This is a genomic window from Microbispora sp. ATCC PTA-5024 (assembly GCF_000511135.2).
GTDB classification, from domain to species: Bacteria; Actinomycetota; Actinomycetes; order Streptosporangiales; family Streptosporangiaceae; genus Microbispora; species Microbispora corallina.
In genome coordinates this window covers 303,405-350,791 of the sequence record NZ_KI866526.1, presented here as the reverse complement: position 1 = coordinate 350,791, position 47,387 = coordinate 303,405, and the positions used below count along the sequence as shown (strand labels likewise).

Below are 47,387 nucleotides of genomic sequence, written 5' to 3'. Positions count from 1 at the left end.
CCGTACGGCGGGGCCGGGGGCCCGCGGCGCGCGGAGGGGCGGCGAGCCTCTCCCGCGCGCCGGCCGGGCGCGACTCGGTGCTCACCATCTCAGGACTTGGTGTTGAGGATGGTGGTGATGACGTCGGAGGCCGCCTTGCCCTCGGTCGCGGGGTCGCCGCCGGTCAGCACCGTGGTCATGTACTCCTTGACGACGTTCTTGGCCTCGACGGCCGCCCAGTTGGCCGAGTTGGGCGTGGCGTGCCCGTTGGCCGCGCCGGCCGCCATGGCGGCGGTCGCCTCGTTGCCGCTCAGGACCGAGGCGAACGAGGTCCGGTTGGGGACGTAGCTCATCTCCTTGGCCATGTCGGTCTGGAACTTCTCGCCGGCCAGCGCCTTGACCACCTCGTACGCCTCGTCGGGGTGCTGCGACGCCTCGGGGATGATCAGGTCGGAGCCGCCCGTGAAGACCGCGCCCGGCCGGTCGGCCGTCTTGCCGGGGATCGGGAAGAAGCCGAGCCTGCCCTTGAGCGCCGGGTTGGCCTTCTCGATCGCCGCCGCGCCGCCGGGCGCCGAGATGAGCTGGGCCACGTCGCCCTTGCCGAAGACGTCGGCCTGCGGAGGCTTGGCCTCGTCGGAGTCCTTGGGCCCCTTCCCGAGCGCCTGAAGCTTCCGGTAGAACTCGATGCCCGCGACCGCCTGCGGCGTGTCGAGCGCGCCCCGCCAGCGGTCGCCCTCCTTGACCGCGAGGTCGCCGCCCTCGTCCCAGACGAACCCGGCCAGTGTGTACCAGTTCTGCCCCGGCAGGTAGATGCCCTGGACGCCGCCCTTGTCGAGCTTGGTCGTGTCCTCGATCCACTCGTCCCTGGTCTTGGGCGGCGCGTCGATCCCGGCCTTCGCGAACAGGTCCTTGTTGTAGATGACCACGCGGTTGGCCGCGTACCAGGGGATGCCGTACTGGTGGCCGTCGATCTTGCCGGGCTCCGCGAGGCCCGGCAGCCAGTCGGAGCCGCCGAGGTCGGCCACCTTGCCGGTGAGGTCCCTGACGCCGCCGCTCGACGCGTACTCCGCGACCTGGGTGTTGCCGACCTCGATCACGTCGGGGGCGTCCTTGCTGGCCAGAGCACTGGTCACCTTCTGGCCGATGCCGTCCCACTCCTGGATCTGGATGTCGAGCCGCACGCCGGGGTGCGCGGTCTGGAAGTCCGTCCTGAAGCGGTCGACGACGCCGTCGGAGAGGCTGTCGCGCATGAACCAGACGGTGAGCGTGGTGGGGCTCGCGCTCCCCGACGCCTGTGGCTGGGACGTGGACCCGCAACCGGTGAGGCCGGCGGCGAGCCCGAGGGTGAGCGCGGCCGCCGTGGCGGGGAGGCGGTACCTCATGGATTCTCCCACTGGTCAGTTATTGGTAACTTCTTGAGAGGAGAGTGGTCTTAACCAGTAGAGGTGTCAAGAGGGTCCAAGACCCCGATTTGCCTGGGTATTCGGGAGGGCAACTGGTTAGATAACTGGTAAGGTCTCAGACGTGCAGAGACTTCCAACGGGGCTGAAGCGCGATCGGGTGAGAGACGTCCTGCTCGACCTCATCGCCGACAAGGAGCCCGGCACGGCGATCCCCTCGGAGCGGGACCTGTCCCGGGAGCTCGGCGTGTCGCGTCCGACGCTGCGCGCCGCCATCGACGGGCTCGTACGGCAGGGCATGCTGGTGCGGGAGCACGGCCGGGGCACGTTCACCGGACGGCGCAAGGTCACCCAGCCCCTCGCGGCCGGCAGCAGCTCCTTCCACGCCCCGGCGGCCGAGGGTCACTGGCTCAGCCGCATCCTGGAGTTCGACTCGGCCCCCGCGACGGCGCGGCTCGCCCACCGGCTGCAGGTCTCCCCCGCCGACCCGGTCCTGCGGGTCGTACGGCTCCGGATGGTGGACGACGAGCCCATGGCCATCGAGCGCATCCACCTGCCGCACCGGCTGGTGGCCGGCCTGGAGCCGGACGACATGGTGTCGGGCTCCTTCTACCAGTTCCTCCGGACGCGCTTCGGGGTGGACGTCCGCAGCGCCACCCAGAGCATCGAGCCGACCGTGACCGACGAGACCGAGGCCGCGCTGCTCGGGGTGCCCCAGCACGCCCCCGCACTGCTGATCGAGCGCACAACGCGCGACGCCGGCGGCCGCGTCGTCGAGTTCACCCGCTCGATCTACCGCGGCGACCGCTACCGCATCACCTCCGAGCTCCGCTTCGACGACACCTCGGGCTGAGGAACCCGACCGGGAGCCGCCGGCCTCCGCCTGATGCGGGCGGTGCGGTGGGTGGCCCTCGCCGTCGAGGCGAGGCGCCGCCGTGACCCGCCTCCGCCGGCACGTGTTGACACGAGCAACCGAACGACTACGATCAGTAATGCGCGGTCGGGTGCGAACCGCGAAGTGAGGCCGGGCTTCCCGCCGGATGACGGGCACCCGGCCATCGCGGTTTCCCGACCTCTCACGCCCGCCACTCCACCTGGACACCCCGGAGCACCGCGCCCAAGGCACTGGTGTACTCGGCCGTCCGGCCCAGGACGTGGGCCGCCGCCGCGCCGGCGACGACGTCCGGCAGCCACAACAACGGCTCCTTCATCGAGGACGAATGCTCGACGCCGAACCGGGGAGGACGGCCCGCCATGCCGCGCAGCACCCGCCGATCGGTCTCGTCCTGCCTCTCCTGCCGCCGGTCGAGCACGAGACGCCGGACTCCGGGGACGAGTTCCACGGCGAGCCACCGGAGCGCACGCGCCCGAGCCGCCTCCTTGTGCGCGGGCGAGTCGAACGCGCAGCCGTACGCCACGGCCTTCACGGGAAGCGCCGACACCGCCGCGGCCAGGAGGCGCCGGGTGGGATGGTCCTCGGCGTGCCAGTGCGGCCGGGCCGCCGTCGGAACCACGGCCGCCAGCTCCCGGTTCACGCGCTGGCCCAGCTCCGGATGGGCGAAGACCACCGCGATCAGATAGAGCCCCGCGTTGTCGTGAATGGACTCGTCGATGTAGCCGGCGACGCCCGAAGTCGGGAGGAGCACGACGAGCGATGATCCCATAACCTTGGGTGACGGTGCGCGACATTGGAGATCAGCCGGGCTTCTCCATCGCGATCACTTGGGATATAAGCCACTTAAGACCGAAATTGCTCTTTCATCGCGAGGTCACGTGAAGCACTTTCTCCGGCTTCTCGCAGCTCAGACGCTCTCCGCCCTCCTCCTCCTGACCTTCGTGGCGGCCCCGGCCCGGGCCGACACGATCGAGACCGACGCCCAGCTCGCCGCCGAGTGGCAGCTGGCCTGGGACTTCTACAAGTTCTACGAGATCGGCACCGCGCCCCTGCCGTACACGGGACGCAGCCGCGTCGAGCGGGACGTCTCGATCGACATCGACGCGCCGCGGGACCACGTCTTCGCGGTGTACTCGAACTTCGCCAACCACATCGGCCGGCACTCGTTCCTCCAGCGGGTCGTCACCCGCAAGGACTGGACCGAGAACGGCGTCCACTACATCAACTTCACGGCCATCGAGGACATCCCCGTGGTGGCGGGCGTCCCGGTCACCACCAAGACCCACGGACAGCAGCGCATCCACCCGGACGGCTACTACTACGAGACTGACACCTGGACGCTGCCCAACGTCGTCACCCACCAGAAGATCGTCTTCGACGACCTCGGGGACGGGCGGACCCGCGTGACCGAGCATCTCACGTTCGAGGCGAGCATCCTGCTCATCGACTTCACCGTGACGAACGGCGTCTCCTCCCACCAGGAGACCCAGCAGGGGCTCAAGGAGGCCATCGAAAGCGGCGAACTCTGACCGATCCTGTGTAAGCGTGGGAGACGAAGAAGCCCCGGGCGACGGCCCGGGGCTTCTCGGCAGGTGCGCCGCCAGGGACTCGAACCCGGACCCGCTGATCAGGTGTCCGCTCGACTCATGGTTCATGGGTGCTGGACGGTGTCCGGCTGTGCTGTTCTGTGTCGTCCTGGGCGCTGCTCGTTGGTAGGCACGGCCGGGCAGTACGGGGTTCTGACGGTTGGTGATCGGCCGCTGGAGCCAACGTGGAGTGAACGGGGTATCGGCGATGCGCGTTGAACGGGGCATGCGCCCGCTCGCATGGTGGGTTGTCATGCGGCGATGCCGGTGGGTGGGTTGCTGACGGGCAGTTTCACATTGAGTTGTGGTCAGGCGATCGCGGTGATGTCTCCGTTGTCGAAGTAGATGGCCTGGTGGAGGCGTCCGCCGAGGGCGGTGGCGTAGCGTGCGAGTACTTCCTGGCCGGAGATCTTGCCTTGTTCGATCTGGGAGACCCGTCCCTTGGTCACGCCCATCCGTTCGGCGACCTGCTCCTGGGTGAGGCCGCGGGCCCGCCGGATCTCCGCGAGCCGATGCCCGAGGACTTCGGTGAGGAGTTCTCTTTTGCCCTCGGCCACGGCGGCTTCCCCGCCCGCACGCTCGACGTGTTCGGCTCGGATGTCGCTCCACCGCGAATAACCGCTCATCGCCCGTCTCCCTCCTCTTCCGCCCGGGACCTCAGATAGATCCCGTACCGCTTTTCGGCCAGCGGGATCGCCTCGTCGTGCCATTCGTTCCACCGACCGGCCTTATCACCGGCCACCAGCAGAATGCTGGATCTCCAGGGATCGAACGCGAACAGGATCCGTACGGTGCCCGGCCGCAACTCCTTGAGATTCCTGATCGTCGAGTTGGCGATCGTGTCCACCAGGGGGCCGTCCCAGACCGGGGCCGCCCTCTGCCAGAGCATCGATCGCCTGGACGACTCGCGCTAAGTTCAGTAATAGGTAAACCTTGGCCGCTGGTGGTTCCGTCAACCAGACTCAGATGAGGTGGGTGTCTGCCAAACGGGGGAAGCTCAAGGCGAGGCTGGCGTTTCCGCCGGCGCCGGACGGGCGGCGGACGAGCTAACGGCGAGCCAACGTGGCGGACGAATCCGCCCATGAACGCCACCAGCGCGCCCATGATCGCAACCATGAACGCGCTGGTAGGCGGACTGTGCGCCGCCAGGGACTCGAACCCCGGACCCGCTGATTAAGAGTCAGCTGCTCTAACCAACTGAGCTAGCGGCGCATGACCCCCACCAGATTAGCGCCACTTCGCCCCCACTCGCGCCACCCATACGGGACCGGAGGGACATATGGGACTAATGGGGTGATCCTTACATGCAGAAGACGTTTCCGCCCGCGCCGCCGGGTAGGGGTCGAAGTGACGAAGGGAGTGAAAACGATGACACCGGATCTGTGGTCGTACCCCTCCGGGGTGTACGACACCAGTCGGAACCTGGACGTGGTCGGTTACGACGTCCAGGCCACGGACGGAAAGATCGGGTCGGTGGACGAGGCGACCTACGACGCCAGCCAGAGCTACATCGTCGTGGACACCGGTCCCTGGATCTTCGGCAAGAAGGTCATGCTGCCCGCGAGCGTGGTCACGCAGATCGACCCCGAGGAGCGGAAGGTCTTCGTGAGCCGGACCAAGCAGGAGATCAAGAACGCGCCCGAGTTCGACGAGGCCGCGTTCAAGGAGTCGGACTACCGCGACCGCCTCGGCGAGTACTACGGTCGCTTCCCCTACACCGGCAGCCTGTAGGCCGCCGGCCCGAGAACGAGAGGAGCCGCACCCCTTCGGGGGTGCGGCTCTTCCCTGTGCGGGGACGACTGTGCGGGAACGACTGCGGGGACGACGCGGCGCAGGTCAGGGCCAGCGCACGTCCGGCGCGGGAGTCGTCGGAGCGATGACGCGGAGACGTTCCAGCAGCGTGATGAACGTCGACGCGTACGGCGACGGGGCGACGACCGAGGCCACCTTGTCCCAGTCGACCTGCTCCCGCATGGCGCGGACCACCGGCAGCAGGCCGCCGTAGTCGCAGGCGTGCTCGGACAGCGGAAGGATCCACGAGATCACCAGGTCGGTGGCCTCGAGGACCGGGAGGCTGAGCGCGGCCGTGTTGATGAACTCCGATCGCGCGATCATGGCCTCGGTCACGGGCCTGTCGGCGAGAGAGAAGATCAGATCGACCAGGACGCCCTCCTCGTCGAAGGCCTTGACCAGCCAGTCCTCCGGGGGCTTCGCGGTGCGGAAGCCCATGTTCTCCAGGGTCTTGAGGGCGAGCGGGACGTCTTCCTCGACAAGGGCGAAGTCGACGTCGTGCAGTGAAGGCGCGGCGCCCCTCGCGTAGCCTGCGCAGCCTCCGGCCAGGGCGAAACGGACCCCGGCCTCCTTCAGGCCCGCTCCGGCGCGCTTGAGCGTCTCTAGGATCGCGTCGGTGACGGCGTGACTGTGACTACCCACTCACGTCGCTTGCCCCGCCATGTTCGCCGCAAACAATCGCGGGTAAAGCGGCTGCATGACCGAGAGCCTCAAGGAAATCCAGCGTGAATACGCCGGTGAGGAGCGCCGCCCCCTGGCGTCGTACGCGCGGGTGCTCGCCGTGTACGGCGGCGCCGTCTCCGTCCTGCTGGCCGCCGGCCGACTGACGGGCCGCCGGCCGCCGGAGCGGATCAGCCCGATGGACCTGGCTCTGATGGGACTGTTCACGCACCGGCTCTCCCGGACTCTGGCGAAGGACAGCGTCACGAGCCCGATCCGGGCGCCCTTCACCCGGTACGCCGGGGTGTCGGGGCCGGCGGAGCTGAGGGAGGAGGTCCGCGGCTCCGGCTGGAAGCACGCCCTGGGCGAGCTGCTGACCTGCCCGTTCTGCCTGGCCCAGTGGGTGGCGACCGGATACGCCGCCGGCATGGTGTTCGCCCCCCGGGTGACGCGGATGGCCGGCACGACGATGGCCGCCGTGGCGATCTCCGACTGGCTCCAGCTTGCCTACGGCCGGCTGATGAAGGCCGCCGATGGGTGAGCCGCCGGACATCTCCCACCTGCCCGGCAACCCCGAGGAGAACCGGAAGGAACGGGTCGACCGCGAGCTCGGCGAGCTCCTGCAGGGGCTGCGGGTCGCCGCCACCGGCGTCCAGGTCCTGTTCGCGTTCCTGCTGACGCTGCCGTTCTCGGCCGGGTTCGAGAAGGTGGACCAGACGGTCCGCTGGATGTTCTACGTGGCCGTGCTGGCCGCGGCCGTGGCGTCCATCTGCCTGATCGCGCCGGCCACGCAGCACCGCATCCTGTTCCGCTCGGGCCTGAAGGAGGTCATGCTGCACCGGGCCAACCGGCTCGGCGTGGCCGGCGGGGCCGCCCTGGCGATCTCGATGACGTTCGCGACCGGGCTCGTCGTCGAGGCGCTGGCCGGCGCCTGGCTCGCCGCGCTCGTGGCGGCGGTCGTCGCCGGGCTGAGCGGGTGGCTCTGGTTCGTCCAGCCGCTGCTGTCGCTGCGCGCGGCCGGCACCCGGACGGACGGCACGCCCCGGCCGGGGTCGGCGGGCGCCGCGAACGCCCCGGACGCGCCGAGCTCCCCGGACGCGCCGGACACCGGCGACGACCGCCTCACCCACGCGTGACGCGGCGGTCGAACCGCCCGGCACCCCTGCGGCCGGCTGGAAGCGCACACACAGCCGGCCGCGTGAGGCTCAGCCGTCCTTGAGCCGCGGCAGGATCTCCGAGGAGTAGAACGAGAAGAACCCGTCCTGCTCGGGGCCGATCTGGGACACGTAGACCTCGTCGTAGCCCGCGTCCACGTACTGCCGGATCGCCTCCAAATGGGTCCGCGGGTCGGGGCCGCAGGGGACGGACGCGGTGGCCGTCTCCTCGGTGACCAGCTGCGACAGCTGCTCGAAGTGCCGGGGCAGCGGCAGGAGCTGGTGGGCCTCCCCCGGGATGGCATCGGTGGGCCACAGCCGGTGGACCGTCCTGCGGGCGTCGGCGGCGTCGCCGGCCCAGCAGACCTTGAGCCCGCCCGCCGCCGGCTTGCCCTCGCCGCCGGCCTTGTGGAACGCCTCGATGAGGCTCGCCTCCGGGGCGGTAGAGACGTACCCGTCGCCGAGGCGCCCGGCGAGGTCGATGGCCTTGGGCCCGAAGCCGGAGATGTAGATGGGCGGCGGCTCGGCGGGCAGCGAGTAGATCCGGGCCGTGTCGACCTCGTAGAACTCGCCGTGGTACGTCACCAGCTCGCCGGTCCACAGCTCCCGGATGACGTGAAGGGCCTCCTCCAGCATGGCCTGGCGCTCCTCGGCCGGGGGCCACGCGTCCCCGAGGATGTGCTCGTTGAGCGCCTCGCCCGTGCCCACCCCGAGCCGGAAACGGCCGTCCAGCAGGATCTGGGACGTCGCCGCCGCCTGGGCGATGATCGCCGGGTGGATGCGGATGAGCGGGCAGGTCACGGCCGTCGTCACGGGCAGCGACACGGCCTCCGACAGCGCGCCGATGACCGACCAGACGAACCCGCTCTGCCCCTGCTCGTCCAGCCAGGGATGGTAGTGGTCGGAGATCCAGAGGGCGTCGAACCCCGCCTGCTCGGCCAGCTTGGCCTGCCGGACCAGTTCTCTGGGGTCGTGCTCCTCGCTCGACAGGAAGTATCCGAACGTGGTCATGCCACGCCCCTGCCCGGATCCGGTAATGCAAACGCCATGGACACCGGATTCGGCGGCAAATTCGATGGCGCGTGATGCTCGATGATGTTACGAGCCCTTTTGTCAGGGCAGTGGAGGGCCATGGCTACTCTGCTTTGGATCATCGCCGTGGTACTGGTGATCGCCGGGATCTACGTCATCCTGGCCCGTCGGGACATCCTCTGGGGGATCGTCCTCATCGTTCTCGGGTTCCTCGTCGGCCCGGGGGGCGTCAGCATCTTCAATCCCTAGCCACCTCGCACTAGCGGTACAGGACGGCGGCCGGCCTCTCGGGGCCGGCCGCCGTCCTGTCCGGAGACGGGCCGTGCGCCCGCCGCCGGACGGAAGCGGCGGCGGACGGTCAGCAGTAGTCGCCGTTGAGGCAGTAGACGGTGTACGCGTGCTTGATGACCGGCAACGCGACGTTGCGCACGCGGATGCCGCCGGGGGTGACGCCCTTCTCGGTGCCCGCGTGGGCGTGCCCGTGGACGATCAGGTCGGCGCCCTCGGAGTCGGCCGCCTCGGCGAGGAGATAGCTGCCGAGGAAGGGGTAGATCTCCGGCGGCTCGCCCATCAGCGTGTCCTTGACCGGCGAGTAGTGGCTCAGCACGATCCTGTGGTCGGCCTCCAGGTCCTTCAACGCCCACCGCCAGCGCTCGGCGATCTCACGGGTGTGCCGGACGAACGCCTTGGTCTCCGGCTCGCCGAACTCGCTGGCGCACTTGCCGGCGAACCCGCCGCCGAAGCCCTTGCCGCCCGCCACCCCGAGCCGTACGCCGTCGACGGACAGCACGGCGGCCTCGTCGTCGAGCACGACGATCCCGGCGTCCCGCAGGATGGAGATGATGTCCCGGTCGTGGTCGGAGTGGTAGTCGTGGTTGCCCAGCACGGCGACGACGGGGATCTGCAGGTCGCGCAGCTCGTCGGCGACGACCCGGCCCTCCTCCACCGTCCCGTGCCTGGTCAAATCACCGCCGACCAGCAGAACGTCCGCGCGGCGCTCGATGCCCTCGAGCTTCTTGCGATAGTGGCCGCGCAGGTCCTCGCCCAGATGGATGTCCGCCACGGCGGCGATCCTCAGCTCCCTCACAGGTGCTCCTCCTCCCCCGGCTCCCTCACCTCGACAAGAGTGATCTCGTTGTGGACCCGCAGCCCGGGTGCCGCCTCCCGCGCGACGTCCTCGATCTGGTGCCGCCGCTCCTCGCAGGAGACCTGGCCGCGCAGGTACACCTGCTCCCCGCGCACGTCCACGCGGATGCCCAGCTCGTTGGTCCTGTCGTCCTCCGCCAGCGCCCGCTGCACACGGGCCGCGACATAGTGCGGCGTCTCCATGGCTTCCCCCTCGCTGCTGTACGGATAGCGCTGCCCGGCGCTTTCCTGACGAAACCAGTGGTTTGGCGGCGGCAGCCCTGGATATGGTGAATGAAGTTCCTGGTGCCTAAGACGCAGGTACCTCCTTGGCGTGAGCATGCCGTGTTGGAGGACCGTCTTGGGAACGGGTCACTCGCTCTCCCCTCGCCCTGACCGCGGTGTCAGCGGCAGCGGGTCCGTCTGTCTCCACACGCCCACGGCCGCCGGCCACGCCGCCTTCCCGCCCCACGGGGGCCGCGCCCGCGCCGACGCCGGCCGCACCGCCCCCGTACCCTCCGGCCGTACCGCCTCCATCGGCGCCGCCGCCCCGAGCGAGCCGTCGCGGGCCGCTCCCCTCCGCCCGTCCACCGGGCTCATTCACCTGGACTCCCTGACCCCCGAGCCGGGTACTCGCCACTGCCGCTCACGGAGGAACCCCCAGTGAAGATCGCCATGGTCTCGGAGCACGCCAGCCCGCTCGCCACGCTCGGAGGTGTGGACGCCGGCGGCCAGAACGTGCACGTCGCGGCACTCGCCCGCGCGCTCGCGCAGCTCGGTCACGAGGTGACCGTCTACACCCGCAGGGACCGTGAGGACCTGCCCGAATCCGTCGGCTTCTGCCCCGGCGTGACCGTCGTCCACGTGCCCGCGGGCCCTGCCGCCGAGATCCCCAAGGACGAGATCCTCCCCTGGGTCCCCCAGTTCGGGAAGTGGCTGCACGACCGGTGGCTGTTCGACCGCCCCGACATCGTGCACAGCCACTTCTGGATGAGTGGCCTGGCCGCCCTGTCCGCCGCCGAGCGCCTGCGCGTCCCGGTCGTGCACACCTACCACGCGCTCGGCAGCGTCAAGCGCCGCCACCAGGGCCCCGCGGACACCAGCCCGCGTGAGCGCGTCGAGGCGGAGGCCGACATCGGCCGCCGGGCCGACGCCGTCATCGCCACCTGCTGCGACGAGGTCGACGAGCTGATCCGGATGCGGGTGCCCCGCCGGGTCACCCGGGTCGTCCCCTGCGGCGTGGACACCTCCGTCTTCCACCCGCACGTCGAGCCGCTGGAACGGCCCGGGCGGCCTCGGCTGCTGTCGGTCGGCCGTCTCGTGCCGCGCAAGGGCGTCGACACCACGATCCGGGCGCTGCAGTACCTGAAGGACGCCGAGCTCGTCATCGCCGGCGGCCCGGCGGCGGCCGAGCTCCACCACGACCCCGAGGTCACCCGGCTCCGCTGGCTCGCCGCGCAAGCCGGGGTGGCCGACCGGGTGAGCTTCCTCGGCCGGGTCGGCCGCGACACCCTGCCCGCGCTCATGCGCTCGGCGAGCGCCGTGGTCTCGGTGCCGTGGTACGAGCCGTTCGGGATGGTGACGCTGGAGGCCATGGCCAGCGGCGTGCCCGTCGTCGCCACCGCCGTCGGCGGCCAGAAGGAGACCGTGGTCAACAACGTGACCGGCGTCCTGGTGCCGCCGCGCAAGCCCGTCGTGCTGGCCAGGGCTCTGCGCAGGCTCCTGGACGACCCGGTCCGCCGCACGGCGTACGGCATCGCGGGCGCCGACCGGGCCCGGGCGCGGTACGGCTGGAACCGGATCGCCGCCGAGACCCTCGCCACCTACGACCGGGTGCTGTCGGCCCGCCGGCTGGAGAGGAGCGCCTCCTGATGCGACGCGCCCGACGGAGGGAGCGCTCATGGCGGTGACGGCGCTCGTCCTCCGCTCCCACGGCATGGAGGGCCTGCTCACGGCCGTGCCCGCGCTGCGCGCCCTGCGGCGCGGAGGGCTGCGGGTCGTGCTCGCCTGCCCGCCCGAGCTGAGCGAGCTCGCGGCGCTGACCGGGGCCGTCGACCGGCTGCTACCGGCCCGCGGCCTCACGCCGCTCGCCTGGCCGGGGCCGGGGGAGGACGAGGCCCTCCACCCGCTCCTGCCGGAGATCGCGGTGAACCTGCACGGCCGGGGGCCGCAGAGCCACCGCGTCCTGCTCGACCTCGGGCCGCGCCGCCTGTGGGCGTACGCGCACGAGGCGGTCCCGCGCGTCGCCGGCCCGCGGTGGGACCCGGCCGAGCCCGGCGTGCAGCGGTGGTGCCGCCTCGTCCAGTGGTACGGCGTGCCGGCCGACCCGGACGACCTGCGGCTGCCCACGCCGATGGTGGCGAGCCCGGCGCCCGGGGCGGTCGTCATCCATCCCGGGGCCGGCGAGACCACTCTGCGCTGGCCGCCCGACCGGTTCGCGACGGTCGCCAGGACGCTGGCGGACGAGGGCCTGCCGGTCGTCGTCACGGGCAGCGGGCGCGAGCGGCCGATGGCGCTGCTGGTCGCCACACGGGCCGTGCTCCCGCCGCAGATCGTGCTGGCCGGCCGGACGTCGCTGCGGGAGCTGTGCGCGCTGGTGGCGGGGGCGCGGCTGGTGATCAGCGCCGACCCGGGCATGGCCCGGCTCGCCATGTCGTACGGCACTCCGTCGGTCACCGTGTCGGCGCCGGACGGGCGGCGGCACCGGCTGCTCCATGAGACCCCGGGCGGCGGGCTCCCGGCGGACGACGTCATCCGGGCCGCCTTCGCCGCCCTCGGCGCCGGCGTCCGCTGACCGCGGACTCCCCCTGGCGGACGGCGCCGTCGTGGCTCCTACCGGCCGCGAGCGGTGTGCCCGGACGCCTTCCGGCTCGACGCCCGGCGGCCCGGGGCATTCCGCCGGGGCCGCTTCGCCGCCCGCCCGGCCTCCTGGGGCGCGGCGCGGCGGCGGGACGGACGGGCCCGCCGGCCCGGACCGGACCACACGCGGCGGAGCAGGTCGATGACGGCCCGCTCGACGGGCCCGTGCGTGGCCAGGCCGCCCGGGCCGTCCTCGCCGAGCCGCTCCAGCGGGATCGTCCTGCCCTTCTCGTACAGCTCGATCACCCGGGGGTCGACGTACGAGGCGCGGGCGACGGCGGGCGTGTTGCCCAGGTACTCGGAGACCTCCCGCATGACCCTCGCCACGGCCCTCTTGCGCCCGGCCGCGCCGGCGACGGGCCGGCTCACCGCGAGCCCCACGGCGGCCAGCACGGTCGCGTGCCAGGTGCGGAAGTCCTTCGCGGACACCTCGGTGCCCACGACCTCCTTGAGGTAGGCGTTGATGTCCGCGCTGCGCACGTCCACCCAGCCGCGGTCGCCGCGGTAGCGCAGCAGCTCGCCCCTGCGGCCGGAGGTCAGAGCGGTGAGCACGGAGCACACGTCGCTGTCGGACAGCACCAGCTCCCGCTCCTTGCGGCCCTTCGCGAGGTAGCGGCACACGACCTCGCCGTTCCGGCACCTGACGTGGGAGGTGCGCAGGGTGGCCAGGCCGTAGGAGTCGGTGTACTCCTCGCCGCCCACGCGGAAGAAGCCGATGTCGAGCATGCGGGCGGCCGTGGCGAGCACCCGCTCCCGGCTGAGCTCGTCGCCCTTCAGGTCCTCGGCGACCCGCTCCCGGAACTCCGGCAGCCGCTCGGCCAGCTCCAGCACGTGGTCGAACTTGGCCTGGTCCTGCTGCCGCCGCCACAGGTCGTGGTAGCGGTACTGGCGGCGGCCGGCCGAGTCGGTGCCCACGGCCTGCAGATGGCCGTCGGGAGACCCGCAGATCCACACGTCGGTCCAGGCCGGCGGGATCGCGAGCGACCGGATCCGGCGCAGGGTGACCGGGTCCCTGACCGGCCTCCCGGAGGCCCAGGTGTAGCTGAAGCCGCGCCCGCGCCGCCGGCGCCGGATCCCCGGCTCGTTCGGGTCGCTGGTGCGCAGCGTCTCCACGTCGGTCATCGCAGCAGGTCCACCGCCTGTTCGAGCACGTCGTCCACGGTCACGTCCCCTACCCAGGAAACGTCGTCATGCCCGCAGTCCCGCATGCCGAACGTCGTCCCGTCCGAGCCGCAGACCGGGCAGTGGGGCGTCCAGGAGACGAGCGGCCGGTGGATGCCCCGGGTGAGCGGCCCCCAGTTGACGAGGTTGCCGCACCAGTAGACGGCGACGGTGGGCGTGCCGGTCGCCGCCGCGAGGTGGCGCGGCCCGGTGTCGTTGGCCACGAGCAGGTCGCACGCGGCGTACAGCGCGGTGAGCCCGCCGAGGGACAGCTCCCCGACCACGGGCCGGGCCGGCCGGGTCATGGTCGCGACCACCTTCTCGACGACGTCGCGCTCGTCCTCGGTCCCGGTGACCACCACGGGCCGGTCGAGCCGGTCGGCGACCTCCGCGAACCGCTCCGGCGGCCACCGCCTGCGCCGGTCGCCGGCTCCCGGGTGGACGGCGACGAGCCCGCGCGGCAGCCGTCCGAGGGTCTTTCTGAGCTCGGCCCAGTCCTCCCTGATCACCGCGACCTTCGGCTCGATGTCGGTCGTGGCTGCCCCCACCAGCCCGGCGACCTCGAGGTAGCGCAGGGTCTCGTGCTGGTAGTAGACGTACGGCACCCAGCGGTCGAGCGGCGCGGCGTCGGGGGTGCGCAGGCCGGCCGTGAGCCGGGCGCCGAGGCTGCGGATGAACGGGTTGGAGTTGCGGCCGCCGCCGTGCATCTGGACGGCCAGGTCGAAGCGGCGCCCGCGCAGGTCCTCGTACAGCGTCTCAGGGGCGGCGGAGCCGTCCGGCGGGGACGACACGCCCGCTATGGGCGGCAGGGCCACCACCTCGTCGACCGGGCCGGGCCGGTTCCGCAGGAACCTGACGTGCCACTCGCGTCCGAGCAAGGTGAGCTTCGCGGCGGGGTAGGCCCTCTTCAGCGCCTCCATCGCCGGCAGGGCGAGCAGCAGGTCGCCGAGGGCGTTGGCCCTCAGGACGGCGATCCGCTCGACCCCCTCGACGAGCAGCGCGGTGGTCATGGGCACGAGCCGTCTCCGCGTCCCCGCTTCGTCGTCACGCCCATCGGCAACCCCCTGTCGTCGTCGCGGGTCCGGCTCCCACCGGGCCACGTTCACGCGGAGCGACCCCCTGGCTACCCCCTCACGCGCCGCCCAAACCGACCAACGGTGCCGGTCGTGCCCCTTGTTTCTCCTGCGGCAGCGGGGGTAGCCGCCCAGGTATGACGGAAGAGACGCTCGACCGTTTCGGTGATGTCACTGCCGTCGTCGTCGGGGACGTGATGCTCGACTCGTGGCTGCGGGGTCGCAGTAGGCGGATGGCGCAGGAGGCCCCCGTACCCGTGGTCACCGTGGAGCAGACCGAGGAGCAGCCCGGCGGCGCGGCCAACACGGCGGCGAACCTGGCCGCCCTCGGCGCCCGCGTCCACATGGTGGGCGTGACCGGGGCGGATCCCGCCGGGGCCACTCTGACCGCCGCCCTCGGGCGGCTCGGGATCGACGGGCTGATCACGGTCCGCGGCCGGCGCACCGCGGTCAAGCGGCGCGTCCTGACGGACGGCCAGATCGTGGCCCGGTACGACGAGGAGGACGACGCTCCCCTGCCGGAGGCGGCGGAGCGCGAGCTGATCGACCGGATCGCCCGCCTGGCCGCGGCCGCCGATGTCATCGTGGCCTGCGACTACGCGGGCGGCGTCTGCACCCCCGCCGTACGGCGGGCCCTGTGCGACCTGAGCGCCGGGCGCGGGAACGGCTCCCGCGGCGCCCCGATGCTGATCGTGGACGCCCACGACGTGGGCCCCTGGCGGGACTGCCTGCCGAAGGCCGTGCTGCCCAACTACGCCGAGGTCCAGCGGCTGCTCGGCGAGACGGGCGACCACGACCGCATCGGCTTCCTGACCTCGCGCTCGGCACGGCTGCTCGAGGCCACGTGCGCCGAGCTCGTGGTGACCACCCTCGACGGGCAGGGCACCCTGCTCCACCGCCGGGGACGCGAGCCCCACCGGACCCACGCGACGCCGGTGTCCGACGCGATGAGCATCGGCGCGGGCGACACCTTCACCGCCGCGTTCGCGCTGAGCCTGGCCGCCGGCGCGCCCCCGGAGGAGGCCGCGGACGTCGCCCAGGCCGCCGCGGGCGTGGTCGTCCGCCGTCCGGGGACCGGCGTCTGCACGAGCGAGGACCTGCAGCAGGCGCTGCGGCCCGACGCCGCCCTGCCGTACGACCGACTGGCGGCGTTCGTCGAGCGCCACCGGCGGGAGGGCAGGCGGATCGTCTTCACCAACGGCTGCTTCGACGTGCTGCACCGCGGCCACGTCGCGTGCCTGGAGGAGGCGGCCCGGCTCGGCGACGTGCTGATCGTCGCCGTCAACAGCGACGCCGGGGTGGCCCGGCTCAAGGGACCGGAGCGTCCCATCAACCGGTGCGAGGACCGGGTGGCCGTGCTCGCGGCGCTGGGCTGCGTCGACCACATCGCCGTGTTCGACGAGGACAGCCCGGTGGAGCTGCTGCGGCTGGTGTGCCCGGACGTGTACGTCAAGGGCGGCGACTACCACCCCGACCTGCTGCCGGAGGCGGATCTCGTCAGGGAGCTGGGCGGCGAGGTGCGGGTGCTGGGATACGTGCCGGACCGGTCCACGACCGCGATAGTCAACCGGATACGAGGGTAGGGGGCGCCTCATGAGTGAGGAACAACGATCGCCGACGGGCAAGCCGATGGTGCCGGCGACGCCGCTGGATGTCATCCGCATCCGCATCGCGTCGTTCGTACTGGTCTTCTGCGTGGCGGTGGGCGTGCTGTCGGCCGTGGCCCGCCTGTGGTGGCTGACCGCGATCGTCGGGATCGTCGTTGTGATCACCGCTCTGTTCATGGCGTTCGCCGTACGGCGGCAGCGCACGCTGGGCGGCGGTCCGGAATCGAGAGGATGACGAGGTGAGCCTGACTGACAAGGTCGTGGTGGTGACCGGGGCGAGCGGCGGGGTGGGACGCGCCGTCGTCCGGCAGCTCGGGAGCGAGGGCGCGCGGGTCGCGCTCATCGCGCGCGGTGAGGCCGGCCTGGCCGGAGCGGCCGTGGACGTGGGCGTCGAGGGCGGGACGGCCAAGGTCTTCGCCGCGGACGTCGCCGACTACGACCAGGTGCGGCAGGCCGCCCAGCAGGTCGAGGCCGAGATCGGCCCGATCGACGTGTGGATCAACATCGCCTTCACGACGGTCTTCGCGCCGTTCATGGAGATCACCCCCGAGGAGTACGAGCGGACCACCCGGGTCACGTACCTGGGGTACGTCTGGGGCACCCGCGTCGCGCTGGAGATGATGAAGCAGCGCGACCGCGGCGTGATCGTGCAGGCCGGATCCGCCCTGGCGTACCGGTCGATCCCGCTGCAGTCGGCGTACTGCGGGGCCAAGCACGCCATCAGCGGCTTCACCGAGGCGGTGCGGACCGAGCTGCTCGCCGAGGACTCCGGGATCAAGATCACCATGGTTCAGCTGCCGGCGCTCAACACCCCGCAGTTCGACTGGGGCCTGAACCGGATGCGGCGCCACCCCCAGCCGGTGCCGCCCATCTACCAGCCGGAGGTGGCCGCCCGGGCGCTCGTCTACGCGGCCGCGCACCCGGAGCGCAAGGAGTACTGGGTGGGCGCCACGACGGCCGCGACCATCGTGGCGCAGCGCGTCGCCCCGGCCCTGCTCGACCGCTACCTGGCCAGGACCGGCGTGAAGTCGCAGCTCGACGACGACAAGGCGCCGACGGGAGTGTCCAACCTGTGGGAGCCGGCCGACCGCGACCACGACTACGGCGCCCACGGCAGCTTCGACGACCGGTCGCACGGGCATAGCCTGCAGCTGTGGCTCTCGCAGCACCGGCGGCTGGTGACGGTCGCGGGGCTGGGGCTGGCCGCCGCGGCGGGTCTGGGCCTGCGCCGCCGGTGACGCCGGCGACGCCGAGCGCGACATAGCGGGCCGTCGACGCCGGTGACGTCGAGCGCGACATATCGGGCCTTTACCGTGATATGAATCACCCGCGCGGGGTAGTCGGTGGCGATGGACGAGCATGACTACCGCTTCCTGTGCGAACTCGCGGCCCAGCTCCGGGTGGATTCGGTGCGCGCCTCGGCGTCGGCCGGCTCGGGGCATCCGACGTCCTCGTTGTCGGCGGCCGAGCTCATGGCCGTGCTGCTCGCCCGTCACCTGCGGCTGGACGCCGGCGACCCGGCCAACCCGGCCAACGACCACCTCGTCTTCTCGAAGGGCCACGCCTCGCCGCTGCTGTACGCCATGCTCAAGGCGGCGGGCGTGGTCACCGACGAGGAACTGCTGACGTTCCGCGGGCGCGGGCGGCGCCTGGAGGGGCACCCCACCCCCCGCGTGCCGTTCGTCGACGTGGCGACCGGCTCGCTCGGGTTCGGGCTGCCCGTGGGCGTCGGGCTCGCCCTGACCGGCCGCAAGCTCGACCGCCTGCCGTACCACGTCTGGGTGCTCTGCGGGGACGGCGAGCTGGCCGAGGGGTCGATGTGGGAGGCGTTCGAGCACGCCGGGCACGAGGGCCTGGCCAACCTCACCGCGATCGTCGACGTGAACCGCCTGGGCCAGCGGGGTCCCACCCGGCACGGCTGGGACCTCGCGGCGTACGCCCGGCGCATCGGCGCCTTCGGCTGGCACACGATCGAGATCGACGGCCACGACCCCGGGCAGATCGACTACGCCCTCTCCGACGCCCGCGCCACCCGGCGGCGTCCCACCGCGATCATCGCCCGTACGTGCAAGGGCTTCGGGGTGCCGGCCGTGGAGGACCGCGAGGGCAAGCATGGCAAGCCGCTCGACGACCCCGAGCAGGCCGTCGCGGAGCTCGGCGGCCCGCGCCGGCTGACCGTCCAGGTGAACCCCCCGACCATCGCGGGCACCCCGTACGCCTTCGGCGCCGGCTCCCTGGAGCTCCCGGAGTATCGGGTGGGCGAGCGGGTCGCCACACGGACGGCGTTCGGCGCGGCGCTCGCGGCGCTGGGCGCGGCCGACGGCGCGGTCGTCGCGCTCGACGGGGAGGTGGCCGACTCCACGAGGCTGGACGCCTTCGCCGAGGCCCACCCGGAGCGGTTCTTCGAGTGCCACATCGCCGAGCAGCAGATGACGGCGGCCGCGATCGGCATGCAGGCCCGGGGTTGGAAGCCGTACGCCGCCACCTTCGCGGCGTTCCTCACCAGGGCGTACGACTTCGTCCGGATGGCGGCCGTGAGCCGGGCGGACATCTGCCTGGTGGGGTCGCACGGCGGCGTCTCGATCGGCGAGGACGGGCCGTCCCAGATGGGCCTGGAGGACCTGGCCGCCTTCCGCGCGATCCACGGCAGCACGGTGCTCTACCCCTGCGACGCCAACCAGACCGCGCGGCTGGTGGCGGACACGGCCGGGCTGAAGGGCGTCCGCTACCTGCGCACCACCCGCGGCGAGACCCCGGTCGTCTACGGCCCGGGCGAGCGGTTCCCGGTGGGCGGCTGCAAGGTCCTGCGGACCGGGGGCCACGCGACGGTGGTGGCGGCGGGCGTGACGGTCCACGAGGCCCTCGCCGCCGCGGACCTGCTGGAGGAGGACGGCGTCTCGATCACGGTGATCGACGCGTACTCGGTCAAGCCGCTGGACTCCGAGGAGCTGCGGACCATGGCCACGGCCACCGGCCGGGTGGTGACGGTCGAGGACCACCGGCCCGAGGGCGGCCTCGGCGACGCCGTGCTCGCGGCGCTGGCCGGCTCCCCTGTGCCCGTCGTGAAGCTCGGCGTGTCGGAGATGCCCGGCTCGGCCACCTCGCAGGAGCAGCTGGAGGACGCCGGCATCGACCGCGGGGCGATCCGGCGGGCCGTGCTCGACATGATCCGCCACAGCGCCCCCGTCGGCGGCCTGCTCGCCTGACGGCGTCCCTCTGGCATAATCCGGTATGCAGTGGTCTTCTGTCCATCCCATGCCGAGGCGGTCCCGTTGGTGCTCGCGTCCGGAGCGGCCGGACCCTTGAACCCCGATGCGCCGGATCCTCTCTGGGCGCAGGTGGCCGACCACGTCAGACGTCAGGTGGCGGAGGGGTCGCTCGCGCCCGGCGCCCGGCTCGCGCCGGAACGCGAGCTGTGCCTGCACCTCGGCGTCAGCAGGGTGACCCTGCGCCGCGCGCTCGGCCGTCTCGTCGAGGAGGGCGTGCTCACCGCCTCGCACGGCCGGGGGTGGTACGTGGGCACGGCGGCCAAGACCGACTGGCCCAACTCCCTGGAGTCCTTCTCCGAGACCGCCGCCCGCAAGGGGCTGGCCCCGGCCTCCCGCGTGCTGCGCGCCGACGTCCACCCCGCCACGCTCGACGAGGCCGACCTGCTGATGGTGGCGGCCGGGGCGCCGCTGTTCCACCTGGAGCGCGTACGGCTGCTGGACGGCGGGACCGTGGGGCTCGACTACACGCGGGTGCCGCTCGCGGTCGCCCCCGGGCTGCCCGATGCCGACTTCGCGGCGCGGTCCCTGTTCGAGGTGCTCACCGAGGCGGGCCGGGAGCCCTCCCGGGCCGACACCACGATCGAGGCCGGGCCCGCCGACGCCAGGGTGGCCGGCCTGCTGGAGGTCGAGACCGGCGCCCCGCTGCTGGTGATGACCGAGATCGTGGTCGACGCCGCCGACAGGCGGCTGTTCCACTCCCGCCTGCACTACCGCGGGGACCGCTACCGTCTGCGCACGAGCTTCGCGCGCGGCGCCGGCGGCGGCCCCCGGCCCGATCAGAGCGCCGGCCCGACCGGCTCCCAGACGCCCGACTTCATCGAGCGGTAGCAGGCGTCGATCACGGCGTTGACGACGTAGCCGTCCTCGAAGGTCTCCGAGGGGGCCAACCCGGCGGCGAACCGCTCGGCGAAGTGGCGCATCTCCTGGGAGAACCCGTACGCCCTGGCCTCCTCGGGCACGGGATGGACCCAGCCGGTCTCCGCGTCGGCCTTCTCCACCAGGTATCCGGCGGGGTTCTGGACGAACCCCCAGACGGGCGTGGAGCCTGTGTCGGTGATCAGACGGCCCTCGGTGCCGGCGATCTCGTGGCGCAGGTGCATGCCGCCGCGCTCGGTCCAGGACGACTCGACGGTCGCGACCCTGCCGTCGGCGAACTTCAGCAGGGCGATCGCGTTGTCCTCGCCGGTCGTCCTGTCGCCGTGCACCAGCGTGGCTCCCCAGGCGAAGACCTCGACGATCGGCACGTCCTTGCCGAAGAACATCCGGGCCGTCTCGACGGTGTGGCAGCCCATGTCGAGCAGCGCGCCGCCGCCCGCCGTCCCGGCGTCCCAGAAGTGCGGGGCGTGCGGCCCGGAGTGCGCCTCCCTGGCCCGCATCGACAGCACCTCGCCGATCGCCCCCGCACGGACCATGTCGTACGCCTTGGCGATGTTCGGGGAGAAGACCGAGCTCTCGGCGTACCCGTGCCACACGTCCGCCTCGCGCACGATCCGCAGCATCTCGGCGGCCTCGGCCGCAGTGCGGGCGAGCGGCTTGGTGCAGACGACCCCCTTGCCGGCGGCCGCCGCGATCCGCACGGCCTCCAGGTGGGCCTCGTTCGGCAGGGCGATCACCACGAGATCGACCTCCGGGTCGCGGCAGAGGTCCTCCATCGTGCCGTGGGTGCGGGCGACCGGTCCCCACGTCTCGGCGAAGCGGGCCGCCCGGGCAGGGTCGCGCGAGAAGTTCGCCACGAGCCTGGCGTCGCGCACGTCCCGCAGGCCGTCGGCGTAGGTGTCGGCGATGAATCCCGACCCGAGAAGTCCGATCCCGATCACGAGTCGTCTCCTTCCAGCTTGTCACGATGAGAGGCCGATTGTATCTTCTGGATCTAATTGGTATGCAGTGGTATTACCCCAGTGAGAGGGAACCTCATGGCGACGCCGCATCCGCTCGACCTGCTGAGCGCCGAGGAGATCAGCCGGGCCAGGGACATCCTGGGCGCGGCCGGACACGTCGGCGAGCACACGCGGTTCGCCTACCTGGGCCTGCGCGAGCCGCACAAGTCCGAGGTGCTGTCCCACCGGCCCGGCGACGCCGTCGACCGGGTGGTGCGCGCCTTCCTCGTGGACGTCGCCACCGGGCGCCTGGAGGACGTCGAGGTGTCCCTGACGATGGGCGCGGTCCTGGCCGCGAAGGTCGTGGACGGCGCGGCGGACGGCCAGTTCCCGATCCTGGACGGCGACTTCGTGCGGGCCGAGGAGATCGTCCACGCCGACGAGGGCTGGCGGGCGGCCATGGCCAGGCGTGGGCTGACCGACGTCTCCAGGATCCGGGCCTGCCCGCTGACCGCCGGGCGGTACGGCGACCCGGACGAGGACGCCCGGCGGCTCGTCCGCGTGCTCGCCTTCCACCAGGCCGACGAGCACGACGTACCGTGGGCCCACCCGATCGACGGGGTGGCCGCGTACGTCGACCTCGTCGAGGGCCGGGTGATCAAGCTGGTCGACGAGCGCCTGATGCCGGTCCCGGCCGAGTCGGGAAGCCTGGAGCCCGCCGCGTACCGCACCACGCTGAAGCCGATCGAGATCAGCCAGCCCGAGGGCGTCAGCTTCTCCCTCACCGGCAACCTCCTCGAATGGGAGAAGTGGAGCCTGCGGGTGGGGTTCGACGCCCGCGAGGGACTGACGCTGCACCAGATCGCCTTCGACGACGACGGCAGGCGCCGGCCGGTCGTCTACCGCGCCTCGGTGGCCGAGATGGTCATCCCGTACGGCGACCCCGGCCCGACCCGGTACTGGCAGAACTACTTCGACTCCGGCGAGTACCTGGTCGGCAAGTTCGCCAACTCGCTGACGCTGGGCTGCGACTGCCTCGGGGAGATCGTCTACCTCGACGCCGTGATCGCCGACGACCTGGGCGCGCCCCGCACGATCCGCAACGCCGTCTGCATCCACGAGGAGGACTACGGCATCCTCTGGAAGCACACCGAGATCTTCACGGGGAAGGCCGACACCCGGCGGCAGCGGCGGCTGGTGATCTCGTTCTTCACCACGGTGGGCAACTACGACTACGGCTTCTACTGGTACCTCTACCTCGACGGGACCATCGAGCTGGAGGTCAAGGCCACAGGGGTGGTCTTCACCTCCGCCCACCCCCACCCCGGGTACCCCCACGCGACCGAGGTGGCCCCCGGGCTCGGCGCGCCCAGCCACCAGCACCTGTTCGGCGCCCGCCTCGACATGACCGTGGACGGCCTGGTCAACGCGGTGGACGAGATCGACGTCGAACGGGCCCCTCTCGGCCCGGACAACCCGTACGGCAACGTGATCGGCCGCCGGGTGACCAGGCTGACCACCGAACTGGACGGCGCGCGGCGTGCGGCGGCCGACCGCGGCCGGGTGTGGCGGGTGAGCAACCCGGGCGTGACCAACCGGTTCGGCGAGCCGGTGGCCTACGTGCTCCACCCGCAGCAGCAGCCGATGCTGCTGGCCGACGAGGACAGCGGGATCCACTCCCGGGCCGGCTTCGCGACGCGCGACCTGTGGGTCACCCGGTACGCGCCCGACGAGCTCTACCCGGCCGGCGACTACGTCAACCAGAGCCCGCCGGGCCGGGGGCTGCCGGAGTTCGCCCGCCGGAACCGGAGCATCGACGGCGAGGACGTCGTGCTGTGGCACACGTTCGGGCTCACGCACTTCCCCCGCCCGGAGGACTGGCCGGTGATGCCGGTCGACCGGTGCGGTTTCACGCTCAAGCCCAGCGGCTTCTTCGACCGCAACCCGACGCTGGACGTGCCGCCCAGCGCCGCCGGCGGCCACTGCCACGCGTAGCGAGGTCCGGGTGACGCGGCGGCGTGCCTCAGCCGTCGAGGAGGGCGGCCCTGCCCTCCTCGACGGCGAGGCGCACCGCGCCCTTCACCGTCGCCTGCGCGCCGAGCTGGCCCGGCAGGACGAGGGTCGGCCAGCTCGTCTCCTGGAGCACCTTGATCACTCCGGGCAGCAGCAGCGGGTTCTGCCCGACGCCGCCGCCGAGGACGACCAGCCCGGGGTCGAGGACGGCCACGATGGCCGCCACCAGCCGGCCCACCTCGGTGGCGTGGTCCTCGACGAGGGACCGGGCGACCGGATGACCGTCGGCGGCGAGGCTGAACAGCCGCTCCGCGTCGGCCGGGGGCTGCCCCGCGTCCCGCGGCCAGAGCCGCCTGCACCGGGCCATCAGCCCGCCCGCGTCCAGGTGCGCCTCCAGCGCCTTGGGCCGGGGCGGCTGGTTCTCCGCCCAGGGGTAGGGCATGCGGACCACCTCGCCCGCCGCGCCGTTCGCGCCGACCACCACCTGGGAGCGGCTCACGATGCCGAGCGCGATGCCCACGCCCACCTGGACGTAGACGTAGTCCTCCCGGCCCCGGGCCGCGCCCCAGTGCAGCTCCGCCAGGGCGGAGCAGTTGACGTTGTTGGCCACCCGCACCGGCAGGTCCAGGTCGAGCCCCCAGCCCCTCCACGCGTCGACGAGCGGCGGCCAGATCCCGGCCCAGGCGTCGAGGTCCTCCTCCGTCAGCAGCGACCGGTCGGGCGGCACGACCATCGGGATCGCGACGGAGATCGCGCGCAGCGGGCCGCGCGACTCCCCGATGCCGGCCACGACCTCGGGCAGCAGCCGCCGGGCGGCCGACGCGAGGGCGGGGTTGGCGGCGCCGGGGTGCGGGTCGGCCGCCGGATGGGTGCGATAGCGCTCGGCCAGGATCTCCCCGGTGAGCGCGGCCGCCATCACGTGCACCCGCGTCGACCCCAGGTCCACGCCGAGGACGTAGCCCGCCGAGTCCGACAGCGCGTACAGCGCCGCCGACCGGCCGGTGAAGCCCTGCGAGGTGCCGACCATCTCCACCAGGCCGGCCGCCTCGAGTTCGGCAATCGCCAGCGAAACGGTGGGCTTGGACATCTCCAGCTGCGTGCTGATGTAGGGCCGGGTGAACTCGCCGCCGCGCGCGAGAAGGCCCAGGACCGCTCTCCCCGGCGCGGTCAGTTCTGCCGTCTGGTACGGCCGATGCCGACGGTCCCTCATCACTCCAGGTTCTCACGAATCATGACTCGGCCAGTCCTTGACCCGGATCAGAGTTCGTTAGTAATTTAACTAACATACTCCCTGCCTGGGAGAAATATGCAAAAGCGTCTCAGAGGAAGTGATCAGCGTGTCGCTACAGCGGCGTGAGTTTCTCGGGCTGGGCGTGGCGGCCGGCACCGCTGCGTTCCTGGCGGCCTGCGGCGTCCCCGGCGGATCATCGGGCTCCGGCGCCACGGGCCCGCTCCGCGCCCTGTTCATGAAGCAGGCCGGCTACTCGGAGTCCGACATCAACGCGATGATCGGAGCCTTCAAGGCGGCCTACCCGAAGGTCCCCGTCGAGGCCACCTTCGTCGCCTACGAGGCGCTGCACGACAAGATCGTGACCTCGGCCGCGGCGGGCAAGTTCGACGTGGTCCTGATCGACGGCCAGTGGCTCACCGAGTTCGCCACCAAGAAGATGATCATCGACGTCACGTCCCGGTTCAAGCCGGACTGGAAGACGACGATGCTGCCGGTGGAGGAGATCGTCCGATACCAGGACCGCGACTACGCGATGCCGTGGGTCGTCGGCGGCAAGCTCTTCTACTACAACAAGAAGCTCCTGGCGGACAACGGCGTCGCCGAGACCGACATGAAGACCTGGGACGGCGTCCTGGCCGCGGCGAGGACGCTGAAGAAGAAGGGCGCGGTCAAGTTCCCGTTCGTGTGGAGCTGGGCCCAGGCCGAGTGCGTCATCGTCGACTACGGCTCGCTGCTCGCGGCGTTCGGCGGCAGGTGGCAGGACGACCAGGGGAAGTTCGTCTTCAACACGGGCGGCGGCGTCACGGCGCTCGAGTGGATGAAGAGCACGATCGACGAGGGGCTGACCGACCCCTCGTCGCTGAAGTACATCGAGGACGACGTGAAGCGGGTCCTCCTGCAGGGCCAGGCGGCGATGGTCCTCAACTGGGACTACGTGGCCTCGGCCGCCAAGGACCCGCAGCAGAGCAAGGTGGTCGGCGACATCGTCGTGACGACCAGCCCGATCGGCCCCAGCGGGGCGGGCCCCGCCTGCACCGGGTCGAGCAACCTCGCCATCACCACCGGATGCGAGCGGGTCGACGACGCGTGGAACTTCGTGACCTTCCTGGCCAGCCCCGAGCAGCAGGAGGCGCACCCCGACAACATCACGCCCATCTGGGCCGGCTCCTACTCCAAGGCGTCGGTGCTGGGTGACAACCCCGAGCTGGCCAAGGCCCACGGCGAGCAGCTCAAGAGCGTGACCGACCGGCCCAAGGTCAACAACTACAACGCCATCAGCCAGGTGATCCAGCAGCAGATCCAGGCGGCGCTGTACGGCCAGCAGAGCCCGCAGGCCGCCCTGGACACCGCCGTGGAGAAGGCCAACGAGCTGGCGACGGCATGACGGGACTGGTGCGACAGCCGATGAGCGCGGGCACGCGCGCGGCGCCGGTCCCGGCCGGCCGGCCGCCGCGCCGAGCCCGGGAGGGCCGCTACGCCCTGGCCCTCCTGACGCCCGCGCTCGTCGTCGTCTTCGGGATCATCCTCTACCCGCTGGGCCGGACCCTCGTCCTGAGCTTCCTGGACGCCGACTCGGTGGTGGAGGCCGCCTACGGCTTCGTCGGCGTGCGCAACTACGCCGACCTGGTCACCGACCCGGCCTTCTGGCAGACCGTGGGCCGCACGGCGGTCTTCACGGTCTTCTCCACCGGGATCGAGCTGGTCGTCGGGGTGCTGCTCGCCCAGTTCCTCAACCAGAGGATCCCCGGCCAGTGGCTCTTCCGCACCGCCGTCATCGTGGTGTGGGCGATCCCCACGATCGTCAACGCCAACATGTGGCGCTGGATCCTCAACCCCAACTACGGCGCGCTCAACGGGCTCCTCCTGCGGCTCGGCCTGATCGACCACTACCAGGACTGGATCGGCGGCCCCGGCCGCGCCCTGTACGTCGTCGGGGTCGTGGACGCCTGGAAGACGATCCCGCTGGTGGCGATCCTCCTGCTGGCCGGAATGCAGACCATCCCCGCCGACATCTACGAGGCGGCCGCGATCGACGGGGCCGGGGCGCTGCGGCGCTTCCGGCACATGACGCTGCCGCTGCTGAAGCCGGTGATCGCGGTGGTCGTCGTGCTGCGCACGATCGAGGCGTTCAAGGTCTTCGACATCATCTACATCATGACCAGGGGCGGCCCCGCCTCCGGCACCACCACCATCGCCTTCTACGCCTATCTCCAGGCCTTCTCCAACCAGCGCTTCGGGCTGGGCTCGGCGATCGCGTTCCTCACGGCCCTGTTCATCCTGGCGCTGTCGCTGGTCTACCTGCGGGCGCTGCGGCAGACGGGATCGGGCCGATGACGCGCCGCCGGACGGGCTACTACGTCCTCATGTACGCCATCGGGGCGGTGCTGCTGGCGGCCGTGTTCGGGCCGATCCTGTGGCTGGTGATCTCGAGCGTGTCCACGCAGGCCGAGCTGCTGAGCGTCCCCACGCACTTCGTCCCCGACCACCCCACGCTCGCCCGCTACCAGGAGATCTTCGCCGGTGCGCAGGGCAGCGTGGGCGGCGCCCTGCGGGCCGCGATGGTCAACTCGCTCGTGGTGGCCACGGCGACCGTCGTCATCAGCGGCGTCGCGGCCGTCTTCGGGGCCTACGCGTTCGCCCGGGTGCGCTTCCGGGGCAAGACCCCGGTGCTGCTGCTGTTCCTGGGCACGTACATGATGCCGCCGCTGGCGCTCGTCATCCCGCTGTACCTGATCATGGCGAACCTCGGGCTGCTCGACACCAGGACCGGCCTGGTGCTGGTGAACTGCACGTTCACCACCCCGTTCCTGCTGTGGCTGCTGAGCAACTACTTCGCGGCGTTGCCCGTGGAGCTGGAGGACGCGGCGCAGATCGACGGGCTGAGCCGGCTCGGCGCCCTGTTCAGGATCGTCCTGCCGATCGCCAGGCCGGGCCTGGTGACCGCCGCGATCATGGCCTTCCTCGCCTCCTGGGACGAGTTCTTCTACGCGCTCATCTTCACCGACTCCCCCGCCGCCAAAACCGTCCCCGTCGCGCTGAGCGAGTTCGTGGGCAAGTACGCCAGCCTCGACTTCGGCCTGATGGCGGCGGGCGGCGTCGTGGCCCTGGTGCCCCCGGTCGTGTTCGCCGTGATCCTGCAGCGCCAGATCATGAGCGGTCTCGCGGCGGGCGCCGTCAAGTGACCGGCCGCCGTCGCCGGCGGCCAGAGATCAGGAGTGAACGACACACATGTCAGGCAAGTATCGGACTTTCGTCGAGGGGCGCGCCGCGCAGCGCGACGCCCTGGCGGCCATCACCGACCGGGTGACACGGCGGCTGGGCGAGCTGGCGGACGCGGGAAGTCTCCGGGGTGCCGGCCCGCTCTTCGTCGCGATGGGGGCGAGCCTCGCCGCCTGCGCGGCGCCGCTGTGGGCGCTGCGCGCCCGCGGCCACGAGGCGTACCGGATCGGCGCCGGCGACGCGCCGCTGCCGCTCACCGTGCGCGGCCGTGCCGTGGTGGCCGTCTCCCAGAGCGGCGGCAGCGTCGAGACGCTGGAGGCCCTCCGGTCGCTGCCGGACGACGTGGAGACGATCGCGGTGGTCAACGTGTGGCCGTCCGACGTCGCCGGCGCCGCGCGGGCCGCGGTGGACCTCGGCAACGAGCGGGACAGCTACGCCTCGACCATCGGGTACACCGGCACCCTGGTCGCCCTGGGCGTCCTGGCGGACATGTGGGACGGCGGCGCGCCGGATCCCGGATGGCGGGACCTCCCCGGCCTGCTGGGCGACTTCGAGAAGGAGGCCGCAGCGGCGACGGCCGAGGCGGCGGCCGCGTTCGACGGGGTCTCGTCGGTCGACTTCGTGGGCGACGCGTCCGCCGTGGGCACCGCCGAGGCAGGAGCCCTGCTGTTCCGCGAGGTCGCACGGGTCCCGTCCGCCGCCATGGGCACCCGGCAGTACCTGCACGGGGCGATGGAGTCGGCCGGCGGCACCGCCCACGTGATAGTCGGGGGCGATCGGGAGGTCGCGCTCGGCCGCCAGCTCTCCGAGGCGGGCCATCCGGTGCTGCTGCTCACCTCCAGGGACGTGTCGCCCGGGCCGCTGCTGCGAGTCGTCCGCGTGCCCGATCTGCCTCCCGTGCAGCGGTCCGTACTGGAGGCCGTCGTGCTGCAGGGACTCGCGCAGGCGCTGGCCGAGGCCAGGGACGTGCCCATCGAGTCGTTCGTCTTCCACTCCGCCGACACCAAGACCGCCATGGCGGCGTACTCGGGGGAGACGGCGTGAGCGGCGTGCTCGTCGGGCTCGACATCGGCGGCACCAAGACCGCGATCAGGGCGGAGACGCCCGAGGGGACGCTCGCGTGGGAGGCGGTCGAGCCGAGCGGGGACTGGTCCGCCGGCCCGGTCGCCGCCGCCGCCCGCTGGATCGAGGCCCTCGTCGGACGGCACACGCCGGCCGGCCAGACCGTCCTCGCGGTGGGCGCGGGCGCCCAGGGGTGCGACACCGAGCAGCACTGCCGGGACCTGGCGGACGCGCTGCGCGCCCGGCTCGGCGTCCCCTGCGCGGTCACCAACGACGCGGCGCTGCTGGTGAGCGCCGCCGGGCTTGAGGAGGGCATCGGGGTCATCGCCGGCACGGGCTCCATCGCCGTCGCGGTCGGCCGCGACGGCGGGCTGTCGTTCGCGGGCGGCTGGGGCTGGGTGATCGGCGACGAGGGGAGCGCGGCCGGGCTCGTCCGCGAGGCCGTCAAGGTGGCGCTCGCCCGCGACGACGCGGGAGGCGCTCCCGACGTGCTGCTTCCCCTCCTGATGGACGGGTTCCAGGTGACCGCCCCCGCGGCGCTCGCCCGGGCGGTCAACGACAACCCCGCCGCCGGCTACTGGGCCGACCGCGCCCCGGTCGTCTTCGAGGCCGCGCGGAGAGGCTCGGCCGACGCCACCGAGGTGATCGAGACCGGCGGGAGGCGGCTGGCCGGCCTCGTCGGCACCCTCGTCTCCAGGGGGGCCGTCGCGACCGAGGTGGTGACCGGCGGCAGCGTCTTCGTCCGCCAGCCCATGCTGTTCCACGCGTTCCAGGACGCCCTGGCCGAGCGCCACCCGCGGCTGCCGATACGGCTGATGCGCAAGCCGCCCGTGCGCGGGGCGGTCGTCCTGGCCCGCCGCGCCCTCGACCGGCTCGTCCCCGTGCCCGGCGACGAGCCGTCCCCCTGACCCCGACCAGCTCAAGGAGAGACATGAGCGAGCGGCCCACCACTCTCTTCATCGGGGGCGCCTTCGAGCCCCCGTCCGGAGGCAAGACGATCGACGTCCTGGACAAGGCCACCGGCGAGACGCTCGCCACGGTGGACCTGGCCGGCGTGCCCGACGTGGACCGCGCGGTCGCCTCGGCCGCCGCGGCCCAGCCGGCCTGGGCGGCGGCCACGTACGCCGAGCGGGCGGCCGTCCTGCGGCGCGCCGCCGCGATCCTCGGGGACCGGTCGGGCGAGCTGCGCGAGCTCCTCGTGCGGGAGACCGGGTGCATCCCCGGCAAGGCCGACTACGAGATCGGCGCGGCGGCCGGCGAGCTCACCGAGGCGGCCGCGCTGGCCTCCCGGCCGGTCGGGGAGATCCTGCCGACCACGCATCCCGGGCGGCTGTCGGTCTCCGAGCGCGTCCCCCTCGGCGTCGTCGGGCTCATCACGCCGTGGAACTTCCCGCTCGTGCTCGGCATGCGCGTCGTCGCCCCGGCCCTCGCCCTCGGCAACACGGTGGTGCTCAAGCCGTCGCCGGAGACCCCGCTGTCCGGCGGCCTGACGTTCGCCGAGGTGTTCGCGGAGGCCGGCGCTCCCCCGGGCGTGCTCCAGGTCCTGCCCGGCGGCGCTGACGTGGGCGAGCGGATCGTGGAGCACCCTGACGTCGCGATGGTGCACTTCACCGGCTCCACCGCGGTGGGCCGGCGGATCGCGGCCACAGCGGGCGGCCTGCTCAAGAAGGCCTCCCTGGAGCTCGGGGGCAACAACGCGCTGATCGTGCTGGAGGACGCCGACCTGGACCGGGCCGCCATGATCGGCGCCTGGTCGAGCTTCCACTACCAGGGCCAGACGTGCATCACCGCGGGCCGCCACATCGTGGTCCGTGCCGTGGCCGACCGCTACGTGGCCGCGCTGGCCGCCAGGGCCGACGCCATCACGGTCGGGAACCCGCACACCGAGCCGGTCGGCCTCGGACCGATGATCAACGAGCGGCAGCGGCGGCGCGCCGAGGAGATGCTGGAGGAGGCCGTCGCGGCGGGAGCGCGGGTGGTCACCGGCGGGTCGGCCCGGCCGCCGTACCTGCGGCCGGCGGTCGTCACCGGCGTCACCCCCGGCATGCGGCTGTGGGACGAGGAGATCTTCGCGCCGATCGCGCCCGTCCTGGTGGTGGACGACGAGGAGGCCGCGGTCCGCGCGGCGAACGACACCGGGTACGGCCTGGTCAACGCCGTCGTCACCGCCGACACACACCGAGGTCTGCGGCTCGCGCGCCGGCTGCGGGGCGGCATGGCGCACGTCAACGACGCGACCCCCCAGGACGAGGCCCTGGCACCCTTCGGCGGCGTCGGCCAGTCGGGCCTGGGCGGCCGCTCGGGCGGCGAGGCGAACCTCGAGGAGTTCACCCAGCGCCGCTGGATCACCAGCACGGACGCACCCCTGCACTACCCGTACTGACCTCGTCCCCGTCCGGGCGGGCCCGCGCGGCCCGCCCGGACGGAAGGGTCAGCGGGCCTTGGCGGTGGCGCGGCGGTTAGCCTTCTTGATCGCGTCGACCAGTTCCTCCTTGGACATCTTCGAACGGCCCGGGACGCCGAGACGGGTGGCGACGTCGTAGAGGTGGCGCTTCGACGCGTTGGCGTCCACGCCTTCCGCCGTCCTGCCCGCCTTGGGCGTGCCCTTGGCCGCCTGCTCGTCCGAGGGGCCGCGCCTGCCCTTCTTCTCCCAGTGGTCGCCCACCTTCTCGAAGGAGTGCTTCAGCGCGGCGAACGCCGTCCGGTGCGCCCGCTCGCCCTCGCCGTACGTCTCCACGGCCGAGTCGTGGGCCTTGATCCACGTCTCCTGGGCGTCCTTGGGGGAGCGCTCCAGGGTGGACGGCAGCTCCTTGCGTCCTGGCATGATCGTGCCTCCCTCCTGCGAGGCCTCCTGCTGAGCGGGCTCAGATCGGGTCGTTGTAGCGCCGCTCCTCGTAGACGTGGCGGCGGGTCGTCGCCTCGTCTACCGGCACGGTCGTCGTCACGGCGGCGGCGCGGCGGGCCGTGGTCAGGCGCCAGATGCCGAACAGCAGCCCGGCGAGGCCTCCCACCATCAGGATTACCCCGATGACCTGGATGTCGAGCCCGGCGATGGCGAAGTCGACCGCCCAGGTGAGGATCGCACCGATCATGATGAGGATGATGCTTCCGGCGATGGTCATTGGCTAGTCCTCCTTCGCCTGTGCCTCTATCCCCTCCACGGATTCCAAACGTTCGCGTGCCCCCCTCTTGACCGGGCAGCATGGTGGACATGACGGACATTCCGGTAGTGGTGACGGGACTCATGGGCGCCGGGAAGAGCACGGTGGCCCACCTCCTGGCGGACGCGCTCGGCCGTCCGATGCGCGACAGCGACGCCGACCTGGAGGCCAGGTATGGCGCGACCGCCGCGCAAATGGCGGCCGACCTGGGCGCGGACGAACTGCACGCCAGGGAGTCCCAGGTGCTCCGGGAGGCGCTGGCGGCCCGTCCGGTTCCGGTGGTCGCCGCGGCCGCGAGCACGGTGGACGACCCGGCGGCCCGGGCGGCGCTGACCTCGGCGTTCGTGGTGTTCCTCGACGGCCCGCCCGAGGTGCTGGCCGAGCGGATGAAGTCGAGCCCGCACCGGCCGCATTTCCAGCCCGACCTGGTCAAGATGCTGGAGGAGCAGCGGGCGCGCAGGCTCGCGCACTTCCTGGAGGTGGCCGACGTGACGGTGGACAGCGGCGCCCGCACGCCGCAGGAGATCGCCGAGCAGGTGCTGGCCCGGCTGGGCGCGTCAGCCCACCGCGACGCGTGAGCGGGAGGGGACGACGGGCACGTGGCGCGGGACGTCCGCCCCGGCGATGAACCACACGGTCTTGCCGCCCCGGGCGTCCCGGGCGACCCCCCAGTCGTCGGCGAGCTCGTTCACGATCATCAGGCCGCGCCCGTCGGTGGAGTCCTCATCGGCCTCCCGGGGCCGCGGCACGCCCTCCCCCTGGTCGAAGACCTCGCCGTAGACCCAGGCGCCGTTGCTGCCGAGCCGCAGGGTGAACACCGTCCCGCCGTGGCGCACGACGTTGGCCGCCAGCTCGCTCACGATAAGGGAGCAGTCGTCCACGAGCTCGGGCACCCCCCACCTGTCCAGCTCGCGCCGCACGACGCCGCGGGCGACGCCGACACTCGCCCCCACGGCGGGCAGGAGGCACTCGGCGGTCCCGACGGGCATAGCGTCGAGCGGCGCCGATCCGAAGGGGAGAGTCACGCGCGCCTCCTCTGGGTCCAATGGGAGCGCTCCCACAGTCACCATACGGCACGTGTCGCGGCTGTGTGAATTCAAAGAAACAGGATTGTTTCCCGCCCAGTGCGCTTCCGTGACCTCACCGTCACCACGACCCGCGCCCCCGCCCCGTCCCGACGTGCGTCGGAGCAGCTCATCCGGGGCGAGGCCGGGACCGGGCCGGACCGGCCCCCGGCTCGCCCGGTCCCGGAGAGCAGATGAAAATAGCTGAAATCACGACGATCGCCTGTCACACCCGCCCCTCAAGGCGGTGTCACGAGAGAGCCCTGACCCCCCAGCGGTGGCTCACGTGGTCGCCGGGGGCGAGCCGGAGCAGGTTCTCCCCCGTCTCGAACGCGTTGGGCGGGCAGCTCATCGGCTCGACCGCGATGCCCGCCCGCCGGTACGGCTCGGGCAGCGGGTCTCCGGTGAAGACCTGGAGCCACTCGACGCCCTCGCCGCCCCACAGCTCGACGCCGTGGGAGCCGTCGCCCGCGCGCAGGACCACGCGGACCAGCCCGTCGGGGTCGCGGCGCAGCCGGGTGAACGGCGTGTCGAGCGGCAGGTCGCCGATGGGCCGCGCCCGCCGGAAGTCATACGGCGTGCCCTCGACGTCGCGGAGCCCGGTGGGGATCTTGCGGTCGTCCAGCTCGGCCCAGCCGGCGGCGGGCATCTCCAGGACGGCGTCGTCGACCAGGCCCTCGCCGAGGGTCAGGTACGGGTGGGCCCCGATCCCGTACGGCGCGGTGCCGGCGCCCACGTTGGTCGCGGTCACCTCGACCTCGAGGCCGCCCCGGCCGAGCGCGTACGTCGCCGTGAGGTCGAGCACGTGCGGGTATCCGAGCTGGGGGAACATCCGCACCCCGAACCGGATGGACGACGGCTCCTCCGCCAGCACGGTCCACGAGAGCAGCCGGGCGAACCCGTGCGCGGCGTTGCCCGTCCTGGGCTCGCTGATCGCGAGCTGCCGTTCCTCATCGTCGAAGATGTAGCGGCCGTCCCTGACGCGGTTGGGCCAGGGGATGAGGAGCTGGCCGGCCCCGCCCACGGGCGGCTGGTCCTCCGGGTAGTCCATGAGCAGCGGGCGGTCGCCGTACGTCAGGGCGCGGATGCCGGCGCCCACCTCGGTGAGCACGGCCCGGTAGCCCTCGGCCGCGATCGTGTACTGGGCGCCCGTCGGGGGGACGGTGACGGCGCCGGCCGGCGCGCCGTCGCCAACCACGGATTCGGTCACCCCCCGATCGTCTCACCCGTCCTGCCGGGCCGATCACCCCACCCGTGCGGCGGCCGCCGCTTCTTGGGCGTGTCAGGCGGTGCGTCGAGGTCGTGCCTCATGCGAAGGCGCCGCGCCCGGCGGGTGCGGCGCCGTTCCCCGCGGGTCAGCCAGAGATCACGTGGCTGGCGAGCCCGTCCTGCGCCATCAGCTGCGCGCGCAGCTCGTCCGCGTTCTCGCCGCTCGCGGTCATGATCAGGCCCCGGTCCATCTCGGCGCGGGACAGCGACCTCGTCAGCCGTGTCGCGTACCAGCGGCCGGCGTCGCTCCGCCAGATCGACCAGCGCCCGGCGTACTCGCTGCGCAGCTGACTCCAGGCAGCGTCCTCCGCTGAGAACCGCACTCGTCACCACCTCCAGGCTCGGGTGCCGGGAGACAAGGATGTGCTCATCCGGACACACTTGGTAGTGAGAAGCGGTCTCCCCCGTCCGGAGTCGGCGCCACCGCGCCCCCGATGAAGATCTTCCGCCGGCTGCGGTCACTTCACCGGTCCTTGATCCGGGCCGTCCCCACCTCATCCGGCCCATGCCGTGACCGGAAATGACACCGGTATTCGGAGAAGGTTAGGGATCAGGCCATTTGCGGTTATCTGTCCGGGTGGTCGGCCGGTCCACCATCGGCGCAGGCACCGACTCGACGCCGGGATGGATCATGCGGATCGTACGGCTGGCCAACTTCGTCGCCCCCCGCTCGGGCGGCCTGCGCACCGCTCTGGAGGAGCTGGGCGCCGGGTACGCCGCCGCCGGGCACGAGGTCGTCCTGGTGATCCCCGGCGAGCACCCGGGGCGGACCGAGACCCGGGCCGGACTTGTCGTCACCGTGCCCGGGCCACTCGTCCCCGGCACCGGCGGCTACCGCGTCATCACCGCCCGGCGGCCCCTGGCCCGGCTGCTCGACGACCTGGAGCCCGACCGCCTGGAGGTGTCGGACCGCGCGACGCTCCGGTGGACCGGCCGGTGGGCGCGCTCGCGCGGCGTCCGCTCGATGATGGTGTCCCACGAGAGCCTGGACGGCCTGCTGCGCGTGCTCGCGCCCCGCCGGATGCCCGTCCCCCTGTCGAGGCGCCTGGCCGACCGGCTCAACGCCGCGACGGCCCGGTCGTACGACGTGATCGCCTGTACGACGGAGTGGGCGGCGGCCGAGTTCCACCGGCTGGGCGTCCCCAACCTCGTGCGCGTCCCCCTCGGCGTCGACCTCGGCCGCTTCTCCCCCGTCCGCCGCGACCCCGGCCTGCGCGGATCGCTGGCCCGGCCCGGCGAGCGGCTCCTGGTGCACTGCGGCAGGCTCTCCCCGGAGAAGCGGCCCGAGCGGTCGGTCGAGGCGCTGCGCGAGCTGCGCCGCCGGGGCGTCCCGGCCGTCCTCGCCGTGGCCGGGGACGGCCCGCGGCGGCCGGCCCTTGAGGCGCTCGCGGACGGGCTCCCGGTGCGGTTCCTCGGCCACATCGCCGACCGGGACCGGGTGGCCCGGCTGCTCGCCACCGCCGACGTGGCCGTGGCCCCCGGACCCATCGAGACGTTCGGCCTGGCCGCGCTGGAGGCCCTGGCCTGCGGGACGCCGGTCACCGTGGCGGCCGAGAGCGCGCTCCCGGAGGTCGTCGGCGACGCGGGCCTCACGGCGTCCGGCGACCCCACCGCGTACGCCGACGCGATCGAGCGCCTGCTGGCCCGGGACGAGGCGGACCGGCGGGCCGCGGCCCGCCGCCAAGCCGAGCGGTTCGGCTGGCCCGCGTCCGTGGACGGGTTCCTGCGCGCGCACGCACTCCCCAGGCTGATCGGAGATCGACGGTGGTGACGACCCGACTGGTGGCCCTCGGCGACTCGGTGACCGAGGGGCTCGGCGACCCGCTGCCGGGCGGCGGCTGGCGGGGCTACGCCGCGCTGCTGGCCGAGGCGCTCGGCCCGCGCGAGGAGGTGCTGTTCGGCAACCTCGCCCGCAGCGGCGCGACCTCCCGCGACCTGGCCGCCGCCCAGTTGCCCCGCGCACTGTCCCTGCGGCCCACGCTGGCCACGGTGCTGGCCGGGGTGAACGACACCCTCCGCGGCGACTTCTCGCTGCCCGCCATCGCGGCCGACCTGGACGCCGTCGTGGCCGGGCTGCGCGGCGGCGGCGCGACCGTGCTCACCGCCCGCCTCCCCGACCCCGGCCTGATGCTCGGCGTGCCGGACCTGGTCCGCCGCCCGCTCACCCGCCGCGTACGGGGGATCAACGCGATCCTCGACCGCCTCGCCGAGCGGTACGGCACCGTCCACGTCGACCTGGCCGCGCACCCCGCGCTGTACGAGCGCCGGATGTGGGGCGTCGACCGGCTGCACCCGAGCGAGCGCGGCCACCGGTTGCTGGCCCGCCTGTTCGCCGGCGAGCTCGCGGCGCACGGGATCGCGGTGCGGGCTCTGCCCGACCGGGAGCCGTCCGGCCCCGTCCCCTCGGCCTGGGACGGCGTCCGCTGGATGGCGGTCGAGGGCACCGGCTGGGTGGTGCGCCGCTCGCGCGACTTCCTGCCCAGGCTCGGCGCGCTCGTCCTCGCCGAGGCGTGGCACGCCGCCCGCGGCCGCACCGCCCTGCTCGACGAGCGCTCGGCGGCGGAGCTGGACCCGGTGCTGCGCCGCATCCGCCCGACCCCTGTCTGACCGCTGTCCCGACCGCCGTCCCGGCCGGACGGCGGCCGGCCCAGAGACGGAGATCACGCCATGAGAGTCGCCATCGTCGCCGAGTCGTTCCTCCCCCAGGTCAACGGCGTGACGAACTCCGTCTGCCGCGTCCTCGACCACCTGGCCGCCGAGGGCCACGAAGCCATGGTCATCGCGCCGTCGCGGGGGCCGGCCGGCTACGCCGGGTTCCCGGTGCACGCCACCCCGGCGTTCCGGCTGCCGTTCTACCGGTCGTTCCGGGTCGGCCTGCCCAGCAGGAGGATCACCTCGCTCCTTGCGGACTTCAAGCCCGACGTCGTCCACCTCGCCTCCCCCACGGTGGTGGGCGCCTCCGGGGTGGCCGGCGCCGCGCGGCTCGGCGTCCCGGCGGTCGCGGTGTTCCAGACCGACCTGGCCGGTTTCGCCCGGCAGTACGGCCTGCGCGGCGCGGACCCGGCGATCTGGGCGTGGCTGCGGCACATCCACGTCCGGGCGGCCCGCACGCTCGCGCCGTCCACCGCGACGATGGCCGAACTGGAGGCGCACGGCGTGCCGCGGCTGCGGCTGTGGGGGCGCGGCGTGGACCTCGACCGCTTCAACCCCGCCCACCGCGACGAGAGGCTGCGCCGCGAGCTGGCCCCCGGCGGAGAGGTGATCGTCGGGTACGTCGGCCGGCTGGCCGCCGACAAGCGCGTCCACCTGCTCGCCGAACTGGCCGGCCTGCCGGGCGTGCGGCTGGTGGTGGTCGGGGACGGTCCCGCCGCGCCCGGGCTGCGCCGCCGCCTGCCCGGCGCCGTCTTCTGCGGGCTGCGCACCGGGGCCGAGCTGTCCCGGACCCTCGCGTCGTTCGACGTGTTCGTGCACACCGGGGCGAACGAGACGTACTGCCAGGCCGTGCAGGAGGCGCTGGCGGCGGGCGTCCCCGTGGTCGCGGCGGCCGCCGGAGGCCCCCTCGACCTCGTGCGGCCCGGCGGCAACGGCCTGCTCTACCCGCCGGACGCGCCGGCGCTCATGCGGGAGGCCGTGAGACGGCTGGTCTCCGACCCGGCCGCGCGCGCCCGGATGGGCGAGGAGGCCCGGCGCTCGGTGCTCTCCCGCACGTGGACCTCCCTGTGCGAACGGCTCGTCGAGCACTACGAGGCCGTCCTCGGCGAGGGCGAGGCCGCGTGGACGGCCTCTGCTCCCGACCCGTCGGCGGCCCCGGCGGGCGCCTGACGGAATCGGACGAGTCAGGTGGACGTCTCCGGGAAGGAGGCGTTCATGGCTGACATCGGCAGACACGACATCGGACTGCTGGCGCTGCGGCTGGGCGTCGGCGGCGTGCTGTTCGCCCACGGCGCGCAGAAGCTGTTCGGCTGGTTCGGCGGGGGCGGGATGACCGGCACCACCGCGATGATGGAGAAGTCCGGCTTCACGCCGGCCCGGCACAGCGCGCTGGCCTCCGGGCTCGGCGAGGCCGGAGGGGGTGGCCTGCTCGCCCTCGGCCTGGCCACGCCGGCCGCCGGCGCCGCCGCCGCGGCGGCGATGACCGCGGCCGCCTCCGTGCACGTGCCCAACGGGTTCTTCTCGACGCAGGGCGGGCTGGAGTTCCCCGCGCTGCTCGGGGTCGCCTCGGCCGCGCTGGCGGTGGCCGGCCCCGGACGGCTCTCGGTGGACCACCTGCTCGGCGACCGGCTCAACCGGCTGTGGATGGTCCCCGTCGGGTTCGCCGTGGCCGCCGCCGCGGCGACCGTCGTGATCGGACGGCGGACCCGGCGGATGAGGCCCTCCGAGGAGACGACCCCTCAACCGGAGCCCGTGAGCCTGGATCAGGGCGGCTAAGCACCTGTTCCGGAGATGGGGAAGCCCCTTCTAAGACATGGTTTCGCTACTTGTCCAGGGACGGGCCGGATGAGAGCTTCGAGAGGTTGACGCCTCTTGAAGGGATCTCTTGACATGTCCGGACTCCCTCAGTTGCCGTTCGAGCGGATGGACGCGCTGGACGTCTCCCCCGGCTTCGCCGACCTGCGCGCGAAGTGCCCGGTCACCAAGGTCCTGACGGAGACCGGTGACGAGGCGTGGCTCGTGACGGGGTACGACGAGGTCAGGGAGGTCTTCGCGGACGAGCGGTTCGGCCGGTCGCACCCGGTCCCGGATTCGGCCCCCCGGCTGTCGCGGAACGCGTTGATCGGCGGCCCGAACGGCGACCACGCGACCGAGCGGGCCGTGCACGGCCGGATGCGCCGCCTGCTCGCGCCCGCGTTCTCGGCGCGGAGGATGCAGAGCCTGTCGGGCCGGGTTCAGACGCTCGTGGACGGCCTCCTGGACGACCTTGCCGACCAGGGGCCACCCGCCGACCTGCACGAACGGCTGTCGGTGCCGCTGCCGATCCAGGTGATCTGCGAGCTGCTGGGCGTGCCGTTCGAGGACAGGGACAGGTTCCGGGCCATCGCGGAGGACATGACCGATCTCACCGACCTGGCCCGCTCCGCCGCCGCCCGGGACGCGATGGGCGAGTACACGTACGCCATCGTGCGGGCCAAGCGGGAGCACCCCGGCGAGGACGTGTACTCCGACCTGGCCACGGCCGACCTGCCCGAGTCCGAGATCGCCCGGATCGCCGGCGGCCTGCTGTTCGCCGGCCACGAGACGACCGTGAACCAGATCGACTACGGCGTGCTGCTCCTCCTGCGCCACCACGACCAGCGGGAGGCCCTGATCCGCGACCCGTCGCGGGCCGCCGACGCGGTCGAGGAGATCATGCGCTTCGCGGTGCCGAGCGAGCACGGGCTCGTCCGGTACGCCCACGAGGACGCCGAGATCGCGGGCGTCCCGATCCGGGCGGGCGAGTTGATCATGTTGTCCACGCCGGCGGCCAACCGGGACGAGCGGGTCTTCGCCGACCCCGACCGTTTCGACATCTCCCGCGACCTCGCCATCCCGCACGTCGGGTTCGGCTACGCCATGCGCTACTGCCTGGGCGCGAGCCTCGCGCGGGTGGAACTGCGGGCCGTGTTCGGCTCGCTGTTCCAGCGCTTCCCCGGTCTGCGGCTGGCCGTGCCGTACGAGGACCTGCGGCCGCGGGCCGACCGCCTGACGGGCGGGTTCCGGGAGCTGCCGGTCACCTGGTGACGCGAGGCGCACCGGCGGACCGGTCTTGAAGGGGGCGGCGGGGTTCGGGGTTGGTGTCAGCCGTCGTGGCGGAGGCCGGCCCCGGGGATCCAGCCGCCGCCGAGCAGGGTCAGCAGGCGGGCGACGCAGGAGGGGCAGCCGGCGATCCGCATCCCGTTCGGCAGAACGCGCGCGGTCCGGATCAGCAGCCGCGCCACCGCGGCGTCGGCGAAGCGCAGTTCGGTGAGGTCTAGGGTCAGGGGCTCGTCCGTGAGGGGCAGGTCGCCGGCGAGGCTCGCCAGGGTGGCGGCGAGCGCGTGGCTGTTGGAGGCGTCCGCCTCGCCGATGAGCCTCAGTCCCGGCGGCCGGGAGGTGCGGCGCATCCGCAGGAGCGGCGCCCAGTCCGCGTCGTCCGCCGGCTCCAGGGTGGAGGGGTGGACGGCGGCGATGGCGTCCAGCTCCTCCTCCGGGAAGATCCGCCGGTCGTACAGGCACAGGGCGAGCGCGTCGTCCCGGGAGAAGAACCGGGTGGCCTCGCGCTCGTACCGCAGCAGCCGCTCCGCCACCGCACCCTCGCCGGCCGCCCACGCCATGTCGCCCATCTCCCACAGCCCGGCGTAGCCGCCCTCCCGGGCGCGCGCGATCTCCCGCTCCCACCCCGCGACCGCCGTCCCGAGGTCGAAGCCGTCCGACGTCAGGTAGCCGTCCCCGGCGCGGGCCACCTCCAGCTGGCCGCGGTCGCACAGGACCCGCCCGTCCACGCCCCGGGAGGCCAGCTCCTCGAGCACGGCGCCGGGCGACCGCACGGCGAAGTAGACCACCTTGTGGCCGCGCCTCACTCCACCCCTGACGAACCCGGCGACGGTCTCGGCCCGCTGGTCCTCCTCGCCGTAGACCCGGCAGACATGGTCGCCCGGGCTCAGTCGATCGAGCACGGATGCGTCCATGACGGTCCCCCTCACCACGGCCACGCCGGGGCTCAAGCCCCGCCCGCCGTGTACGGCCATCCTCCTCGACTATAGGCATGGCCGGGGACGAGGACGGGTGGCGCCTGCACGATCTCCTCGGCGTCCGAACGCGCACCGCCGCGGATCCGCCGACGACGACGGCAAAGGAAAAGCCCCGGGTCTTCCGTGGAAGACCCGGGGCCTGTCAGTGCGCCGCCAGGGACTCGAACCCCGGACCCGCTGATTAAGAGTCAGCTGCTCTAACCAACTGAGCTAGCGGCGCTTGCGACGTGCGTAACCTTAGCAGTCCCGGGGACGGTCCGCACATCGACGAACGGGGGTTGTGGATCAGCCCTTCCAGGCGCCGGAGGAGAAGGGGAGCGGCTCGCCGCGGGTGCCGGGCCCGTCGCCCCACTTGGTGACGATGTAGTCGACCTGGATGTGGCCGTCGTCGCCGTTCACGGTCAGCGTGTCGTCGTTCCAGGCGTTGCCGGTCAGCTGGGCGAAGGTCTTGCCGTCGATGTCCAGCATGACGCCGTCGTCCGACGGGACGCCCGGGCCGCGGTCGCCGATGAAGAACTTGGCGCTCTTGCCGTTGTAGAAGATGTAGCCCTCGGTGCCGAGCGGCCAGCTCGGGCTCGCGAACAGTCCCTTCTGCATGGGCTTGCCGATCGCCGGCAGGCCCGTGTCGCCCTCGCGGCCGGAGCAGTCGTCCCAGAAATAGGAGCCCTTGGTGCTGCCGCGCAGGAGCACCCGCTCGTTGACGGGGAGCACAGCCTCGGGGAGGGCGGCCGCGGACAGAGCCGTGGCGGACAGGGCGGCGGACACCGTGGTGACGGCCTGGTTGACCGGCTTCTCGACCGGGGCGGGAGCGGCGGCGACGAGCGAGCCGCCCACGACGACGGCGCCCGCACACATGGCCACGCACGCGACGCTTCGGTTGTGGCGCAGGTCAAACAGTGTCTTCATCAAGAGAGGGGATCTTTCGTGAGACGACAGGGGCTGGCCTTGTAGCAAGGGGCCTGCAGGGTCACGGCAGTCCGCTGAGAGGGACCACGGGCCGGGCGGATGTGTCGGTGATCACCCGGCGTCGTGCGCTCTGGCGCTGGCTATGGCGACCGGCCGGAAGGCCGTCGTGAGTCAGACGTGTGATCCGTACCGGGACGCGGAGCTCGTGGTGGGGTCTCCCACAGCGATCTCCTCTCCCGGCCAATCCAGCCACCGGTCGGCGGCGAAAGCGACACTACCGGACAAGTCAGGACGGGGCAAAGTAAAACTCACAAAACGCCCAGAAGATCTACCCGGTTAGGCCAAGCCCGACTGCGAACGCCAAGCCCCTCCCACGAAAGCCCTCGCCGTCCCGCCGGGCCGCCGCACGCCCCGCGCGGCAGGCGCCGGCAAAATACCCAACCCGTACGGCAAGCCGGGGCGGCCACATTCAAGAAGGGCGCCCCCGACACCACGCCGAGGCAAAAGAACAGACAGAAAAGCGCCGCCACGGGATCACCGTGACGGCGCTTTTCCTTCACCAAACGAGGGTCAATGCGGGGGCCGGCCGTGATCGCGGACGGGCGGCCCGAGAGCACGTCGGGCGGGCCCCGACGCGGGAGGATCCGGGGACGAAAATGCCGGAGCCGGGCAGTCCCCCAACTGCCCGGCTCCGGATCGAAGCGGTTCCGCCAGGAATGCCCTCCCCAAAGGCACCGGCGGGTCCCCCGCTTTCCGGACGCGGTTCCCCCATCCGCGTCCTTTTTCAATAAAGTCCGTGTGGCGTCCTCATCTGGAGGACTTGCTTCAACAGTACAAGCGCGGTTGTCATGAAGTCGTAAGACGGAGGTGGATTTTCGTCCTACATCCGGGCCGTCATGCCTGGGGCGCGCTAGGAGGCAGCTCCAGCCGGACCTCCGTGCCCGCGGCCAGCGACCTGCTGACCGTGCAGTGGCGCTCGTGGACCCGCTCGGCGACGGCCTCGAACACCTCCCGCGACTCCTCCGACGGCAGCTCCACGTCGTAGGTCACGGTGACCGACCGCAGCAGCGTGGGGGCGGCCTTCTCGGCGGTCACGTCGACGGCCAGCCCCACCAGCCGGTGGCCGCGCTGGGCCGTCAGCGGCTCGACGGTCATGATGTTGCATCCGCCGACGGCCGCGAGCAGCAGTTCGAGCGGGCTGAACAGCCCGTCACCCGTCCCCATGACGATCTCGCCGCCCCGGTCGTTGCGGGCGACGAAACCGTCCTCGGTCCGCTCGACGTGTACAGAGCCCATGTCCGTCACCCTACTGGCAGCGCCAGCCGGACGAGCGTGCCGCCGCCGGGGGCCGGGGCGGCCGAGACGCTGCCGCCGTGGCTGTCCACCACCTGGCCCACGATCGCGAGCCCGAGGCCGGAGCCGGGCAGCGACCGAGCGGCCGGGGCCCGGTAGAACCGGTCGAACACATGGGGGAGGTCCTCCGGCGCGATCCCCGGGCCGTGGTCCCGCACGGTCAGCACGCCGCCCCGCAGCGACACCTCGACCCGGCCGGCCGGGGGGCTGTACTTGGCGGCGTTGTCGAGCAGGTTGGCCACGGCCCGCGCCAGCCTTTCCGGCACGCCGCGGACCACGGACGGCTCGACGGACACCGTGTAGGAGGTCGCGGGCCAGTGCCGCGCGGCCCGGGCCACCTCCCGCCGCACCAGCTCGTCGAGCCGTACGGTCTCCACCAGCGCCGCGGGCTCCTCGTCCCGGGCGAGCTCGACCACGTCGGAGACGAGCGCAGTGAGCTCCTCCAGCCCGCTCACGACCGCCCGGCTCACGTCGTCGCGGTCCTCCGGCGGCAGCTCCCCCCGGATGAGGAGCTCCACGTTGGTCCGTACGGCGGTCAGGGGTGTGCGCAGCTCGTGGGACGCGTCGGCGACCAGGCGTTTCTGCGCCTTGGCCGAGCGTTCGAGGGCGTCGAGCATGGTGTTGAAGCTGCGGGCGAGGCTCGCCAGCTCGTCGTCCCCCGTCACCTGGATACGGGTGGTGAGGTCGCGGGTGGTGGCGACCCGCCTGGCCGCGTCCCGGAAGTGGTTGACCGGCCGGAGGGCGGCCCGCGCGGCCAGCCAGCCGAGGGCGCCGGACAGCACCAGGCCGCCGAGGGCGACCGCGAAGAACGGCCAGCCGAGGTCGTCCACGTCGGCGAGCCCGGCGAGCACCCCGGCCGGGGGCCGGTCCGGATAGCCGTCGAACCGCCCGAGGGCGCTCTCGACCCTCCGGCAGGTGATCAGGTAGGCCGCGACGATGACCACGATCACGCTCACCGCGGCGGCGAGCGCGGAGGCCAGGGCGAGCCGCCAGCGGAGCTTCACCGCGCCTCCCCCGGCCCGTCGCCGCCGTCGGCGAGGTCCGGGTCCCGCAGGCAGTACCCCAGGCCGTGCACCGTGTGGATCAGCCGGGGCTCTCCACCGGCCTCCGTCTTCTTGCGGAGGTAGCGGATGTAGACCTCAAGGGGGTTCGACCCGGGCCGGAAGGCGTAGCCCCAGATCCGCTCCAGGATGACCTGCCGGGTGAGGACCTGGCCGCCGTTGCGGATGAGCAGGTCGAGCAGGGCGTACTCGGTCCTCGTCAGGTCGATGAGCCGGGAGCCGCGCCTCGCCTGCCTGTTGTCGGGCAGCAGCACGAGGTCGGCGAAGCCCTCGCCGGGGGGCGGGGCCGTGCGGCGCAGCAGCGCCCGCACCCGGGCGAACAGCTCCTCCAGCGCGAACGGCTTGATCAGGTAGTCGTCGGCCCCGGCGTCGAGCCCGGCCACCCGGTCGCCCACGCCGTCGAGGGCGGTGAGCATGAGCACGGGCAGCCGGTGGCCGTCGCCGCGCAGCGCCCGGCACACCTCAAGGCCGTCCATCTGGGGCATGAGCACGTCGAGGACCACGAGGTCGGGAGGGCCGGCGCCGATGGCGTCCAGCGCGGACGGGCCGTCGCCGGCCGTCGCCACGCCGTAGCCCTCGACTCGCAGCGCCCGCGCCACCGCGTCGCGCACCTCGGGCTCGTCGTCGACGACCAGCACACGTGTCTTGACCACAGCGACATCCTGACCAGGCGACATGAGAAGGGGCTGAAGAAACCGCCCTGGCAGGCTACTCGCTCATATTCGTCTCACGACCGCCGGCGACCGGGGCGACGCCGGGGCCGCACTCCCCGCGAAGACCCACGGCGTACCGCTCAAGACCCAGGGGCCGCACTCCCGCGAAGACCCACGGCGTACCGCTCAGGACCCGGGGCCGCACTCCCCGCGAGGACCCACGGCGTACCGCCGCGGCCCCGCCGGGCGCGGGCCGCGGCGGGACGGCGATCACGCGTCGGGGTGTTTGGACAGGTACTCGACGTAGACGGGCCGCAGCGCGTCGCCCAGCTCGCCCTCACCCGCGGCCATGGCGTCGCTGAGCAGCGCCGACACACGGCTGAGGTCGTTGGCCGTCTCCTCGCTGTTGCCGCTGGCGGCCTCGGCCGCGGGGATCACCTTCAGCAGGTCCCACAGGAAGCCGAAGTCGCCATGCCGCACGGCGTACCGGACCGCTCGGTCATGCAGCTCCTTCGCCGGCAGCGACTCGAGCTCTTCCACGTCCATTCAGCCTCACCCCCAAGAGGGGTGATTTCCCCCAAGTTTGCCGCTTATACCCGCAAGTAAGAATATGCAGGTCAGAGGCGCACGATCATTTTGCCGACGTTCTCGCCGCGCAGCATGCCGATGAACGCGGCCGGGGCGTTGTCCAGCCCGTCGGCCACGGTCTCCTGGTACACGATCCGTCCCTCGCGCAGCCAGGCGCCCACCTCGTCGACCATCGCCGGCATGCGCGAGAAGTGGTCGCCGACGATGAAGCCGCGGAGCGTGAGCCGCCTGCCGATCGCGAGGGACAGGTTGCGCGGTCCCGGCTGGGGGTCGGCACGGTTGTAGACCGCGATGGCGCCGCACAGGGCCACCCGGCCGTGCGGGCGGAGGGCGCCGATCGCGGCCTCCAGGTGGTCGGCGCCCACGTTGTCGAAGTAGACGTCGATGCCGTCCGGCGCGGCCGCCGCGAGCTGCTCGGCCACCGGCGCGTCACGGTAGTTGAACGCGGCGTCGAAGCCGAGCCGCTCGGTGAGGAACGCGACCTTCGCGGCCGACCCGGCGCTGCCGATCACCCGGGAGGCGCCCTTGAGGCGGGCGATCTGGCCCACGAGGCTCCCGACGGCCCCGGCCGCCCCGGAGACGAACACCGCGTCGCCCTCCTTGAAGCCGGCGACGTCGAGCAGACCGGCGTACGCCGTGAGGCCGGGCATGCCCAGCACTCCGAGGTACGCCGAGGGCGACACCCCCGGGACGTCGGGGACCTTCCGCACGGCCCGGGCGTCGAGCAGGGCGTGCTCCCGCCAGCCGTGGTTGTGCAGGACCACATCCCCCTTGGCCAGTCCGGGGGCGCGGCTGTCGACCACCTCGCCGACCGCTCCCCCCTCGATCGGCTCGCCGAGCCGGTACGGCGGCACGTACGACTCGACGTCGTTCATCCGCCCCCGCATGTACGGGTCGACGGACATGAACAGGTTCCGCACGAGCACCTGGCCCTCGGCCGGCTCGGGAAGATCGGTCTCGGCGAGGTCGAAGTCGGCGGGCTCCGGCCACCCCTTCGGCCGGGACGCGAGGCGGATCTCGCGGGTTCTCATGGCGTCTCCTGTCCGGCGGCGACGGTTGTCGGGCGCGTCCATCCGACCACAGCGCGCACGCGCGCGCTCCCGGGGGGTGCGGGCCCGGCGTCCGGAGCGTACTTTCCGCACGTGGCCCGCGCGTTCTTTGCCGCGCCATGGAAGGATCTTTTCGTGAAGGTCATACTCAAGATCATCGTCGTCGCGGCGGCCCTGTGGGCGTCAACGAAGCTGGTGCACGGGATCAGCGTCTCCGCCGACACGACCGCCAAGCAGATCGGCACGCTCCTCGCCGTCGCGCTGATCTTCGGCATCGTCAACGCGGTCCTCAAGCCGATCATCAAAACCGTGGGCTGCGCGTTCTACGTGCTGACGCTGGGCCTGTTCGCGCTGGTCGTGAACGCCGCGCTGCTCCTGTTCACGAGCTGGCTGGCCGGTCAGCTCGACCTGCCCTTCCACGTCAGCGGCTTCATGGCGGCGTTCTGGGGCGCCATCGTCGTCGGCGTGATCAGCTGGATCCTCAACATGATCCTCGGCGACGACTGAGCCGGCTCGCCTGGACGTGAGCCGCCCGCCGCCGCGCGGAAGGCTCGGCGGCACAGGGCGGGGTGACGCCCGGCCCGGAGGCGGGCTCGGGGAGGCGCCCGGCCGGCGGGCCGGCCACCTCCCCGCGCGCCGGCCT

The 47,387-nt window shown here is 72.6% G+C and carries 51 protein-coding genes and 2 tRNA genes; 27 read left to right on the top strand and 26 right to left on the bottom strand.

Annotated features, from left to right (window positions below; genetic code table 11):
• Nucleotides 1-89 precede the first annotated feature (89 nt).
• On the bottom strand, nt 90-1,361 hold the full coding sequence (locus tag MPTA5024_RS32335; protein WP_036331464.1) for an extracellular solute-binding protein: 1,272 nt from the start codon (nt 1,359-1,361) through the stop codon (nt 90-92).
• A gap of 142 nt (nt 1,362-1,503) precedes the next feature.
• On the opposite strand from MPTA5024_RS32335, the gene MPTA5024_RS32330 reads away from it, so the two are divergent.
• Entirely contained in the window at nt 1,504-2,232 is a 729-nt protein-coding gene (locus MPTA5024_RS32330) for a GntR family transcriptional regulator (protein WP_198167524.1), read from the top strand.
• A gap of 223 nt (nt 2,233-2,455) precedes the next feature.
• Here the strand turns inward: MPTA5024_RS32330 and MPTA5024_RS32325 are convergent, their stop codons facing one another.
• On the bottom strand, nt 2,456-3,025 hold the full coding sequence (locus tag MPTA5024_RS32325; RefSeq protein WP_157099847.1) for a hypothetical protein: 570 nt from the start codon (nt 3,023-3,025) through the stop codon (nt 2,456-2,458).
• 127 nt (nt 3,026-3,152) lie between these two features.
• Here MPTA5024_RS32325 and MPTA5024_RS32320 point away from each other — a divergent pair, with 127 nt between their 5' ends.
• Nucleotides 3,153-3,803: an SRPBCC family protein gene (locus MPTA5024_RS32320; RefSeq protein WP_036331462.1), complete on the top strand. Its 651-nt coding sequence runs from the start codon at nt 3,153-3,155 to the stop codon at nt 3,801-3,803.
• A 365-nt stretch (nt 3,804-4,168) separates the two neighbouring features.
• On the opposite strand, the gene MPTA5024_RS32315 is transcribed toward MPTA5024_RS32320, so the two are convergent.
• From MPTA5024_RS32315 to MPTA5024_RS32305, 3 genes are all read right to left on the bottom strand, one after another.
• On the bottom strand, nt 4,169-4,486 hold the full coding sequence (locus tag MPTA5024_RS32315; RefSeq protein WP_036331460.1) for a helix-turn-helix domain-containing protein: 318 nt from the start codon (nt 4,484-4,486) through the stop codon (nt 4,169-4,171).
• Nucleotides 4,483-4,749 (bottom strand): type II toxin-antitoxin system RelE/ParE family toxin, encoded by a 267-nt coding sequence (locus MPTA5024_RS32310; RefSeq protein WP_332310649.1) that lies wholly within the window; start codon nt 4,747-4,749, stop codon nt 4,483-4,485. The genes MPTA5024_RS32315 and MPTA5024_RS32310 overlap by 4 nt, the downstream gene beginning before the upstream one ends.
• Before the next feature lie 249 nt (nt 4,750-4,998).
• Nucleotides 4,999-5,072, bottom strand: a tRNA-Lys gene (locus tag MPTA5024_RS32305).
• Between the two features lie 156 nt (nt 5,073-5,228).
• Here MPTA5024_RS32305 and MPTA5024_RS32300 point away from each other — a divergent pair.
• On the top strand, nt 5,229-5,591 hold the full coding sequence (locus tag MPTA5024_RS32300; RefSeq protein ID WP_036331458.1) for a PRC-barrel domain-containing protein: 363 nt from the start codon (nt 5,229-5,231) through the stop codon (nt 5,589-5,591).
• 105 nt (nt 5,592-5,696) lie between these two features.
• On the opposite strand, the gene MPTA5024_RS32295 is transcribed toward MPTA5024_RS32300, so the two are convergent.
• Entirely contained in the window at nt 5,697-6,293 is a 597-nt protein-coding gene (locus MPTA5024_RS32295; RefSeq protein WP_036331456.1) for a hypothetical protein, read from the bottom strand.
• 55 nt (nt 6,294-6,348) lie between these two features.
• On the opposite strand from MPTA5024_RS32295, the gene MPTA5024_RS32290 reads away from it, so the two are divergent.
• Both MPTA5024_RS32290 and MPTA5024_RS41480 read left to right on the top strand, forming a co-directional pair.
• Nucleotides 6,349-6,852: a DUF1360 domain-containing protein gene (locus MPTA5024_RS32290; RefSeq protein ID WP_036331454.1), complete on the top strand. Its 504-nt coding sequence runs from the start codon at nt 6,349-6,351 to the stop codon at nt 6,850-6,852.
• Nucleotides 6,845-7,447: a DUF6328 family protein gene (locus MPTA5024_RS41480; RefSeq protein ID WP_051458929.1), complete on the top strand. Its 603-nt coding sequence runs from the start codon at nt 6,845-6,847 to the stop codon at nt 7,445-7,447. The genes MPTA5024_RS32290 and MPTA5024_RS41480 overlap by 8 nt, the downstream gene beginning before the upstream one ends.
• 69 nt (nt 7,448-7,516) lie before the next feature.
• Here MPTA5024_RS41480 and MPTA5024_RS32280 read toward each other — a convergent pair whose 3' ends face one another.
• Entirely contained in the window at nt 7,517-8,476 is a 960-nt protein-coding gene (locus MPTA5024_RS32280; protein WP_036331453.1) for an LLM class F420-dependent oxidoreductase, read from the bottom strand.
• 120 nt (nt 8,477-8,596) lie between these two features.
• Here MPTA5024_RS32280 and MPTA5024_RS42865 point away from each other — a divergent pair, with 120 nt between their 5' ends.
• Nucleotides 8,597-8,746, top strand: coding sequence for a GPGG-motif small membrane protein (locus MPTA5024_RS42865; protein ID WP_167530303.1), 150 nt, complete (start codon nt 8,597-8,599; stop codon nt 8,744-8,746).
• A gap of 109 nt (nt 8,747-8,855) precedes the next feature.
• Here MPTA5024_RS42865 and MPTA5024_RS32270 read toward each other — a convergent pair whose 3' ends face one another.
• Together MPTA5024_RS32270 and MPTA5024_RS32265 are read right to left on the bottom strand one after the other, a co-directional pair.
• Nucleotides 8,856-9,584 carry a metallophosphoesterase family protein gene (locus tag MPTA5024_RS32270; protein WP_198167523.1) on the bottom strand — a complete coding sequence of 243 codons (729 nt, stop codon included), beginning with the start codon at nt 9,582-9,584 and terminating at the stop codon, nt 8,856-8,858.
• Nucleotides 9,581-9,826, bottom strand: a complete 246-nt coding sequence (locus tag MPTA5024_RS32265) for a BON domain-containing protein (RefSeq protein ID WP_036331450.1) — start codon at nt 9,824-9,826, stop codon at nt 9,581-9,583. Before MPTA5024_RS32265 ends, MPTA5024_RS32270 begins: the two co-directional genes overlap by 4 nt.
• A 459-nt stretch (nt 9,827-10,285) precedes the next feature.
• Between MPTA5024_RS32265 and MPTA5024_RS32260 the strand changes: the two genes are divergently transcribed.
• Together MPTA5024_RS32260 and MPTA5024_RS32255 are read left to right on the top strand one after the other, a co-directional pair.
• A complete protein-coding gene (locus MPTA5024_RS32260; RefSeq protein WP_036331449.1) occupies nt 10,286-11,494 on the top strand; it encodes a glycosyltransferase in 1,209 nt (402 codons plus the stop codon).
• Between the two features lie 28 nt (nt 11,495-11,522).
• Nucleotides 11,523-12,416 (top strand): glycosyltransferase family 9 protein, encoded by an 894-nt coding sequence (locus MPTA5024_RS32255; RefSeq protein ID WP_051458928.1) that lies wholly within the window; start codon nt 11,523-11,525, stop codon nt 12,414-12,416.
• A 38-nt stretch (nt 12,417-12,454) separates the two neighbouring features.
• On the opposite strand, the gene MPTA5024_RS32250 is transcribed toward MPTA5024_RS32255, so the two are convergent.
• Both MPTA5024_RS32250 and MPTA5024_RS32245 read right to left on the bottom strand, forming a co-directional pair.
• Nucleotides 12,455-13,603 (bottom strand): DNA topoisomerase IB, encoded by a 1,149-nt coding sequence (locus MPTA5024_RS32250; protein ID WP_063794826.1) that lies wholly within the window; start codon nt 13,601-13,603, stop codon nt 12,455-12,457.
• Nucleotides 13,600-14,652, bottom strand: a complete 1,053-nt coding sequence (locus MPTA5024_RS32245; RefSeq protein WP_036331447.1) for a glycosyltransferase family 9 protein — start codon at nt 14,650-14,652, stop codon at nt 13,600-13,602. Before MPTA5024_RS32245 ends, MPTA5024_RS32250 begins: the two co-directional genes overlap by 4 nt.
• Before the next feature lie 200 nt (nt 14,653-14,852).
• Here MPTA5024_RS32245 and rfaE2 point away from each other — a divergent pair, with 200 nt between their 5' ends.
• From rfaE2 to MPTA5024_RS32220, 5 genes are all read left to right on the top strand, one after another.
• Nucleotides 14,853-16,298, top strand: a complete 1,446-nt coding sequence (rfaE2, locus tag MPTA5024_RS32240; protein WP_036331446.1) for a D-glycero-beta-D-manno-heptose 1-phosphate adenylyltransferase — start codon at nt 14,853-14,855, stop codon at nt 16,296-16,298.
• A gap of 10 nt (nt 16,299-16,308) precedes the next feature.
• Nucleotides 16,309-16,557: a hypothetical protein gene (locus MPTA5024_RS32235; RefSeq protein WP_157099846.1), complete on the top strand. Its 249-nt coding sequence runs from the start codon at nt 16,309-16,311 to the stop codon at nt 16,555-16,557.
• 10 nt (nt 16,558-16,567) lie between these two features.
• On the top strand, nt 16,568-17,560 hold the full coding sequence (locus MPTA5024_RS32230; protein ID WP_036332049.1) for an SDR family oxidoreductase: 993 nt from the start codon (nt 16,568-16,570) through the stop codon (nt 17,558-17,560).
• A gap of 111 nt (nt 17,561-17,671) precedes the next feature.
• Entirely contained in the window at nt 17,672-19,528 is a 1,857-nt protein-coding gene (locus MPTA5024_RS32225; RefSeq protein ID WP_036331442.1) for a transketolase, read from the top strand.
• 96 nt (nt 19,529-19,624) lie between these two features.
• Nucleotides 19,625-20,419, top strand: coding sequence for a GntR family transcriptional regulator (locus tag MPTA5024_RS32220; protein WP_232326736.1), 795 nt, complete (start codon nt 19,625-19,627; stop codon nt 20,417-20,419).
• Here MPTA5024_RS32220 and MPTA5024_RS32215 read toward each other — a convergent pair.
• Entirely contained in the window at nt 20,368-21,408 is a 1,041-nt protein-coding gene (locus MPTA5024_RS32215) for a Gfo/Idh/MocA family protein (RefSeq protein WP_036331440.1), read from the bottom strand. The genes MPTA5024_RS32220 and MPTA5024_RS32215 overlap by 52 nt on opposite strands.
• Before the next feature lie 96 nt (nt 21,409-21,504).
• On the opposite strand from MPTA5024_RS32215, the gene MPTA5024_RS32210 reads away from it, so the two are divergent.
• Complete coding sequence (locus tag MPTA5024_RS32210) at nt 21,505-23,403, top strand: primary-amine oxidase (protein WP_051458927.1); 1,899 nt, start codon at nt 21,505-21,507, stop codon at nt 23,401-23,403.
• A 28-nt stretch (nt 23,404-23,431) separates the two neighbouring features.
• On the opposite strand, the gene MPTA5024_RS32205 is transcribed toward MPTA5024_RS32210, so the two are convergent.
• A complete protein-coding gene (locus tag MPTA5024_RS32205; protein ID WP_051458926.1) occupies nt 23,432-24,631 on the bottom strand; it encodes an ROK family transcriptional regulator in 1,200 nt (399 codons plus the stop codon).
• A 127-nt stretch (nt 24,632-24,758) separates the two neighbouring features.
• On the opposite strand from MPTA5024_RS32205, the gene MPTA5024_RS32200 reads away from it, so the two are divergent.
• From MPTA5024_RS32200 to MPTA5024_RS32175, 6 genes are read left to right on the top strand one after another with little or no spacing between them, the layout of a single operon-like run.
• Entirely contained in the window at nt 24,759-26,036 is a 1,278-nt protein-coding gene (locus MPTA5024_RS32200) for an extracellular solute-binding protein (RefSeq protein ID WP_157099845.1), read from the top strand.
• Entirely contained in the window at nt 26,033-26,986 is a 954-nt protein-coding gene (locus tag MPTA5024_RS32195) for a carbohydrate ABC transporter permease (protein WP_036331435.1), read from the top strand. Before MPTA5024_RS32200 ends, MPTA5024_RS32195 begins: the two co-directional genes overlap by 4 nt.
• Nucleotides 26,983-27,834, top strand: a complete 852-nt coding sequence (locus MPTA5024_RS32190) for a carbohydrate ABC transporter permease (RefSeq protein WP_036331434.1) — start codon at nt 26,983-26,985, stop codon at nt 27,832-27,834. The genes MPTA5024_RS32195 and MPTA5024_RS32190 overlap by 4 nt, the downstream gene beginning before the upstream one ends.
• 46 nt (nt 27,835-27,880) lie before the next feature.
• Nucleotides 27,881-28,915: an SIS domain-containing protein gene (locus MPTA5024_RS32185; RefSeq protein ID WP_036331433.1), complete on the top strand. Its 1,035-nt coding sequence runs from the start codon at nt 27,881-27,883 to the stop codon at nt 28,913-28,915.
• Nucleotides 28,912-29,841, top strand: a complete 930-nt coding sequence (locus MPTA5024_RS32180; RefSeq protein ID WP_063794824.1) for an N-acetylglucosamine kinase — start codon at nt 28,912-28,914, stop codon at nt 29,839-29,841. The genes MPTA5024_RS32185 and MPTA5024_RS32180 overlap by 4 nt, the downstream gene beginning before the upstream one ends.
• A gap of 23 nt (nt 29,842-29,864) precedes the next feature.
• A complete protein-coding gene (locus MPTA5024_RS32175) occupies nt 29,865-31,316 on the top strand; it encodes an aldehyde dehydrogenase family protein (RefSeq protein WP_036331431.1) in 1,452 nt (483 codons plus the stop codon).
• 48 nt (nt 31,317-31,364) lie between these two features.
• Here the strand turns inward: MPTA5024_RS32175 and MPTA5024_RS32170 are convergent, their stop codons facing one another.
• Nucleotides 31,365-31,757 carry a ChaB family protein gene (locus tag MPTA5024_RS32170; protein ID WP_036331430.1) on the bottom strand — a complete coding sequence of 131 codons (393 nt, stop codon included), beginning with the start codon at nt 31,755-31,757 and terminating at the stop codon, nt 31,365-31,367.
• 40 nt (nt 31,758-31,797) lie between these two features.
• Complete coding sequence (locus MPTA5024_RS32165; RefSeq protein WP_036331429.1) at nt 31,798-32,055, bottom strand: DUF6458 family protein; 258 nt, start codon at nt 32,053-32,055, stop codon at nt 31,798-31,800.
• Nucleotides 32,056-32,144: 89 nt separating this feature from the next.
• Between MPTA5024_RS32165 and MPTA5024_RS32160 the strand changes: the two genes are divergently transcribed.
• A complete protein-coding gene (locus tag MPTA5024_RS32160) occupies nt 32,145-32,672 on the top strand; it encodes a shikimate kinase (protein ID WP_232326735.1) in 528 nt (175 codons plus the stop codon).
• On the opposite strand, the gene MPTA5024_RS32155 is transcribed toward MPTA5024_RS32160, so the two are convergent.
• From MPTA5024_RS32155 to MPTA5024_RS32145, 3 genes are all read right to left on the bottom strand, one after another.
• A complete protein-coding gene (locus MPTA5024_RS32155; RefSeq protein WP_198167522.1) occupies nt 32,652-33,119 on the bottom strand; it encodes an ATP-binding protein in 468 nt (155 codons plus the stop codon). The two genes, MPTA5024_RS32160 and MPTA5024_RS32155, sit on opposite strands and share 21 nt — an antisense overlap.
• A 289-nt stretch (nt 33,120-33,408) precedes the next feature.
• Nucleotides 33,409-34,368 carry an aldose 1-epimerase family protein gene (locus MPTA5024_RS32150; protein ID WP_084370178.1) on the bottom strand — a complete coding sequence of 320 codons (960 nt, stop codon included), beginning with the start codon at nt 34,366-34,368 and terminating at the stop codon, nt 33,409-33,411.
• 145 nt (nt 34,369-34,513) lie between these two features.
• Nucleotides 34,514-34,750, bottom strand: coding sequence for a hypothetical protein (locus tag MPTA5024_RS32145; RefSeq protein WP_036331426.1), 237 nt, complete (start codon nt 34,748-34,750; stop codon nt 34,514-34,516).
• A 236-nt stretch (nt 34,751-34,986) separates the two neighbouring features.
• Here MPTA5024_RS32145 and MPTA5024_RS32140 point away from each other — a divergent pair, with 236 nt between their 5' ends.
• The 5 genes from MPTA5024_RS32140 (at nt 34,987) to MPTA5024_RS32120 (ending at nt 40,145) form a co-directional block, all read left to right on the top strand.
• A complete protein-coding gene (locus tag MPTA5024_RS32140) occupies nt 34,987-36,198 on the top strand; it encodes a glycosyltransferase (RefSeq protein WP_232326734.1) in 1,212 nt (403 codons plus the stop codon).
• Nucleotides 36,192-37,034 carry an SGNH/GDSL hydrolase family protein gene (locus tag MPTA5024_RS32135; protein ID WP_051458924.1) on the top strand — a complete coding sequence of 281 codons (843 nt, stop codon included), beginning with the start codon at nt 36,192-36,194 and terminating at the stop codon, nt 37,032-37,034. Before MPTA5024_RS32140 ends, MPTA5024_RS32135 begins: the two co-directional genes overlap by 7 nt.
• A 60-nt stretch (nt 37,035-37,094) precedes the next feature.
• On the top strand, nt 37,095-38,249 hold the full coding sequence (locus MPTA5024_RS32130; protein WP_036331424.1) for a glycosyltransferase family 4 protein: 1,155 nt from the start codon (nt 37,095-37,097) through the stop codon (nt 38,247-38,249).
• Nucleotides 38,250-38,294: 45 nt separating this feature from the next.
• The gene (locus MPTA5024_RS32125; RefSeq protein ID WP_036332039.1) at nt 38,295-38,855 is read left to right on the top strand and encodes a DoxX family protein; all 561 of its coding nucleotides are present in this window, start codon (nt 38,295-38,297) and stop codon (nt 38,853-38,855) included.
• Nucleotides 38,856-38,969: 114 nt separating this feature from the next.
• Nucleotides 38,970-40,145: a cytochrome P450 gene (locus tag MPTA5024_RS32120; RefSeq protein ID WP_036331422.1), complete on the top strand. Its 1,176-nt coding sequence runs from the start codon at nt 38,970-38,972 to the stop codon at nt 40,143-40,145.
• A 56-nt stretch (nt 40,146-40,201) separates the two neighbouring features.
• Here MPTA5024_RS32120 and MPTA5024_RS32115 read toward each other — a convergent pair whose 3' ends face one another.
• From MPTA5024_RS32115 to MPTA5024_RS32080, 8 genes are all read right to left on the bottom strand, one after another.
• Nucleotides 40,202-41,059 carry an MEDS domain-containing protein gene (locus tag MPTA5024_RS32115; protein WP_198167521.1) on the bottom strand — a complete coding sequence of 286 codons (858 nt, stop codon included), beginning with the start codon at nt 41,057-41,059 and terminating at the stop codon, nt 40,202-40,204.
• A 221-nt stretch (nt 41,060-41,280) separates the two neighbouring features.
• Nucleotides 41,281-41,354: transfer RNA gene (locus MPTA5024_RS32110), tRNA-Lys, on the bottom strand.
• A 65-nt stretch (nt 41,355-41,419) separates the two neighbouring features.
• Complete coding sequence (locus MPTA5024_RS44545) at nt 41,420-42,040, bottom strand: hypothetical protein (RefSeq protein WP_198167520.1); 621 nt, start codon at nt 42,038-42,040, stop codon at nt 41,420-41,422.
• A gap of 894 nt (nt 42,041-42,934) precedes the next feature.
• A complete protein-coding gene (locus tag MPTA5024_RS32100) occupies nt 42,935-43,336 on the bottom strand; it encodes an OsmC family protein (protein ID WP_036331420.1) in 402 nt (133 codons plus the stop codon).
• A 5-nt stretch (nt 43,337-43,341) separates the two neighbouring features.
• A complete protein-coding gene (locus MPTA5024_RS32095) occupies nt 43,342-44,397 on the bottom strand; it encodes a HAMP domain-containing sensor histidine kinase (RefSeq protein ID WP_051458923.1) in 1,056 nt (351 codons plus the stop codon).
• Entirely contained in the window at nt 44,394-45,107 is a 714-nt protein-coding gene (locus MPTA5024_RS32090) for a response regulator transcription factor (RefSeq protein ID WP_232326732.1), read from the bottom strand. Before MPTA5024_RS32090 ends, MPTA5024_RS32095 begins: the two co-directional genes overlap by 4 nt.
• 270 nt (nt 45,108-45,377) lie before the next feature.
• A complete protein-coding gene (locus MPTA5024_RS32085) occupies nt 45,378-45,653 on the bottom strand; it encodes a hypothetical protein (protein WP_036331418.1) in 276 nt (91 codons plus the stop codon).
• A 71-nt stretch (nt 45,654-45,724) separates the two neighbouring features.
• Nucleotides 45,725-46,726, bottom strand: coding sequence for an NADP-dependent oxidoreductase (locus MPTA5024_RS32080; RefSeq protein WP_036331417.1), 1,002 nt, complete (start codon nt 46,724-46,726; stop codon nt 45,725-45,727).
• Nucleotides 46,727-46,879: 153 nt separating this feature from the next.
• Between MPTA5024_RS32080 and MPTA5024_RS32075 the strand changes: the two genes are divergently transcribed.
• Nucleotides 46,880-47,251 carry a phage holin family protein gene (locus tag MPTA5024_RS32075; RefSeq protein WP_036331415.1) on the top strand — a complete coding sequence of 124 codons (372 nt, stop codon included), beginning with the start codon at nt 46,880-46,882 and terminating at the stop codon, nt 47,249-47,251.
• Nucleotides 47,252-47,387: the final 136 nt, after the last annotated feature.

Excerpts from the sequence above, each read along its gene's own strand:
- MPTA5024_RS32335 (WP_036331464.1), bottom strand. The coding sequence starts at position 1,361 with ATGAGGTACCGCCTCCCCGCCACGGCGGCCGCGCTCACCCTCGGGCTC.
- MPTA5024_RS32315 (WP_036331460.1), bottom strand. The coding sequence starts at position 4,486 with ATGAGCGGTTATTCGCGGTGGAGCGACATCCGAGCCGAACACGTCGAG.
- MPTA5024_RS32310 (WP_332310649.1), bottom strand. The coding sequence starts at position 4,749 with ATGCTCTGGCAGAGGGCGGCCCCGGTCTGGGACGGCCCCCTGGTGGAC.
- MPTA5024_RS32300 (WP_036331458.1), top strand. The coding sequence starts at position 5,229 with ATGACACCGGATCTGTGGTCGTACCCCTCCGGGGTGTACGACACCAGT.
- MPTA5024_RS32290 (WP_036331454.1), top strand. The coding sequence starts at position 6,349 with ATGACCGAGAGCCTCAAGGAAATCCAGCGTGAATACGCCGGTGAGGAG.
- MPTA5024_RS41480 (WP_051458929.1), top strand. The coding sequence starts at position 6,845 with ATGGGTGAGCCGCCGGACATCTCCCACCTGCCCGGCAACCCCGAGGAG.
- MPTA5024_RS32280 (WP_036331453.1), bottom strand. The coding sequence starts at position 8,476 with ATGACCACGTTCGGATACTTCCTGTCGAGCGAGGAGCACGACCCCAGA.
- MPTA5024_RS42865 (WP_167530303.1), top strand. The coding sequence starts at position 8,597 with ATGGCTACTCTGCTTTGGATCATCGCCGTGGTACTGGTGATCGCCGGG.
- MPTA5024_RS32265 (WP_036331450.1), bottom strand. The coding sequence starts at position 9,826 with ATGGAGACGCCGCACTATGTCGCGGCCCGTGTGCAGCGGGCGCTGGCG.
- MPTA5024_RS32255 (WP_051458928.1), top strand. The coding sequence starts at position 11,523 with ATGGCGGTGACGGCGCTCGTCCTCCGCTCCCACGGCATGGAGGGCCTG.
- MPTA5024_RS32250 (WP_063794826.1), bottom strand. The coding sequence starts at position 13,603 with ATGACCGACGTGGAGACGCTGCGCACCAGCGACCCGAACGAGCCGGGG.
- MPTA5024_RS32245 (WP_036331447.1), bottom strand. The coding sequence starts at position 14,652 with ATGACCACCGCGCTGCTCGTCGAGGGGGTCGAGCGGATCGCCGTCCTG.
- rfaE2 (WP_036331446.1), top strand. The coding sequence starts at position 14,853 with ATGACGGAAGAGACGCTCGACCGTTTCGGTGATGTCACTGCCGTCGTC.
- MPTA5024_RS32235 (WP_157099846.1), top strand. The coding sequence starts at position 16,309 with ATGAGTGAGGAACAACGATCGCCGACGGGCAAGCCGATGGTGCCGGCG.
- MPTA5024_RS32225 (WP_036331442.1), top strand. The coding sequence starts at position 17,672 with ATGGACGAGCATGACTACCGCTTCCTGTGCGAACTCGCGGCCCAGCTC.
- MPTA5024_RS32210 (WP_051458927.1), top strand. The coding sequence starts at position 21,505 with ATGGCGACGCCGCATCCGCTCGACCTGCTGAGCGCCGAGGAGATCAGC.
- MPTA5024_RS32205 (WP_051458926.1), bottom strand. The coding sequence starts at position 24,631 with ATGAGGGACCGTCGGCATCGGCCGTACCAGACGGCAGAACTGACCGCG.
- MPTA5024_RS32195 (WP_036331435.1), top strand. The coding sequence starts at position 26,033 with ATGACGGGACTGGTGCGACAGCCGATGAGCGCGGGCACGCGCGCGGCG.
- MPTA5024_RS32190 (WP_036331434.1), top strand. The coding sequence starts at position 26,983 with ATGACGCGCCGCCGGACGGGCTACTACGTCCTCATGTACGCCATCGGG.
- MPTA5024_RS32185 (WP_036331433.1), top strand. The coding sequence starts at position 27,881 with ATGTCAGGCAAGTATCGGACTTTCGTCGAGGGGCGCGCCGCGCAGCGC.
- MPTA5024_RS32175 (WP_036331431.1), top strand. The coding sequence starts at position 29,865 with ATGAGCGAGCGGCCCACCACTCTCTTCATCGGGGGCGCCTTCGAGCCC.
- MPTA5024_RS32170 (WP_036331430.1), bottom strand. The coding sequence starts at position 31,757 with ATGCCAGGACGCAAGGAGCTGCCGTCCACCCTGGAGCGCTCCCCCAAG.
- MPTA5024_RS32165 (WP_036331429.1), bottom strand. The coding sequence starts at position 32,055 with ATGACCATCGCCGGAAGCATCATCCTCATCATGATCGGTGCGATCCTC.
- MPTA5024_RS32160 (WP_232326735.1), top strand. The coding sequence starts at position 32,145 with ATGACGGACATTCCGGTAGTGGTGACGGGACTCATGGGCGCCGGGAAG.
- MPTA5024_RS32130 (WP_036331424.1), top strand. The coding sequence starts at position 37,095 with ATGAGAGTCGCCATCGTCGCCGAGTCGTTCCTCCCCCAGGTCAACGGC.
- MPTA5024_RS32125 (WP_036332039.1), top strand. The coding sequence starts at position 38,295 with ATGGCTGACATCGGCAGACACGACATCGGACTGCTGGCGCTGCGGCTG.
- MPTA5024_RS32120 (WP_036331422.1), top strand. The coding sequence starts at position 38,970 with ATGTCCGGACTCCCTCAGTTGCCGTTCGAGCGGATGGACGCGCTGGAC.
- MPTA5024_RS44545 (WP_198167520.1), bottom strand. The coding sequence starts at position 42,040 with ATGAAGACACTGTTTGACCTGCGCCACAACCGAAGCGTCGCGTGCGTG.
- MPTA5024_RS32100 (WP_036331420.1), bottom strand. The coding sequence starts at position 43,336 with ATGGGCTCTGTACACGTCGAGCGGACCGAGGACGGTTTCGTCGCCCGC.
- MPTA5024_RS32085 (WP_036331418.1), bottom strand. The coding sequence starts at position 45,653 with ATGGACGTGGAAGAGCTCGAGTCGCTGCCGGCGAAGGAGCTGCATGAC.
- MPTA5024_RS32080 (WP_036331417.1), bottom strand. The coding sequence starts at position 46,726 with ATGAGAACCCGCGAGATCCGCCTCGCGTCCCGGCCGAAGGGGTGGCCG.